50 protein-coding genes (1 of these 50 cut by a window edge) are annotated in these 57671 nt (G+C 54.9%); 24 read left to right on the top strand and 26 right to left on the bottom strand.

Annotated features, from left to right (window positions below):
- From THS27_RS08520 to greB, 4 genes are all read left to right on the top strand, one after another.
- On the top strand, nucleotides 1–1063 hold the 3' portion of the coding sequence (locus THS27_RS08520; RefSeq protein ID WP_085589815.1) for a DUF3095 domain-containing protein. It extends 134 nt beyond the left edge of the window; the window shows 1063 of its 1197 coding nt (coding positions 135–1197); its start codon lies off the left edge, out of view; it ends in the stop codon at nucleotides 1061–1063.
- Between the two features lie 94 nt (nucleotides 1064–1157).
- Nucleotides 1158–2129, top strand: a complete 972-nt coding sequence (locus tag THS27_RS08515) for a LysR family transcriptional regulator (RefSeq protein WP_085589813.1) — start codon at nucleotides 1158–1160, stop codon at nucleotides 2127–2129.
- Between the two features lie 50 nt (nucleotides 2130–2179).
- Nucleotides 2180–3424, top strand: a complete 1245-nt coding sequence (locus THS27_RS08510) for an MFS transporter (protein ID WP_085589811.1) — start codon at nucleotides 2180–2182, stop codon at nucleotides 3422–3424.
- A gap of 125 nt (nucleotides 3425–3549) precedes the next feature.
- On the top strand, nucleotides 3550–4029 hold the full coding sequence (gene greB, locus THS27_RS08505) for a transcription elongation factor GreB (RefSeq protein ID WP_085589809.1): 480 nt from the start codon (nucleotides 3550–3552) through the stop codon (nucleotides 4027–4029).
- A 45-nt stretch (nucleotides 4030–4074) separates the two neighbouring features.
- Here greB and THS27_RS08500 read toward each other — a convergent pair whose 3' ends face one another.
- From THS27_RS08500 to THS27_RS08480, 6 genes are all read right to left on the bottom strand, one after another.
- Nucleotides 4075–4542, bottom strand: a complete 468-nt coding sequence (locus tag THS27_RS08500) for a glyoxalase/bleomycin resistance/extradiol dioxygenase family protein (protein ID WP_085589807.1) — start codon at nucleotides 4540–4542, stop codon at nucleotides 4075–4077.
- A gap of 100 nt (nucleotides 4543–4642) precedes the next feature.
- Nucleotides 4643–5344: a VIT family protein gene (locus THS27_RS08495; RefSeq protein WP_085589805.1), complete on the bottom strand. Its 702-nt coding sequence runs from the start codon at nucleotides 5342–5344 to the stop codon at nucleotides 4643–4645.
- Between the two features lie 120 nt (nucleotides 5345–5464).
- Nucleotides 5465–7972, bottom strand: coding sequence for an ATP-dependent helicase HrpB (gene hrpB, locus THS27_RS08490; protein WP_085589803.1), 2508 nt, complete (start codon nucleotides 7970–7972; stop codon nucleotides 5465–5467).
- 86 nt (nucleotides 7973–8058) lie between these two features.
- Nucleotides 8059–8301 (bottom strand): hypothetical protein, encoded by a 243-nt coding sequence (locus THS27_RS26615; RefSeq protein ID WP_139835526.1) that lies wholly within the window; start codon nucleotides 8299–8301, stop codon nucleotides 8059–8061.
- On the bottom strand, nucleotides 8298–9485 hold the full coding sequence (locus tag THS27_RS08485) for a hypothetical protein (protein ID WP_139835525.1): 1188 nt from the start codon (nucleotides 9483–9485) through the stop codon (nucleotides 8298–8300). Before THS27_RS08485 ends, THS27_RS26615 begins: the two co-directional genes overlap by 4 nt.
- Nucleotides 9475–10644 (bottom strand): O-antigen ligase, encoded by a 1170-nt coding sequence (locus THS27_RS08480; protein ID WP_246832896.1) that lies wholly within the window; start codon nucleotides 10642–10644, stop codon nucleotides 9475–9477. The genes THS27_RS08485 and THS27_RS08480 overlap by 11 nt, the downstream gene beginning before the upstream one ends.
- Before the next feature lie 106 nt (nucleotides 10645–10750).
- On the opposite strand from THS27_RS08480, the gene THS27_RS08475 reads away from it, so the two are divergent.
- Nucleotides 10751–12052 (top strand): O-antigen ligase, encoded by a 1302-nt coding sequence (locus THS27_RS08475; RefSeq protein ID WP_168184857.1) that lies wholly within the window; start codon nucleotides 10751–10753, stop codon nucleotides 12050–12052.
- Here THS27_RS08475 and THS27_RS08470 read toward each other — a convergent pair.
- The 3 genes from THS27_RS08470 to THS27_RS08460 all read right to left on the bottom strand — a co-directional run bounded on the left by THS27_RS08470 (nucleotide 11964) and on the right by THS27_RS08460 (nucleotide 16438).
- Nucleotides 11964–12554 (bottom strand): hypothetical protein, encoded by a 591-nt coding sequence (locus THS27_RS08470; RefSeq protein ID WP_085589800.1) that lies wholly within the window; start codon nucleotides 12552–12554, stop codon nucleotides 11964–11966. The two genes, THS27_RS08475 and THS27_RS08470, sit on opposite strands and share 89 nt — an antisense overlap.
- Nucleotides 12551–14806 carry a tyrosine-protein kinase domain-containing protein gene (locus THS27_RS08465; RefSeq protein ID WP_085589798.1) on the bottom strand — a complete coding sequence of 752 codons (2256 nt, stop codon included), beginning with the start codon at nucleotides 14804–14806 and terminating at the stop codon, nucleotides 12551–12553. The genes THS27_RS08470 and THS27_RS08465 overlap by 4 nt, the downstream gene beginning before the upstream one ends.
- An 84-nt stretch (nucleotides 14807–14890) precedes the next feature.
- A complete protein-coding gene (locus THS27_RS08460; RefSeq protein ID WP_085589796.1) occupies nucleotides 14891–16438 on the bottom strand; it encodes a WecB/TagA/CpsF family glycosyltransferase in 1548 nt (515 codons plus the stop codon).
- A 158-nt stretch (nucleotides 16439–16596) separates the two neighbouring features.
- On the opposite strand from THS27_RS08460, the gene THS27_RS08455 reads away from it, so the two are divergent.
- From THS27_RS08455 to THS27_RS08425, 7 genes are all read left to right on the top strand, one after another.
- A complete protein-coding gene (locus THS27_RS08455; RefSeq protein WP_085589794.1) occupies nucleotides 16597–17652 on the top strand; it encodes a glycosyltransferase family 4 protein in 1056 nt (351 codons plus the stop codon).
- 165 nt (nucleotides 17653–17817) lie between these two features.
- Entirely contained in the window at nucleotides 17818–19056 is a 1239-nt protein-coding gene (locus THS27_RS08450; RefSeq protein ID WP_085589792.1) for a glycosyltransferase family 4 protein, read from the top strand.
- The gene (locus tag THS27_RS08445; RefSeq protein ID WP_085589790.1) at nucleotides 19049–20212 is read left to right on the top strand and encodes a hypothetical protein; all 1164 of its coding nucleotides are present in this window, start codon (nucleotides 19049–19051) and stop codon (nucleotides 20210–20212) included. Before THS27_RS08450 ends, THS27_RS08445 begins: the two co-directional genes overlap by 8 nt.
- Nucleotides 20200–20946 (top strand): hypothetical protein, encoded by a 747-nt coding sequence (locus THS27_RS08440; RefSeq protein ID WP_085589788.1) that lies wholly within the window; start codon nucleotides 20200–20202, stop codon nucleotides 20944–20946. Before THS27_RS08445 ends, THS27_RS08440 begins: the two co-directional genes overlap by 13 nt.
- The gene (locus THS27_RS08435; protein WP_085589786.1) at nucleotides 20931–22814 is read left to right on the top strand and encodes a hypothetical protein; all 1884 of its coding nucleotides are present in this window, start codon (nucleotides 20931–20933) and stop codon (nucleotides 22812–22814) included. The genes THS27_RS08440 and THS27_RS08435 overlap by 16 nt, the downstream gene beginning before the upstream one ends.
- Nucleotides 22811–23650 carry a glycosyltransferase gene (locus THS27_RS08430; protein ID WP_085589784.1) on the top strand — a complete coding sequence of 280 codons (840 nt, stop codon included), beginning with the start codon at nucleotides 22811–22813 and terminating at the stop codon, nucleotides 23648–23650. The genes THS27_RS08435 and THS27_RS08430 overlap by 4 nt, the downstream gene beginning before the upstream one ends.
- The gene (locus tag THS27_RS08425) at nucleotides 23643–24746 is read left to right on the top strand and encodes a glycosyltransferase family 4 protein (RefSeq protein WP_085589782.1); all 1104 of its coding nucleotides are present in this window, start codon (nucleotides 23643–23645) and stop codon (nucleotides 24744–24746) included. Before THS27_RS08430 ends, THS27_RS08425 begins: the two co-directional genes overlap by 8 nt.
- An 8-nt stretch (nucleotides 24747–24754) precedes the next feature.
- On the opposite strand, the gene THS27_RS08420 is transcribed toward THS27_RS08425, so the two are convergent.
- From THS27_RS08420 to THS27_RS08410, 3 genes are all read right to left on the bottom strand, one after another.
- A complete protein-coding gene (locus THS27_RS08420; RefSeq protein WP_085589780.1) occupies nucleotides 24755–26044 on the bottom strand; it encodes a nucleotide sugar dehydrogenase in 1290 nt (429 codons plus the stop codon).
- A gap of 97 nt (nucleotides 26045–26141) precedes the next feature.
- Nucleotides 26142–27602, bottom strand: coding sequence for a TrkH family potassium uptake protein (locus tag THS27_RS08415; protein WP_168184856.1), 1461 nt, complete (start codon nucleotides 27600–27602; stop codon nucleotides 26142–26144).
- A 275-nt stretch (nucleotides 27603–27877) separates the two neighbouring features.
- Nucleotides 27878–30901 carry a leucine--tRNA ligase gene (locus tag THS27_RS08410; RefSeq protein ID WP_246832894.1) on the bottom strand — a complete coding sequence of 1008 codons (3024 nt, stop codon included), beginning with the start codon at nucleotides 30899–30901 and terminating at the stop codon, nucleotides 27878–27880.
- A 416-nt stretch (nucleotides 30902–31317) separates the two neighbouring features.
- Between THS27_RS08410 and THS27_RS08400 the strand changes: the two genes are divergently transcribed.
- Complete coding sequence (locus THS27_RS08400; protein ID WP_085589774.1) at nucleotides 31318–32004, top strand: DUF5610 domain-containing protein; 687 nt, start codon at nucleotides 31318–31320, stop codon at nucleotides 32002–32004.
- A gap of 481 nt (nucleotides 32005–32485) precedes the next feature.
- A complete protein-coding gene (locus tag THS27_RS08395; protein WP_085589772.1) occupies nucleotides 32486–33004 on the top strand; it encodes a superoxide dismutase family protein in 519 nt (172 codons plus the stop codon).
- Between the two features lie 382 nt (nucleotides 33005–33386).
- Here THS27_RS08395 and recA read toward each other — a convergent pair whose 3' ends face one another.
- The 3 genes from recA to THS27_RS08380 all read right to left on the bottom strand — a co-directional run bounded on the left by recA (nucleotide 33387) and on the right by THS27_RS08380 (nucleotide 36655).
- Entirely contained in the window at nucleotides 33387–34460 is a 1074-nt protein-coding gene (recA, locus tag THS27_RS08390) for a recombinase RecA (protein ID WP_085589770.1), read from the bottom strand.
- A 431-nt stretch (nucleotides 34461–34891) separates the two neighbouring features.
- Nucleotides 34892–35365, bottom strand: a complete 474-nt coding sequence (nikR, locus tag THS27_RS08385; RefSeq protein ID WP_085589768.1) for a nickel-responsive transcriptional regulator NikR — start codon at nucleotides 35363–35365, stop codon at nucleotides 34892–34894.
- Between the two features lie 390 nt (nucleotides 35366–35755).
- The gene (locus tag THS27_RS08380; protein ID WP_085589766.1) at nucleotides 35756–36655 is read right to left on the bottom strand and encodes a DMT family transporter; all 900 of its coding nucleotides are present in this window, start codon (nucleotides 36653–36655) and stop codon (nucleotides 35756–35758) included.
- Between the two features lie 322 nt (nucleotides 36656–36977).
- On the opposite strand from THS27_RS08380, the gene goxA reads away from it, so the two are divergent.
- The 4 genes from goxA (at nucleotide 36978) to THS27_RS08360 (ending at nucleotide 41942) form a co-directional block, all read left to right on the top strand.
- Entirely contained in the window at nucleotides 36978–39017 is a 2040-nt protein-coding gene (goxA, locus tag THS27_RS08375) for a CTQ-dependent glycine oxidase GoxA (RefSeq protein WP_085589764.1), read from the top strand.
- Complete coding sequence (goxB, locus tag THS27_RS08370) at nucleotides 39014–40111, top strand: glycine oxidase maturase GoxB (RefSeq protein ID WP_085589762.1); 1098 nt, start codon at nucleotides 39014–39016, stop codon at nucleotides 40109–40111. Before goxA ends, goxB begins: the two co-directional genes overlap by 4 nt.
- Nucleotides 40112–40231: 120 nt before the next feature.
- Complete coding sequence (gene blaOXA, locus THS27_RS08365) at nucleotides 40232–41038, top strand: class D beta-lactamase (RefSeq protein ID WP_085589760.1); 807 nt, start codon at nucleotides 40232–40234, stop codon at nucleotides 41036–41038.
- A 133-nt stretch (nucleotides 41039–41171) separates the two neighbouring features.
- Nucleotides 41172–41942, top strand: coding sequence for a PH domain-containing protein (locus THS27_RS08360; RefSeq protein ID WP_168184855.1), 771 nt, complete (start codon nucleotides 41172–41174; stop codon nucleotides 41940–41942).
- A 31-nt stretch (nucleotides 41943–41973) separates the two neighbouring features.
- On the opposite strand, the gene THS27_RS08355 is transcribed toward THS27_RS08360, so the two are convergent.
- The 10 genes from THS27_RS08355 to THS27_RS08305 form a co-directional block, all read right to left on the bottom strand.
- Complete coding sequence (locus THS27_RS08355) at nucleotides 41974–42483, bottom strand: DUF523 domain-containing protein (protein ID WP_085589895.1); 510 nt, start codon at nucleotides 42481–42483, stop codon at nucleotides 41974–41976.
- 90 nt (nucleotides 42484–42573) lie between these two features.
- Nucleotides 42574–43353 carry a hypothetical protein gene (locus THS27_RS08350; protein ID WP_139835524.1) on the bottom strand — a complete coding sequence of 260 codons (780 nt, stop codon included), beginning with the start codon at nucleotides 43351–43353 and terminating at the stop codon, nucleotides 42574–42576.
- A gap of 123 nt (nucleotides 43354–43476) precedes the next feature.
- Nucleotides 43477–46107: an ATP-binding protein gene (locus THS27_RS08345; protein WP_085589754.1), complete on the bottom strand. Its 2631-nt coding sequence runs from the start codon at nucleotides 46105–46107 to the stop codon at nucleotides 43477–43479.
- Between the two features lie 522 nt (nucleotides 46108–46629).
- Nucleotides 46630–48642 (bottom strand): methyl-accepting chemotaxis protein, encoded by a 2013-nt coding sequence (locus THS27_RS08335; RefSeq protein WP_085589750.1) that lies wholly within the window; start codon nucleotides 48640–48642, stop codon nucleotides 46630–46632.
- Between the two features lie 368 nt (nucleotides 48643–49010).
- On the bottom strand, nucleotides 49011–50084 hold the full coding sequence (flhB, locus tag THS27_RS08330; RefSeq protein ID WP_085589748.1) for a flagellar biosynthesis protein FlhB: 1074 nt from the start codon (nucleotides 50082–50084) through the stop codon (nucleotides 49011–49013).
- A 24-nt stretch (nucleotides 50085–50108) separates the two neighbouring features.
- Nucleotides 50109–50828 carry a flagellar biosynthetic protein FliR gene (fliR, locus tag THS27_RS08325; protein WP_246832893.1) on the bottom strand — a complete coding sequence of 240 codons (720 nt, stop codon included), beginning with the start codon at nucleotides 50826–50828 and terminating at the stop codon, nucleotides 50109–50111.
- A gap of 123 nt (nucleotides 50829–50951) precedes the next feature.
- Nucleotides 50952–51221, bottom strand: coding sequence for a flagellar biosynthesis protein FliQ (fliQ, locus tag THS27_RS08320; protein ID WP_085589744.1), 270 nt, complete (start codon nucleotides 51219–51221; stop codon nucleotides 50952–50954).
- A 241-nt stretch (nucleotides 51222–51462) separates the two neighbouring features.
- The gene (gene fliE / locus THS27_RS08315; protein ID WP_085589742.1) at nucleotides 51463–51789 is read right to left on the bottom strand and encodes a flagellar hook-basal body complex protein FliE; all 327 of its coding nucleotides are present in this window, start codon (nucleotides 51787–51789) and stop codon (nucleotides 51463–51465) included.
- A 31-nt stretch (nucleotides 51790–51820) separates the two neighbouring features.
- The gene (flgC, locus tag THS27_RS08310; protein ID WP_085589740.1) at nucleotides 51821–52228 is read right to left on the bottom strand and encodes a flagellar basal body rod protein FlgC; all 408 of its coding nucleotides are present in this window, start codon (nucleotides 52226–52228) and stop codon (nucleotides 51821–51823) included.
- 29 nt (nucleotides 52229–52257) lie between these two features.
- Entirely contained in the window at nucleotides 52258–52662 is a 405-nt protein-coding gene (locus THS27_RS08305) for a flagellar basal body protein (protein ID WP_085589738.1), read from the bottom strand.
- 263 nt (nucleotides 52663–52925) lie between these two features.
- Here THS27_RS08305 and csrA point away from each other — a divergent pair, with 263 nt between their 5' ends.
- The 6 genes from csrA to THS27_RS08270 all read left to right on the top strand — a co-directional run bounded on the left by csrA (nucleotide 52926) and on the right by THS27_RS08270 (nucleotide 56086).
- Nucleotides 52926–53210: a carbon storage regulator CsrA gene (csrA, locus tag THS27_RS27350; protein ID WP_085589734.1), complete on the top strand. Its 285-nt coding sequence runs from the start codon at nucleotides 52926–52928 to the stop codon at nucleotides 53208–53210.
- Between the two features lie 264 nt (nucleotides 53211–53474).
- Complete coding sequence (locus THS27_RS08290; RefSeq protein WP_085589732.1) at nucleotides 53475–53900, top strand: EscU/YscU/HrcU family type III secretion system export apparatus switch protein; 426 nt, start codon at nucleotides 53475–53477, stop codon at nucleotides 53898–53900.
- Complete coding sequence (locus tag THS27_RS08285; protein WP_139835523.1) at nucleotides 53890–54210, top strand: hypothetical protein; 321 nt, start codon at nucleotides 53890–53892, stop codon at nucleotides 54208–54210. Before THS27_RS08290 ends, THS27_RS08285 begins: the two co-directional genes overlap by 11 nt.
- Nucleotides 54211–54403: 193 nt before the next feature.
- A complete protein-coding gene (locus THS27_RS08280; RefSeq protein ID WP_085589727.1) occupies nucleotides 54404–54778 on the top strand; it encodes a flagellar biosynthetic protein FliO in 375 nt (124 codons plus the stop codon).
- A gap of 131 nt (nucleotides 54779–54909) precedes the next feature.
- Nucleotides 54910–55662: a flagellar type III secretion system pore protein FliP gene (gene fliP / locus THS27_RS08275; RefSeq protein ID WP_085589893.1), complete on the top strand. Its 753-nt coding sequence runs from the start codon at nucleotides 54910–54912 to the stop codon at nucleotides 55660–55662.
- A 67-nt stretch (nucleotides 55663–55729) separates the two neighbouring features.
- A complete protein-coding gene (locus THS27_RS08270; protein ID WP_085589725.1) occupies nucleotides 55730–56086 on the top strand; it encodes a hypothetical protein in 357 nt (118 codons plus the stop codon).
- A gap of 250 nt (nucleotides 56087–56336) precedes the next feature.
- Here THS27_RS08270 and THS27_RS08265 read toward each other — a convergent pair whose 3' ends face one another.
- Entirely contained in the window at nucleotides 56337–57623 is a 1287-nt protein-coding gene (locus THS27_RS08265; protein WP_085589723.1) for an SEL1-like repeat protein, read from the bottom strand.
- Nucleotides 57624–57671: the final 48 nt, after the last annotated feature.

The following is a 57671-nucleotide window of genomic DNA, read 5'->3' as shown; positions in this document are numbered from 1 at the left end:
ACAAGGGCGCTACAAGGCAGTCAACATGGCCGGGGCGGCTGTCATTGCTGCTATTAGCAATACGTTGGGGCATTCTTCCTATCCGTTCATGTTTGGCGGCGACGGGGCCAGTTTTGCCTGCGCGCCTGACCACATCGATAAAATTCGCCTCGCCCTGGCCGCCACCCGGCGCTGGGTACACGAAAATCTGGAACTGGAATTGCGGGTTGCCCTGTTTAGCATGGCGGAAATCCGGGCGGCCGGGCGCGATGTGCAGGTCGCCCGCTATGCTGTTTCAAGCGCTGTAAGCTATGCCATGTTTCGGGGCGAAGGCATTCATTGGGCCGAAACCCAAATGAAAACCCATAATGACCACCATGTCGCCTCTGCGCCGCCCGGCACCCAGCCCGACCTGAACGGCCTTTCCTGCCGCTGGTCGCCCATTACCGCATCGGGCAACGGGTCCATCCTGTCGCTCATTGTTTTTCCGCTTGGCAATCGGCCTGCCTTTGATGCCGTCGTCAAGGATGTGCTTTACCTGCTTGACGAAGACCCCCGCCACGCCCATCCGGTCGGTGAAAATGGCCCGCTATTTCGCTTTCCACCTGCGGGCCTTAACCTGGAAGCCATGGCAAACCGGCCCCGGGGCGGATCCCTTTTTAATGCCCGTGCCAAGGTCTTTTTAACGGCCGCACTGGCCTTTATCCTTGATAAAACCGGCTGGAAACTTGGTGCGTTTGACCCGGCCCACTATCGAAAACTAACCGCCCTTAATACCGATTACCGCAAATTTGGCGATGCCCTTTTCATGACGGTCAATTGCAACAGCCAACAGGCCGATCAGCTTGAACAAATGCTGTCTCAAGCCGAAAAAGCCAATCACATTCAATATGGTTTACACCGGCAAAAAACCGCCATCATGACCTGCATCGTCCCCTCTGTGGTCAATGACACCCATTTTCATTTTCTCGATGGCGGCGAAGGCGGCTATACAGCGGCGGCGGCGGCCTATAAGGCCAAACGCGATGCGCGCCAGCAAACCCCGGATGCCCCACCCCCGCCCGCAGCAACGCCGGTTTTATAATTACTAAAATTAATCAGGTTGATCATTTTGATCAGTTTGTTGCATCATTCCATTTTGGGCATACCCATAAGGGGCCTCACGGAAGGTTTGCAACATGGACACCCGCGAATTACAAACCCTGATCGCCGTTGCCGAAGAAAAATCCTTTCATGGTGCCGCCAGTCGGCTGGGCCTTACCCAGCCTGCCATCACCCGCCGCGTTCAGCGCCTTGAAACCCGTACCGGCTGCATTTTGTTTGACCGCACGACCAAACCCTTGCGCCCAACCCCGGCAGGGCAACGCGCCCTGGCCGAAGCCCGCGATTTATTGCGCCGCCTTTCGGGTTTTGCCGATATTGTCAAAACCGGAACATCACCACACGGCCCGGTGAAAATTGGCGTTTCGCATGGGGTCGCCCCGCTGGTAACGGCACAAACCATTCGCGCGTTGCACCACGATTTTCCCGATACACAGCTAAGCCTGCGGTCGGGCTGGGCCAGCGAATTGCTGCCCATGTTACGACGCGGCGAAATTGATGCCTTGCTGACAATGGAGGAACCCCTTACCGGCATTGCCGGTGTTCCCGGCAGCGATTTGCCCAAATCCATTCGCATTGATCCCCTTTTTGACGATCAAATCGTCCCCATTGGCCCGGCAAACGACCCCAACCCGCCGACCAGCATCGTCGAACTGGCCCAACGCCCGATCATCCTGCTTCCCGAAGGATGTTCATTTCGCGCTTTGGGCAATGTTCTCGCCCACCGCAAAGGTGTCAGTTTTCGCGCAATACTGGAGGTTTCGGCCCTTGACCTGCAAATCGAAATGGTAGCCGCAGGGGTCGGATACGGCATCACTGCCAAACGCTATTGCATGCTTAACCGGTCGGCATCTGCCCTGTCGCTGCTGAACATTGCCGATGCCCGCTGGCCGATGAAAGTTGTTTTTCTGCGTCGCCCCGCCAGCACCGATATCGACACCGTGCTGGATGGCCTTGCCAGACTTCTTTCCGTTGCCGCACATCCGGAAAATACCGGCATAATGCATAAAAGTAATCGAATACATGAACCCTATGAATTGGACGCATGATTTTTGCCCCGCCATAGTGTCGGCCAAACCTTATTCATCAACGAGGCACCATGTCCAATTCGCTTAAAACAACCAAATGGTTTCCGTGGCTGGTTCTGATATGCGGGGGGCTGGTTCTGGCCGTCAATCTCGGCATTCGTCCGTCACTGGGCCTGTTTATTCCCGATATGCTGACGGCAACAGGCTGGACAGCATCGGTCTTTGGTCTGGCTTTTGCCATTCAAAACCTGTTGTGGGGGCTGGCGGCCCCTATCGCCGGGGCACTGGCAGACCGCTTTGGCACCACCCGCACGCTCATTGGTGGCACCGTTTTTTATGCGCTGGGTCTGTATCTGATGGGGCAGGCATCTTCGCCCATTGCGCTTTATGCAACAGCGGGCCTTTTGATTGGCATTGGTGTTGGCGCATCCAGCTTTGCAGTTGTCCTGGCCGCGATCAGCCGGGTTTTCCCGCCCGAACGGCGCAGCTTTGTTCTGGGCCTTGCCAGTGCCGGGGGGTCGGTTGGCCAGTTTTTAATGGCCCCCACCACACAGGCGTTAAATTCCGGCTTGGGATATGTCGGCGCGCTGACCATGATCGCCCTGATCAGCCTTATCATCATGCCGGCCGCCTTTGCCTTAACCGGGCGTGCCGACCATAAACCGGGCGGTGCCACCGCCGCCATCGATCTTGGCCCCACCAGCCTGATTGACGCCTTTCACGAAGCCCGCAAACACCGGGGTTTCCTGTTGTTAAATGCCGGTTTTTTTGTGTGCGGTTTTCACATTGCCGTCATTGCCACCCATCTGCCCACCTTTACCCAGCTTTGCGGTTTGCCGCCCTCGGTTGCGGCCAACGGGCTGGCCTTGATTGGCCTGTTTAACATTGTCGGCACCCTGGCTTCGGGCTGGTTTGGCGGGCGCTGGCGCAAAAAGTGGGGGCTGTCGCTTATTTATGGCACCCGGGCGCTGGTGATTTTCGTGTTTCTGCTGGCTCCCAAAACGGCTGATTCGATCTGGCTGTTTTCGGCCCTGATGGGGGCCTTGTGGCTTTCAACCGTGCCGCTCACCAGTGGCATTGTCGCCCAGGTTTTTGGTCCGCGCTATATGGCAACCCTGTTTGGCCTGGTGATGCTTAGCCATCAAATCGGCGCGTTCTTTGGCGCGTGGCTGGGTGGGGTTCTGTATGACATGACCGGCAGTTTCGATGCTGTCTGGATCATGTCTATCGCCCTTGGCATTTTTGCCGCCCTTATCCACATCCCGATCAATGATACCGCCTTGCGCACCGAACAGCCCGCAACCAGCAAGGCCTGATCCGGCATCACCAACACCGTTTTACCGGGCAGCGTTTTAAAGTATGTTTCCTTTAATTTAACGCTGCCCGGTTTCTGTTTGTGATCCCTCTTTTCGTTGCCCGCGCTTTGCGATAAAACCCCGGCATGGACAAACCAATTTACATCACCCCCGAAGGGCTAAACGCCCTGCGCAGCGAGCTGGACCACCTTTGGAAAAAGGACCGGCCCGAAACCGTGGCGATTGTATCGTGGGCGGCGGGAAATGGTGATCGCAGTGAAAATGGCGATTACATCTATGGCAAAAAACGCCTGCGTGAAATTGACCGCCGGGTGCGTTACCTGCGCAAACGCATCGAGGATGCCGTTGTTGTCCGCAGTGAAGACCAGCCCGACCATTCACGCATCTTTTTTGGTGCCGAAGTCACCTATGTAAATGCCCGCGACGAGGAAAAAACCATTCGCATTGTTGGCGAAGACGAAGCCGAAAGCCTGAAAGGCAAAATAAGCTGGGTTTCCCCGGTTGCCCGCGCCCTGATGAAACACGAAGTCGGCGATGTTATCACGCTAAACACGCCCGCCGGGCTGGACGAACTTGAAGTTCTGAAAATTACTTATCCGCAATAACACATCTGACACTGATCGACGTTCAATATGGCGGCCTGCCGGCTTTCACCCGGCAGCATCGGCGGCACTGATGATGGCAATTTCATATCCATCCGGGTCGCGGACAAAAAACTGCACAGCCCCGTTTTCCAGGGTATCAACCGGCTCCGGGCTGTAGCCTGCTTTGTTCAGGCAGTCATACAAGGCTGGTACGTCATCACATTCCAGATACCACACCATCCCGGCAAAGGATGGCCGCATCTTGCGTTCTTCATGTGATACGCCGCCATGTGCAGCCAGCATCAACCGGATTACGCCGGTATCCATATCATCGGGCCTGTTGCAGGCATGGGCGGCATCCCCGTTGTCACCTGCCGTTTTGCATGCCGGTTTTACCCCCAGCATGGCCCAAACCGGTTCCTTGCCAAATTCATCAACGGTTCGCGCCATCACAGCAAAACCAAGGCAGTGATAAAAATCAATGCTTTGGTCAATATTGGCTACACTTAGCAAAGGGGTCGCCGCACGCAGCATTCAATCGTCCCAACCGTTTATATGCACAGGCCTTTATGCTGCCAGAAAATACCCGGCAAAACTATGGCAAGGTCTCCATAACCGTTAAAGTATGGTTCCCTTAAACCACCGTGCCGACCCACCGGCCAATTATTGCGGTAACCACCATTGCCGCAGCGCCCCAAAACACCACCCGCACAATGGCATGAAACTTTCGCGCCCCGCCGATATGCGCGCCAAAGCCGCCCAAAAGTGCCAGTGCCACCAAGGCCGCCGCCCCCACAGCCGGTATCAGATACGCAACGGGCGCAAACAATACTGTCGCCAGGGGCAAAAACGCCCCCAGGGCAAACATCAGGGCCGATGTCACCGCGGCCTGCAACGGGCGGGCAACATTGACCGGCGATAACCCCAACTCGTCGCGGGCATGGGCAGCGATCGCGTCGCCTGCCATCATTTGCCGTGCCACAGTCAGGGCCAGTTGCGCATCCAGCCCCCGGCTTTGATAAATCGCCGCAAGTTCCAGCAATTCGCCTTCGGGGTCGATTTCGTGTTCGTGCCGTTCACGCGCAAGGTCGGCGTTTTCCGTATCGGATTGCGAACTGACCGACACATATTCACCTGCCGCCATCGACATGGCCCCGGCCATTAAACCGGCAACCCCGGCCAGCAACACATCGGCCCGTGCCGGATTTGCCGCCGCCACCCCGACAATCAGGCTGGCAATCGACACAATACCATCATTTGCCCCCATGATGGCCGCGCGCAGCCACCCCACCCGTTCCACCAGATGTTTTTCCTTGATGCGGTGCGACGTTTTCATGGCGTGCCTTTAATGCGGGTTATTCAGTTATTTTATATTGCCGATACATTTTTGCATCATGCCGATTTATTTTTCGGGCGTCTCTATCGGTTATGACATCATTCTTTGGGTGATAATTTTCTAGCTTTTCGGGCGTTTGATCCGCCGGGTCGGTTCGGCCTGTAACGGGTCGTCGGGCCAGTAATGCCGCGGATACCGCCCCTTCATTTCCGCCTTTACCTGCGCATAGGACCCCTGCCAAAACCCGATCAAATCCGATGTGACCTGCAAGGGTCGCTGGGCGGGCGATAATAAATGCAAGGTGACCGCCACCTTGCCCCCGGCAATTTTTGGTGTTTCGGTTGCGCCAAACATTTCCTGTAACCGCACCGGCAAGGCCGGGCCTTCGGGCCGGTAATCAATACGAACATGCGATCCGGTTGGCACGGTCCAATGGGTCGGGGCCAACTGGTCCAGTTTCTGGCGCTGGTTCCAGTCGATGCCCGACAGCAAGGCTTCGGCCACATTCACCTGGCGCAACTGGCTGCGCCGGATAATACCGGTTAAATACGGGGCCAGCCATGTTTCCAGGCTGGCCAGCAACCCGGCATCGCTCATATCGGGCCAGTTTTCGCTGTCCTGTTCATGCAAAAACGCCAGCCTTGCGCGCAGATGTTCGCTTTCCTTGCTCCAGTTCAGGCACGAAAGGCCCAGCTTGCGCACGCCATCGACCATCGCCTGTGTCAGTTTTGCCGGGTCCACCGCATCGTGAACCGGTTTTTCTTCCAATACCAGGGCACCAATGCGCCGTTGCCAGCGGGCCACCACCATGTCGTTCTGGCTATCCCAGAACACCTCGGTTCCGATCTGGATCTGGCTGGAAAAATGGCTTTCCAGGGCCGCCTTTGACACCGGGGCGGCAAGGTATATTTTGGCTTCGCGCGATTGCCCGTCAAGCTCGGCCACCGCCAACCATGGTTCGGGGGCCAGCCCGTCTTCTTTGGGCAACACACCCCCGCGCCCGCCCGACAGGCGATAGCGTGGTTCACCCCCGCGTCGGCGCTCGCCAATCCGGTCCGGGTAGGCAAAGGCGACGAGCAGGCCCACACGGTCGGTAAAATCAATATCGTTCGTGGCATCGTTAACGGTGCTGTTTACGGTTTTGCCCGCCTGTTTTAACCACCGCGAAAGCTGGCGTGTGGCCTCGTCCAACATGCCCGGTGCGCGCCCGCGCGCCATGGCCTCGATCCGCAGGCGCAAGTCGGCCCCGGCACTGCGCATAAAATCGCGGTCCGACAGCAAAGCCGCCAGCGCACAGGCGGTATCGGCCCAGCCCAATTGCTGGCCCCGCACCATCATATGCGCCAATCGCGGATGTACGGGCAAGGCCGCCATCGCCTGCCCCATTTGCGTTATGCGGTTGGCATCATCCAGCGCATCAAGGGCGCGCAACACATCGCGCGCCTGATCAATCTTTGCGGCCTCGGGCACATCCAACCATGGCAGGCTGGTCACATCGGCCACTCCCCAGCGTGCCAGTTCCAGGGTTAACGGGGCCAAATCGGCCTCGGCAATTTCAGGCGCACTAAATTGTGGGCGCGCACGGTGTTCGGCCTCGCCCCACAGGCGATAACAAATGCCCGGTTCCAGTCGCCCGGCGCGACCCCGCCTTTGTTCGGCACTGGCCTGCGATGATTTAACAGTCACCAGCCGCGTCATCCCCGATGCCGGATCAAACCGGGGCAGGCGTTGCAAACCACAATCCACCACCACGCGAATACCATCAATCGTCAGGCTGGTTTCGGCAATTGCCGTTGCCAGCACAATTTTGCGAAACCCCTCGGGTGCGGGCTGAATGGCAAGATCTTGCGCCCTGGTGTCCATCGCGCCATACAGCGGGGCGATAATAACCTTGTCTTTGGCCGTAAATAACGGTCGAAGCTGGCTTTCCACCCGGGTAATTTCGCCCTGCCCCGGCAAAAACGCCAAAATAGAGCCATGTTGCGTTGCCAAGGCCTCGCAAATGGCCGCAACCATGGTGGTTTCAACCCATTCGCGTGGTTTGGGCGGCATATAGGTGGTTTCAACTGGAAACGCCCGGCCTTCACTGCTGATCAGCGGGCAATCGCCCATCAAAGCCGCAATCGGCCCGCCATCCAGCGTGGCCGACATTACGATAATGCGCAAATCATCGCGCAAGGCCGCTTGTGATTCCAGTGCCAGCGCCAGCCCCAAATCCGCATCTAATGATCGTTCGTGAAATTCATCGAAAATCAGCGCGCCAATGCCCGAAAGCTCCGGGTCATCCTGAATCTGGCGCACCAAAATGCCTTCGGTTACAACCTCGATCCGGGTTTGGGCGGAAACCTTGCTGTCAAACCGCACGCGATAGCCCACCGTTTCGCCGACCTGTTCACCCAGCAATTGCGCCATGCGCCGTGCACTGGCGCGTGCCGCCAAACGCCTTGGTTCCAGCATGATAATCTTGCGCCCGGCCAGCCAGTTCGCACCGCGCAAAGCCAGCGGCACCATGGTGGTTTTGCCCGCCCCCGGCGGGGCCTGCAAAACGGCATTGGTGCCATCGACAAGCGCTGTTTTCAGGGCGGGCAGAACTGCATCAATCGGCAGGCTGGGAAAATCAGACGTCATAAAACCCCGACAGTTTCCGGCAAAAAAGGCTGTGCGTGTTATTCGACATTAAAGCCGATCTGGCAAGCCGCGAAACGTTGCCCACCTTACGGTGAAGGCCGCCTGACCGTCAGAACAAAGCCCCGTTCCCCGCTGATCCGCTGCAAGGTTTTCAACCCTCGTGTCAGGGCATAAAGCCGTTCCATATCGCCGTTCTGGCGGGCGATGCTTGCGGCATTGCGGGTCAGTTGAAACAGGGCCTTAAATTCCACCGGATCAAGGCTACGCAAAACAGCTTCTTTTTCCGCACGTTTCTGGTCCGGGTGATCAAAACAAAGGGGTTCCATCATCTTCCCTGCCTGCCACCGCCCGGCATTTCCTTATCAATCATGATCGATACTGCCCACACCATCCATGCCTGCGTCCAACGGATAAAAACCCGCCGGTCTTTGCCAAACCGCCCTTGCCCTGCATAAAAAACGCCGCGCTTGTGGTCAAAAAGCGGGTCAATGGCAAACAGGGCCACATCCCGGGCCTGTGCGAAGGCCCCAAACCGGTGCAATGTTGCCATTGCTTGCGCCACTGCATGGCTATCAAGATAACGGTTTTTACCCGCAAAGCTGCGCGGCAAACCCTGGTCATCAAAACAGGCACGCTGATAAAACTGCCAGCCCCGATCCATCGCATTTTGCAGGCCCGGCCACCCGGCATCATCAAGGCGATGCAGCAAGTCCAGAATATATCCGCTATGAAAGCCATCAATAAAGCCGTGATGGGGCCGTTTGCCATACACCCACGCGCCATCATCGCGTTGTTGGCCCAGCACCCTTTCAATTGCAATCTGTGAACAGGGATTATCCCGCACCAGCCGCCATAATATCCACGCGGCCCACAAGGTTACATTATGAATTTCCGCATTCGCACCGGCAATATAGCCAAAATAACCGCCATCTGCCCCGGTTACGGATGGATCCCGCCACAAACCACGCCGTAAAAACATTGCCGCCGCTTGCAATGCCGAATGATCGGGCGGTATTTTCCCCCCGTTTAACAAACCATCCACAACAAAACAGGTCACAATGGCGTTCGATTGCCCGCCTTGGGCAAAAAAGGCCCGCGCCTGCCATGCAAACGGATACCCCCAGCCGCCATCGGGGTTTTGCAAGGCCAGCAACTGGCGGGTTAAATCCGGGGCGACCTTCGCCCCGTCAAAAGCCGCCCCGGATGCGGACCAATCCGAAACCGGTACGCCGTCACCAGCACCTAACAGCAACGCCAGCGTTTTCGGGTTTATCATAGGGGGAATGGCGGCATAGTCGCGTATCTTCGCCGGGGCATGCTTTAATGCCTGCAACCATGCCAAACGGCTGATACGATGGTTCATTATGGTCGATCCGGCGCAATATTTGCTGTGTAATCCATCAAACGGGTCGGCCCCGGCAAAACGGTGATCCACCATATGCTGCCACACCCGGCCCCGTACGGCGCGCAGGCGTTCGGCATCAGCCACCGTCATTACGTTGTTAAAACTCACCGTCATCCGCCTGCATTTGCGTGTGCCATGCCACCCCGGCAGCAAGGCCGCTGCATAGCAAATAATGCCCGTAAGACAATGTATTGTCCGTGATCATTGTGACCATAACCGCCAGCAAAATATAAACCGCCCCCCTGGATGCCCGCACCAGCCAAATCATCATCCCCCATCCGGTCAACCACAAGGCCGCCCCGACGATACCGCTTTCATACAGCATGTGAAAATGGTCGTTATGCAAGGCCCCGAACGAAGATGCAGTTTGCAAATGCTGCAATTGCCGTTCAATCGCCCCGGCCCCAAAGCCCAGCCAGCGGTTTTGCGCCGTGCCCTGCCACCATTGCTGCCAAAACAGGTACCAATAGGCCAACCGCCCGCTGGCGTGAGTAAATAACAGCCGTGGCAAGGCATCCATTACCGCCCACAAAACCAGCCCCGCCAATGGTAAACCCAAAAGCCAGGTCCACGCGGAAACAAACCGAATGCGCGCCGCCATAACGATGGCCATTGCCAAAACCGCAATCCGGGTTTGGCTGGCAAATATGCCCCCCACCGCAATCACAGCCATCGCCAAAGACAAAAAACCGGCATTCCCGGTTTCCCCGGGCACATTCGGCTTTGTGCGCCACGCCACCGCCATCACAAACAGCGCCAAAAACAAAAACGGATTATTCAACCGCCAACCTTCGCTGGTCAGCAAAAATTCGCTATCGATTAAAACATAAACCAGCATTGGTATCATAACCGGCCACAGGCAACGCTGCCCCACCATCATGCCCACAGCAAGGCCTAGCGGCAAAATGGCCAGGTTTCCCGCCAGCCGAATGGCGGCACCCAAATCCTGGGAAACCACCACCACCCAAACCAAAAGCCCCGCCCCCACCAGCAGGGCCAATGCCGCATCCAGCCCCAATGCCTTGCGCCCGACCGCGCCCGAAAGCCCGGCCAGCGCCCACAAAATCAACAGGATTTTAGTAATCGTCCCGCCCAGTGGCAACGCCCATAACGACACCGCAATAACCGCCATGCCCATAACAGACACAAAAAGCTGCAATATCCCGGCGCGCCTTGGCCCCATATAGGGCATGTCACGATAATGCCCGGTGTTATCGCCTTTTTTCTTGCGTTGGCGGCTTTGTCTGGGGCCGGTTGATGGGCTCAATTCTTTCTCATTATTCTGCGCGCCGAAATGCCATGACACCGGGTCTGGTTAAACCTACACTTAGGCCCTGCATCTTCAGGGGTCAAATCCCGTCATGACTGCTGCTATGACCCGTTGGGTTCTGATATTTGAAATACTCGCCGCCCCGCTTTTGCTAGGCGGGGCGCGGCCATGGGCGATGGCCCTGCTTTCGATACCGGTTGCATGCGCCCTTGTCGGTCAGTTCCTTCACCAGCGCAAATCACCAAAATGTGGTTTTTCAAATTCCACGCGGGGTATCTGCCTTGCCGGGGGCATCGCCTGTCTGTGGCTTATTTTGCAATCTTTGCCCCTGTGGCCGCATTCCATGACGCTGCCGTTTCAAACAGCCTCGCTGGCACTGGCCCCCGCACGCACGCCCGATGCCGTTCTTTATGTGTTATGGCTTGTGACCATTGTTATGCTGTGTGCCACCCAAAATGATCTGAAAAATCAGCTTGCCGTCATCTGCCGGGCGCTTGTCAGCAGTGCCGCCCTGCAAACCGCCGTTGCATTTTCATTGTTTGCGCTTGATGCACCGGGGACGGTGTGGTTTGTCAAAACAGCCCATATCAACGATTTCACCGGCACATTCGCCAATCGAAATGCCTTTTGCGCCCTGATGGCGGCGGGGTTTTTCGCCTGTCTTTATCTGTGGCACCGGCGCGCTTACACAATCCGCGACAAACTTGACGGGCAAGGGGGCTGGCTGGCATTGGCGGTTTTGCTGTTTATGTCGGCCCTGTCCAGCCATTCGCGGGCCGGTATTGTGGCCCTGTTCATGGGCAGCATCGCCTTTATCTGGCTGGCATCGCCGGGGTGGAGCAGGGCAAAAATCCTTGCCCTGCTGGCAACTGTTCTTGCCATGGCCGGGGCTGTTTTTGCCACCCCTGCGCTTGCCACCCGCTTTGCCCAACTGGCCCGGCGCGACTGGCTTCAGCGGGATGATGTCTGGCAAAGTGCATTCAATGCGATCATGCACCGCCCGCTTACGGGCTATGGCCCCGACGGCATCGCCACCGCCCTGGAATACGCCGCTTCACCGGGTTTAAACACACAGGCGCGCTGGGCCAGCAGCCATAATTTATGGCTTGATGGTATATTGGTTATGGGCCTGCCCGTCTTTCTGCTTTTATGCGGGCTTACGGGTTATATCGTCCTGTTCACCCTGCGCAATATGGCGCGCCAAACCAAAACACGCCCGCAATTTGCCCTTATCATGGCTGTTTTAACCGCCTTTATCGTGCAATCCCTGTTTGATGGCATTGCCGCAATGCCGGCGGTAATTTTACCTGCCCTGATCATGGTCGGGCTGGCAATGCATCGTCATCAAACCTTACCCGTGCCTGCATCATCACCGCTGCCAGCAACCTCTCGGCCTGTTGCCTGACGACTTCGTTCGTGCCCGCCAGGGCCATAATCACCCGAAGCGCATCGGCCAGTTCTGCCCGGTGTTTGGCCTGTTCATCGGGCATGTCGGCAAATTCGGGCAACATTAAAATCCGCATCCGCACATCTTGCAGCAACACATTCACATCATTGGGATAAACACGTTTTAACTGTGTTAGCAGGGCGCTGGCACGGGGCCAATCCTGTGCGCGCATTGCCGTGTCAATCTGCTGGCGCACATTTGCCAAAACAATGCCATCCGCATCGCGCAACGCCGCCTGATAATCGCTTATATCGGGCAACACCCGTGCTGTTTGCCATAACTGCCATCCTGCAAGGCCCAACATCATTACCACCATTGCCAAACCCGCAACGATGGTAAGTCGTACCCTGCATTTTGCCCCCCAACCGGTTTGCAACGGGTTTTGCGGGCCAATAGAACCATCAACATCTGTGTTTGGTTCATCTTTATGCTCAAAATCGGTGCGATTATGGGCTGTCATGGTCGTTTTCGCCGTTTTTTGCCACCGTAATAGGCGCCCCGGCGCGAAACACCGCTAAAAATAAAGCCATCGGCACGGCAACCAGCCTGTTCCAGCCGTTGAACCGCATCAATTATATCCTCCCGGCGGCTTTTTTGCGCACGGATCAACAATAACCGGTCATCCGCCGCCCGCATCAGCCAGATCGCATCGGCCACGGCTAAAACCGGCGGCGCATCCACCACAATGTAATCATAACGATGGCGCAAATCCTGTATCATGCCCATCAGCTTTTCGGCCATCAACTGCCCGGCAAGGGCCGATGACACCGCATCTTCCGCGCCTAGAAAATCGTAATAGACATCGCCCGACCTGCCATCCCCGCCGTCCTCAAACCGGATTGAAAATATGGCCTGATCCAGCGTTGCATCCCCTTGCAAAACCAGCGGCAAATCGGCCTTTATGCCGTTGCGGGCAAGGTCATTTTCCATCCGCCCTGCAATCGGATGTGTTGCCAGTGTCGGGCGGCGCAAATCACCGTCCAGCAGTAAAACCCGCTGGCTGTTTTGGGCAAGGCGCACCGCCATTTTTTGCGCCAGACGGCTTTTCCCCTCGCCCGGCATCGGCGAGGTTATACACACCACCCGCCCGCCAAACCCTTCGGCAGGGCCTTCACTGCGCGGGATCTGCCCCGCATCACGGCGCAAACGAAGAATGGTTTGCAAATGACCAATCGCCTCGTTTTCTTCTTCTGTTACCCGCCGCGCCGGATGGGGGGAAACACGCGGCAAGACGGCAAAAACAGGCAGACCGGTTAGTATTTCGGCTTCGCTGGCACGGTGCAGGGCGCGGTCAAAATATTCACGCAAAATGGCCGCTGCCATCGCCGCCACAACCGACAGCGCAATCGCAATCATGGCAATATGTTTACGCGATGGAAATACCGGTTTACCTAGTGTTTCCGGAATTTGCACAATTTCCACATCCGGGCGCAAGGCGGCAAGTTCCGACTGCATAAGGCGTGCCCTGTCTGTCAAAACCGACACATCGGCGGTTGATGCATCAAGTTTGCGGTTAAGCTGATCAAACGCCAAACGGTCGCGGTTATCGCCCGCCGCCTGTGCCAGAACCCGGTCATATTCCTGCGCAAAGGCCCCAAACCGGGTGGCAGCGTTTTGCGCATCGCGGTCAATGGCGGCGATCTGTGCCGATATCGCCGCCCGCACATCATCATTCGCCTGTAAAATTTGCGCATTATTTGCCATCACCAATGGGTGACGTGGCCCATATCGCCGCCCCAAATCAGCCTGGGTGCCGCGTAACACCGCCAAACGCAAATTCAGTTCACGCACGGTTTCGCTGTTGGAAATTTCAGGCAATTTCATTAATTGGGCGACATCCCCCTGTGCTGCCGCAATCGCCTGTTGCCGGGCCTGCAACCCCAAAAGGTCAATCTGTGCTGCCTGGCGCTGTGCGCGAATATTTTCCAGTTCGCGGCCCAAATCGCTGTCGCCTGATCCTGCCGCCTTGCCGTCACCGCCCCCCCTTGGGACAAAACCACTGATGGGGTGCTGATCCTGCCAGTCAATAAGGGCTTGCTGATCCTGCGCCAGTGTGGCTTCGGCTTCGCCGCGCTGGCGCACGGTTTCGTCGTATTGATCAGTTAATTTGCGGCGTAAATCCTTTTCGCGTTTCCACACATAACTATCAATTACGGCATCCAGCATTCGGCGTGCGCGTTCGGGGTCGGTGTCAAACAGCGATATTTCAATCACCCGGGCATTATCGATTTGCACGGTTTTGATCTTGCCGCGCAAAATGGCGATATCGCGATTTTCGCGCACCATTTCGGCTGTCATGCCTGGCGGCACAGCCATCGTATTTTGCGACGGTGTAATGCCCAGCCATTGCGCCAGCGGGGCTGGCGGCGGATCAAAATTAATGCCATCCCCCCGCAAAACCGACCGCGCCGCAGACAAAACCGCCGTACCGCGCACCATTGCCATTTCCGTATCCAGATCGGAAATTTGAAAAACCGGCGCAGGACCAACCGCATCTTTCAAGGCCAGCGGGGCCGGCGTTGCCGGTAAAAACCCAACCTGCCCCGATGCCCGAAACTCCGGTTGCCAAAAGGGCACCAAAAACGCACCCAGCGCCATGCAACAGGCAAAAACCAGCAATGCGACACCCCGGCGACGCCAGACCAGCGGCACCATATCGGCCAACGTCACAGCCGGCCCCGGCGTTTTGATCGGCGACAAACGTTGCGTCATCGGTTTTTGTCAACAGTCGGCACACTAAACCTGTATATCAGGCCTGAAACATGGGGGGAAAATGACGGGCGCCATGGAAAAAACCTAACGGGGGCTGGCATCGTCGGGCCACCAGTCATTGTTACCACCGGGGGTTTGGGCCAGCGGTTTTTCGTCTTCAAACGGGGCGGGGATATATTTATCGCCATGGTCAGGGGCGGCAAAAACCTGCCCGACCACACCGGGGCGATAAACATCAATGCCCGTATTTTGCGGGGGCTGCGCGGGTTGATTAACCGGCGCGAAACGCTCGAACCCATCGCCCGTCATGCCAAATGCCGCCGCCGACAGGCCGGGCGCATATCGAAAGGCCAGTTGCGCCGGGTCGCCCCCGCCTTTGCCATAGCGCAAAATCGCCACCAGCAAAGCCCGCATCAAAATGCCCTGTATGCCGCCCATCAACGTCGCGGGGATAAATTGCTGCACAATCAGCTGGGCAAAACACTGTTCCAGCGATGAAATTATTTTAATGCCAATATTTTGCCGGGGCTGTGTGGCGTCCTCTCTTTCGAAAAACGTGGCCAGAATGCCGGTTAGGGTTTGCCCGTCAATTACGGGTAAAATTCCAGGATGTTGCACCTGCACCAACGAGGTAAAAACACCTGCCATCACCGTGGCGACAGATCGTACCGTATCACTGCCTTTACCGGTTGATCCTGCCCCGCCCGGGGTTAGCTTTGACAATTGCTGTGTTAACTGCGCGCCCGCATCTTGCGGCCCCATAACCGCCGTTCCCGCCAAACCGGTCGAAGGTCCCGTTTGCCCCCATGCGGACCCGGCCCCCAAAACCCCGCCCATCAGGGCCACAATCGCCAGCAGGCCGACCTGTTTAATGCGCGACAAACCTGCAATTTGGGTGCTGTGTTTTTTTCCCCATCGCCATGTCACCAACATGGCGAACTGCCACAAGCCCCTGGCGTAACGCGGGCTCATGGTGCGCGGGGCCTGTAACACCCGCCATAACCATTCCAATCCGGCATTTTGCCACAGCAGTGGCGCACGTTTTACCTGGCCCGAAATAACATCAAACGCGCCCCCAACACCAATCAGCAACCGCGCCCCGCATGCATCGGCATACTCGACAACAAAACGTTCCTTGCGCGGGCTGGGCAAGGCAACAAACACCACATCCGCCCCGCTTTGGGCAACCATATCGGCCATTTCGGCGTCGGTCGCATCATAGCCATGCCGACAGCCCACAATGTTTAAACCGGGATAATCATGCAGCAGGCGATTGCGGGTCTGCACGACAATATCAGGCCTGGCACCCAGTAAAAAAACCGACAATCCCTGTTGGGCCAGCCCCGGCATCAGGGCGATCATTAAATCAATTCCGGTAACACGCCCGGCCAGCCGATATCCCAGCAACTTTGCCGCCCAGACAATGCCCATGCCATCGGCGCTAAGGCAATCGCACGACAATAAAGCCCCCCACAATGCAGGGTCCTTGCGGGCAGCAACCAGTTTGATGGCGTTTAGGGAAATATGTCGAAGGCGGTGCCTTTGCATCAGGCCCGCAAGAATATCATCCCGCAACTGGTTCGGTCCCCGCCTGTCCAGTTGCAAATCAAAAAACGTCTTGTTCTCCGCCATGCACCCTGCCCCCGGTTCAGTTTGCTATCAAACGAAACGCTAGGATGGCATAAGTTAACAAAAAAACATCCCTATATTGAAAGTTAAACGTGAAAATTGCACTGATCACCAATTTGATCCCGCCTTACAGGCAGCATAGCCATACGATACTTGCACAAATGGTGCAGGCCACAGGCGGCGATTTTTGCATTATTCGTACCCATAAAACCGAACCGCAACGCAACTGGCCCCAACAAACCGGGCCATTCTCGCAAATCATTTTGCCCGGTATTCGGTGGGCATTATCTGAAAATCGCGCTATCGCCATCACGCCCTCCCCCGTTGTCCATTTGGCGCAATTTAAACCCGATATTGTAATTCTGGCAGGTTTTGGCCTGGCGATGTGGCAGGCGCACCGATGGTGCCAGGCGCACAATGTTCCCTATATCATCCGCTTTGATGGCTGGGCGCAGTCCGATGCCGTCTTTAACAACCGGCTTCGGGCCAAAATGCGCGGCGTCATGATCCGTCATGCCACAGCGGCCATCGCCGCCAGTCATCCGGGTAAACAGTGGTTTTTGGCACATGGTATGGCGGTCGATAAAATTTCGCTTGTTCCAATTGCCCCGTCATTTGCACCCTTGCCGGGCACAGCACCACCGAAATTTGCGCAACGCCCCTATGACCTTTTATGGTGTGGCCGCCCCACCAAACCCAAGGGTTTTGCCCATTTTCTGGCCATTGCGGCGGCCCTGTATCGGCAAGGGGCCATTTCGCGCATTTGCATTGCCGGTGTGCCGACAAAAGATACCGCCAGCTTTACGAAAAAACTGGCGCAAGCCGGGCTTTGCGACATCACAACCATATTACCGCCGATGGCCCCGCACAGGCTGGCCGCGATCTATGCCAGCGCCCGGCTGTTTTTATTACCATCGCTTGGCGATGCCTACGGCGTTGCCGTGATCGAGGCAATAAGCTGTCGCACACTTGTTGTGGCATCAGATAAGGTCGGGGTTGCCCATGACGTGCTGGTGGCGGGTGAAACCATGTTGCCACTGCCTTTGCCTTTTGCCCCGCCCGGGATCAAGGGCTGGCTTACCGCGATCAAACGCCTGTTGGCGGACCCCGCATATTGCGACCGGCATTTAAACTTGCAAAACCACGCCATCCTTAACGTCAGCCCCCAACAAATTGCCCGGCAAACATGGAACGCCTGCCGGGATGCCCTAGGGTAAAACACCACGCACCAGCATCAGGATTGCGGGATTATTTTGCCTCAACCCGTAATTGTCATATATGATTTTAACATTAAGCAACATTGCGGGCATATTGGGGGATTGGCCGTTTATGAAAATGCTGGACGCGTTATTTATTGGCAATTCTGCGCACGGCAATGCGCGATGACTGCCGATATATGGATGATTGGCCGCATAGACCAGTTTGCCATTCTGGGCGCATATCTGACCCAACAGGGCAGGCTTGCCCGCTGGGATAGTTTCTGGCGCCACACGGACCAGCCAATTACACCGCCAGCACGTTTTCCTCACGCCCGTCGCCATCGCCCCGGCCTTTTTTTAAACCGCCCGTCCCGCCGGGTTGATGCCTGTATGGCGGCCATTCCCGGTCGCCATATCCTGCCCGATCTTTTGGGTTATGCGGCGCGTAAATGCCGCCTTCCGGGCCATAATCTGGCATCGGACCTGCCGTTATCGTGGCTGGCCGCATCGCATATGCCCGCATCGGCACGCATCCTGCACGGGCAAGGCAATTACAGCCTTCCTGCCATGCAAAAGGCCCGGAAAAACGGCATCTTAACCATCAGCGATATCACCGGCCAACTGGCCCCCACCCGCGCCCGGCAGCTTGACGATGAATACCGTGCCCATCATCAGAAGTGGCGCGAAATATCGTCTTTTCTGGCCCGTCGCCGGGTAGACGAAGCCCGCTTTGCCGATGCCGTTTTTGCCCCGTCGCAAAGCGTGGCACAGGGCCTTGTCGATTGTGGCATTGCCGCCAACCGCATTCATGTCGTGCCATTCGATGCCCCGCTGGCCCGGAAATGCCTTATGCTTGAATGCCCACAGGATGTTTCACTGGCCCGCGATACATTTGACCTGCTTTATATTGGCGATATGGCGCTGGCAAAGGGGCTGGCGGTATTGCTTGACGGTTTTAAAACCCTGCGCCGCCAATTTGGTCCAAGGATAACATTATCGCTGATTGGCCCGGCGCGTGACTGCGCCCGGCACCTGCTTGCTCCCCTGCCCGATGGCGTAACATGGCATGGCCAACAACCGCAAAACCATGTTCCTGATGCCCTGCAAAGGGCAGATCTGTTTGTATTGCCATCCCTTTCCGAAGGTTCCAGCCTGGCGATACAGGAAGCAATGGCAGCGGGCCTGCCCGTGATCACCACCACCGCTGCCGGCAGCATCATCAAAGACGGGCATGATGGCATATTGGTCCCGCCGCGTGATCGCAACGCCCTTGTCAAGGCGGTCACCAGGCTTCTGCTTGACCGCGCGTTTGCCGTAAAGCTGGGCGAAAAGGCAAAATCCGCCATTAGCACCCAGCTTGCCGAAGGCTATGGGACCCGGGTAAGTGCAGCCTATGACCGGGTATTGACCTGTCATGGATAGTCGCGCCCCGATTTGGATGATTGCGGCAACCGTGCTTAACCGCGCCGGTGGGTTCATCATGGTCCTGATTTTGGGTCACGCCATTGCCCCCGGCCTTCTTGCCGATTATTTCAGCGCCCTTGTCAGCATTGGCGTTGCGGTCAGTATTACCCAGGCCGGATGTGGCCCCTTGCTGGTGCGGCTGGCACAAAACCGGCAGAAAACCGCTATTCTCGGCATTGTTAGTTTGCGCATCATTCTTGCGCTGATTGCCATTACTTTCCTTGCCCCTGCTTTGCCGCCGGTGGCGTGGCCTGTTCTGATCATGCCGCTGGCCGCCGCCCTGTCGCCCGACTGGATGATTACCGCCCGCCTGCAATTTCACCGTATTTTATGGATTGGCGGGCTTGGGCAACTTGCGGGTATCGCCACCGCCCTTTATGCCGGCACCACATCGAATGGCTCTGTATGGCTTTATGCGTGCGCCCCTGCCATTAGCGCAACGTCGTGTCTGGCATCGGCTTTTTGGGCATGGTCTGGCCGAGGCAAACCCCGACAAGGCCGGGCAAACACTTCGCCTGGCCTTCCGTCGCTAAACATCAAAATCTGGCCGCAACTGGTTCTGTTCACTTTGCTGGCGGGGGTATTGCCCAATATTGATGTTGCCTTTTTGCAGTCATCCCTGCCCCAAAGTGATCACGATGCCCTGATGCTGGTTCATCGCCTGTTATTGCTATGTGCCGCCGGTTTTAGCGCCATTTCCGGCGTGTTATTTGCCCGGAAACAAACCGGTTTCGCACGCGATGTCTGGCTGGTTTTACCGGCCTGCGGCATTACGCTGGCGTTGCTTGTTCTGCCCGATATGGCCTTGTCCGTGCTGTTTGGGCATAGCCCTGTTAACAATGCCGACATATTGCGCATAGCTGCGCCATGGCCGCTGTTGCTGGCAATTGTGTTGCGGCACATCCTGATCGTGCAGGAACGCGCCGGGCACCTGTTGCTTGCTGTTGTGGTGCTGGTGCTTTGTGTTGGCGGGGCCGGGGTGCTGGCGCAATATGGGGCGGTCACCACCATTATTATGGCTATGAATGTCAAACTGGCCCTTCTGGCAGGGCTATTAATTTGCGCGCCCCGCTTTTTCGTCTGGCGGCAAAGGTATTTTGCATGTCAAAGCTAAACACGCATATCGTTGATAACCAACTGATCAGCGGCAGCTTTGGCCCTGTTCAATTTGGCCCCTGGGGGTTCGAGGCCTCGGACCGGGTTTCCTTTTTCACGCTGGACAATAACAGCCGCCATATAACCCTTGCGGGACAAGATGTTATCTTTCAAAATTCGCGCTGGCGGCTGGACTATGAAACCCGCCAGTCGCAACAACACGGCAGCATCACGCTTTCTGCCCGCTTTACCGCCCTTACCGGTGGCCCCATACAGGATGCGGTCGTGCGGCTGGTGTTTGATAAAACCGCTATTCACCACGGCATCATTGCCAACCGGAAATTCCTGCATCATAACAGCGACAAATACCGCCTGTTTCCCACCCGAAAGGTTCAGTTATTCACGCACGATCATCATCACATCGACGTAACATTGGACCACGCTGAAGGGACCGGGCGGTTTGCCCCCTATATGTATTTGCGCGACCGCGATGATTGCTGGATTATTCATGCACGCCTGTTACCAGCCGAACCGATAGATGATATCTGGCTACGCTGGGCCAACCGGTTTTTCACGCTGAGTTGCCCGCCAAAGCTGGCACGCCTGGTGTGGAAAACACCCGGTGGCAAGGCAATATTCTGGCGATTGCGCGAAAAATGGGGCCGCCGCGCCCCGGAAATACAAGCTGTTCCACTTAACATTTTAAAACCGGGGCAAAGCCTGTATCTGGAGGTTACATGCCGGTTTCATTAAACCCGCCAGAAGGCACACCGGCAAAAACGCAGCCTGCGCAACACGGCCTGAAAGCCCCTGCCAGCAGCACGGCACCTGCCCTGGCGGCACAAACGCGGGCAAAACGGCTGGCTGTTTTGATTGCCGATATATTGCTTAACCAGCAAACTGCGGATGGCAACTTTCCCCGGCACGGATTTTACGCCACGGCCTTTGCCCTGGCGCTGTGGCAAGGGCTTGGGGATACCAAATATCAATCTGCCATCAATCGCGCCCTTGATGCCTTGCAAACCCTGCCCGATACCGCGCATTACCACCGCGAATTCATTGAATTTGCCCTGCATCAGACACCGGGCCTACCCAAGCAACTGCGCAAACGTATTTTGGCAGGCAAAACCTATCGCAATGCCCGGGTTGCCAACTGGTTGATTTTGCGAATGCTGTGCCTTGAAAAGGGCAATCTGCCATCGCGCCTTGCGGCGCGTATATTATGGTGGTTCATTGCCCGAAACTTTCGTAGCGGCCCGGCTTTTATGGACCGTAAAGGGAGTTTTTCAGCGCAATATCATGCTTTTTGCGCTGCCCTTCTTGGCTTTAGCACCCAGCCTTCCTGTCAGGGGGCCGGGCGGGCGGCAACCGGGCTCATCGCAAATCTGGTTGCAACAACCGGCCATGCCAACCTGATTGGCCGGGGGGCCGGGCAAAGTTTTGGCACCATTAGCGCCCTTTATGCCCTGCTTTCTGCCGGGGAAGATACCCTGGCAACCCCGTTGCTGGACCAGATCGAACAAAGCCTGATGGCGCACGGCACCTTGCCCCTTAATTTGCTGGCAAACGCGGGCGAACATTTATCTGTGGCGCCTGTTCCCTCGCCCGGCCCATTTCCCGCGCGCGCCTTCCCGGCGGGTTTGCATGCCTCCGCACAGAGGACAGAACCATCATTATCGCCCGCACCGGCCACGCCCCTTACACCGCCGACGAATGTGTTGCATTTACACGCCCATTTAGCGCCGCACACCTATCATCCGGCCAAATCATCGTTAAAGGCGATCCCGGCCCATAAACCAAACCGGCCTTTCCCCGAAAATGCAGGCCCGGACACCCCGGAAACACCAGGTTGGTACAGCTATAACCGCCATTTTGATTATCTGGCGTTTGCCGGTTTTTTCCTGCTACGCGCAGGTCAGCTTGCAATTAACACATCGGCACATTGCACCACCGGGGCCGTGGCGCCGGATCAACCTGCACAGCAAAATACCACCACACCGTTTCACCAGCATTGCACCCCGTCTTATTCAGCCCTGTTTAATTTATCCGGGGCAGCACAATACGACGTTACACCAATGCCGGTTGTTACCTCACGCCATGGCGATATCATTTTACCGGCCTGTGGTGGTGAACAGGATTTTGCCAGCCTTTATGGCGCTGCCAGCCTTCCGCTTCCAAGTTGCCCGCGGCAAAATCATTTTGCCTGTTATGACACCGCAACGTATCAGGGCGATACAATTTTGATGCATTACCATTTGGGCGGCTATGCCGGAACACGGCGAATTGTTTTTTTACCCGATGCGATCGAATTTACCGATCATGTCGAAATCGCGCCGGATGGCGAAACACCGTCACACCAAGCCCCCCGCCCTGACGATGTCATTCGCCTGTTTCGGCTGTTTTTACCCCATGACCTGCACGCAACACAGCATCATCCCAACCGGCTATCGTTCCCGCAAATCGGGCTGGAAATAACCGGATCTTCGCCGTTGAACTTAACCCCTTCAAAGCATTTTTCGGCTTTTGGCCCTGTGCAAACCCTGTTTTGCCAAAAACCCGTTGCCGACGATGGCACCTGTCAGGCATCGCTGAAACTGCATTGGCGAACACATAATTCATGACGGAAACTACCGGGATCACCTGCAATAATACCATCACCGTGGTCACAACAATTCACAACGGGCAGGGCCACTGGCAGGGTTTTTTCGCCAATCTTGATGCCATTCTTGGCCCAGGGGATGCCGCCATCATTGTTGATGACGGGTCATTTCCTGCGGTTTCTCTGCCGGTATCCTTGTGCGATGACGCAAGGATCAGGCTTTTTTCACCCGGCAAAATCGGGCGGGGTGCCGCGCTTAATCTGGCGATTTCACAGGCTGAAACGCGCTTTATCGCCATTCAGGATATAGATGATCGCAGCGCCCCTTCGCGCTTGCCAATCATGAAGCAGCTTATTGCGCGTTATCCTGATCAACTGATATTTTGCGAGGCCACATGCCTGAAGGAACAGGGGGCGGCACCGGCACCACACAGCCCCGAACCAGCACACCCCTTAAGGCCTGACGACATGCCGGTTCGCCCGATACCGGCTGCTCGTCTTTATCGGGGCAATCCGTTTCATCATTCCTGTCTTGTCTTTCCCAAAACCCTGTGGCGAACAACCGGGGGATATGACGCATCCTTGCCTTGTTGCCTGGATCTGGATTTTTATTTGCGATGCCTGACGCAATCGCAAAGGCCTTTGTTGTTGCTGTCCCGCCCGTTGCTGCAACGAAACATCGGCCCCCATCGCCATTATTCCGGGCTTCCTGCCCGTCTTTATCATGAAACGGTGTTAACACTGCGCGCCAAATACCGGCACAAGGTTCAACCGCCCTTCTGGACACGCCTTTATGATCTGCGGCATTTCGCCCTGGCCATGTTGAATCGCATCAAAGGGTGGTGCAACAATGCCTAGGCCCAAACACATTCTGGCTCTGATACACCTGCCGCCGCCCCTGCATGGCGCAGCCGTCATGAACCAGCGGGCCATCGAGGTTTTGCAGGGTCGCTACCCGCTTACACTTTTGCCATTTCGGTTTTCGCGCGACATTGCGCAAATAGGCCACGCCAGCCGCGCCAAATATGTGATGGCGTTTTGCTATCTGTTTCGCCTGCTGGGGCAGTTGATGCTAAACCGCCCCGCTGTGGTTTATTTCAGTTTCGCCCCTGCTGGCGCGGCCTTCTGGCGCGACAGCCTGTATGCCTTGTTGGTCCGGGCATTTGGTGTATCCATTGTTTTTCACCTGCATGGCCGTGGCCTGAAAACCCTGCGGGATCATTCAAAAACAGCGACGTGGCTGCAAAAGGCCGTTTTTAAAAAACAAACCGTCATCGTTTTAGGTGAGGCGCTTCGGCCCGAACTCCACGGGTTAAATTGCGATATCGCCATTCTTGCCAATTGTGTCGACATCCCCCAGTTTTCGCCTACGGAATCACATCGACCGTCTCAACCCGCCGCCTTGCGTATCCTGTTTTTGTCCAACCTTATCCGCAGCAAAGGGATAGACACCCTGATTAAGGCGCTGGGCATTTTAAAACAGCAAGGTGTGCATTTGCGATTTGATATTGCCGGGGCGGAAGGCGATGTATCCGAATTACAGCTGCGTCAGCTTATGGATAATGCCGACATCAGCGATATCAGCACCTATCATGGTGCCGTTACCCCGACGACCAAAACCACATTGCTGCGCGCCAGCGATCTTATGATATTCCCCAGTCGCTATGCCAACGAAGCACAGCCCCTTGTGGTGCTGGAAGCCATGGCACATGATGTTCCCGTCATCAGCAGCAACGTTGGCACACTTGGTGACATAATCATTGAAGATCAAACCGGATTTGTCCTAAACGACACCGCAAACGCACAAGAACTGGCGAATATTATTTGCCGGGCCCACAACGCCCCTGCACACCGGGCAAAAATGGCAAAGGCCGCCCGCACCCTGTGCAAAACGGCCTTTCATCCCGATCTTTTTGCGCAAAAACTGCGCGATATCTTTGCCCGGTTGCTATGACAGGGCGATCATAACCGCCACAAATCAATTCCGTCCGGGCGATCTTCGCGGGGCAGCATCGCGCGTACATCGGCAACAAACCCCTTGCCATCGACCAGCATGTTTTGCACCAGCGGCCAACCGCCCCTTACATAATCGCGGTGCGAAACCGCCATTACCACGGCATCAGCAGGTTTAAGATCCTCAAACGTGCACAGCTTTAACCCGCCAAATTCGTGGGCAACTTCATCGGCATCGGCCATTGCGTCATGCACCTGCACCGTAATCCCGGCATCTTCCAGCTCGCGGATAATATCAATCACGCGGGTATTGCGAATATCAGGTACATTTTCCTTAAAGGTCAGGCCCAGCACCGTCACTGTCGGGTTAACAACCCCGCCTTTGCGCAAAATCGCCCGGATCACCTTATTGGCAACAACCTCGCCCATGCCATCGTTAATGCGGCGACCGGCCAGAATAACCTGCGGGTAATAACCCAGCTCTTCGGCCTTGTGGGTCAGATAATAAGGGTCCACCCCGATGCAATGCCCCCCGACCAGACCGGGGGTAAAGCGCAGAAAGTTCCATTTGGTTCCGGCGGCTGCCAAAACGTCGCTGGTATCAATACCGGCACGATCAAAAATCAGCGACAATTCATTCATCAGGGCGATGTTCAAATCGCGCTGGGTGTTTTCAATCACCTTGGCGGCTTCGGCCGCCTTAATCGTCGGGGCCTTGTGAATGCCCGCCGTTACCACACTGCCATAAACGGCTGCAACAATTTCCAGCGTTTCCGGCGTCTGACCGGAAACAACCTTGGTAATGGTGGTAAAACGATGTTCGCGATCCCCGGGGTTAATCCGTTCGGGTGAATAGCCCACCGTAAAATCAATACCGGCCTTCAGGCCCGATTGGGCTTCCAAAATCGGCACGCAAACATCTTCGGTCGCCCCCGGGTAAACCGTGCTTTCATAAACAACGATGTCGCCTTTTTTAAGGATGGCGCCCACCGTTTTTGATGCCGACCGCAATGGCGAAAGATCAGGCAAATTGGCCTGATCAATCGGGGTTGGCACGGTCACAATGTGAAAGTCGGCCTGGGCCAAATCGGCGGCATTGTCGGTCAACAGCAAATTGGCGGCAGCAAGTTCCGGGGCATCAACCTCGCCAGTTGCATCATGACCGGCACGCAATTGCGCTATCCGGTTTTTGTTAATGTCAAAGGCAACGGTTTGCCCATTATGGGTACCAAAGGCCACCGCGACCGGCAACCCGACATATCCCAAACCAACAACCGAAATCTTGCGTCCGTGGCTCATGAAGCTGACTTTCTGATTTTCTGAAATGACCTTCTGCTTCTATCGGCTGTTACAAACAGCGTCAACGCATAGCAAGGCGTTCGAGGCAACTTTCAGGTTAATCCCGCCAGTATTCGGCAATGAACAAAACATAAACCGTCATCAGTTCCAGCCGCCCCAACAACATCGCTGCAATCAGCACCCATTTGGTCGGGTCTGACAGGGCTTCAAAATTGCCCGATGGGCCGCCCAATGCGCCCAACCCTGGCCCGGCATTGGCCATCCCCTGCGCCACCAGCGTGATCGCCGATAAAAAGTCCGGCCCGGTTGCCATAACACCAACGGACAGAACCAGAAGCGTCATCATGTAGATGAAAAAGAAATTTCGCACCCCCAGGATGGTCTGGTCATCAACAGCGTTGCCTGCATAGCGGGTCAATAAAATCTGATTGGGGCGAATCATCTGGCGAAGTTGACGCATCAGCCCGCCCCACAGAATTTGCCAGCGGAAAATCTTGATCCCGCCTGCGGTGGAACCCGCACAGCCACCAATAATCATAAGCATGAAAAACAGGCCGGTGGCAAAACTGCCCCAGGCACCAAAATCGGTGGTGGCAAAGCCGGTATCGGTTAAGACAGACGTCACGTTAAACGCCGACACCCGCAACGCATGCCAAACCGGCATATGGTTGGTATCGACATTCCATGCGGTCATCAGCACGATTGCCCCGACCAAAACACATAAAAATACCAGAACCTGGCGTTCCTGAAAAAAGGCCCGGCTGCCTTTGGTAAATAAATGCGCATAAAAAATCAGCGGCAAGGCCCCGGCCGCCATAAAAACGATCCCGACCACTTCAATACCGACTGAATCAAAATAGCCCATCGAGGCGTCCTTGGTCGAATAGCCGCCTGTCGCAATGGTTGCCATGGCATGGTTGATGGCATCAAAGCTGCCCATGCCCGCAAGGTCATAGCCAATGGCGCACAACACCGAAAGCCCGACATAAACCGCCACCGTCAACGCTGCCATATGCACCACACGGGCCACCGGCTTGCCGGAAATATCCGATGATTCGGTGCGAAAAAGTTGCATTCCGCCCACACGCAACATCGGCAGCAACATCATCGCCATCACAACGATGCCGACCCCGCCAATCCATTGCATCAGCGATCGCCATAAAAGCAAGCCCGGCGCCATATCATCAAGGCCACTTAAAACCGTAGAGCCCGTCGTGGTTAACGCGGACATGGTTTCAAAATAGGCATCCGTAAAGCTAAGCCCCAGGCTGGAAAAATACAGTGGCAAACACCCGAATAAACTAACCAGCACCCAGGCCGACACCGTTAGCAAATAGCCCGCCCGGGCATTTAACCGGTCAGACAAGCCCCGGCAAGACAAGGCCAGCGATGCCCCGATGAATGCGCAAACCCCTGCCGACCCGGCAAAAGCCCACCAGTCGGCATTTTCCATACCAAGATCCACCAGCATCGGGACTGTCATTGCTGCGGCCAAAACAACCAACAGCAAACCATTGACAAACAGGACAAAACGCAAGGCATTGCCAAACGACGTCATGAATTCTCCGGGGTTGCGATATGGGACAAAGCAGCACAGACGATCCCTGTTTGCATCGGGCCACGATCTCATATCTGGAAACTTAACGGTCAGGCAGAATAACCTGACGGCAGGATTTATTGCGCTGCAACAAATGTCTTATGCCATAAAACAGAGCTTTAGAAGCCCTTTAATCGGGAAACCGATATTTGCGAAATACGCATGACACAAACAAAAATGGCGCGCCCCGGATGCTTCCCGGCAAGGCGCGCCATTTTTAAAAATCCACCGTGGTTTTAACCTTTAACCACGATATTCACCAGTTTCGGCGTCGGTTTGGCCACATAGATCAGCTTGACGATTTCCTTGCCTTCAATGTGGCGGGCCACATTTTCTTCAGCTTTGGCAAGGGCCTCGACTGTGGCCTGGTCGGCATCGGCGGCCACCAGAATGGCGCCGCGTTTTTTACCATTGACCTGAACCGGGACTTCAAATTCATCGTCCTTGGCTTTTTCGGCATCAAATACCGGCCAGTCAAACCGGATCACCGATTTTTTGGCGGCAAATTCTTCCGGTGCCAGCGTGCTTGCCAATTCTTCGCCCAGATGCGGCGCAAACGGGGCAACCATCAGGGCAAGGGCACGAATGTGGTCCGCGTGAACCGCATTTTGTTTGCCAAGGGCGTTGGTCAGTTCGATCAAGGCGGCCAGGGCGGTGTTCAGGCGCAGATTGTCAATATCGTTGCCCACCTTTTCGATGGTTTTATGCACCAGGCTGTCAATTTTCGCATCGAGCACATCGGTGCGTTCCGCCTGGGTTGCCAGTTTCCAGACATTGCCCAAAAACCGCAACATGCCAACAATGGCATCAGACTGCCACGGTTTGGAGCTGTCAAGCGGCCCCATATACATTTCATAGGCCCGGAAAGTGTCGATCGTGTATTGGTCGCAAATTTCTTCCGGCGGGATACCGTTTTTATAACGTTTGCCCATTTTACCGGGCACCGTGATCAGGGCTTCGTCGGTTTTGGCGTTAAACGGGCGTTTTTTGCCATCAACATCACGCATTTCAACATCGTGAATATCAACATAAACGCCGCGGGCATCGGTATAGGCATCCGCCGTGATCATACCCTGGTTAAACAGTTGCTGGAACGGTTCCGGGGTTTGCACATGGCCCAGATCGAACAACACCTTGTGCCAGAAACGCGAATAGAGCAAATGCAGAACCGCATGTTCGGCCCCGCCCACATACAGATCTACCGCACCGGCCAACGGCTTGCCGTTGTCATCCAGCGTTTTGGACCAATAATCGGCCGCTTCGGGCGCCACAAATGCATCATCGTTATGAGCATCGAAATAACGCAGGAAATACCAGCATGACCCGGCCCAGTTCGGCATGGAATTGGCATCGCGCTTAAAGGCACGTACCGGATATTCAACGCCATTATGCACACAGGTTTCACCGGCTTTGACATCGACCGGCAGAACCGCCCCATCATCGAGAACAATCCCGGCGACTTCCATCCATTCCTTGGCCCGCGCCAGGGGGGGTTCGGGTTCGGAATTAGGGTCTTCGTTCGATTGCGGCTTAAAATCGGTCATTTCGGGCAGCAAAACCGGCAACGCGGCTTCCGCCACACCATGTACCTGCCCGGTTTCAAGGTCAAACAAAACCGGGAACGGCTCACCCCAGTAACGCTGGCGCGAAAACAGCCAGTCGCGCAATTTATATTGCGTGCGACCCCGGCCAATACCACGTTCTTCCAGCCATTCGATCATCCGGGTTTTGGCATCCGGTGTGGCAAGGCCGTTCAGCGAAATGCTGTCATTGGCAGAATTGATGTTTTCACCAGTGTCGGTATAGGCCGCGGCAAATGCTTCCGGGCCTTCAACATATTTCGCCAGCAATTCATCGCCCGAAAGAGCAACCGCACTGGCAGGGGCGTTATCCTTCAGCCAGTTTTCGCTCGGGCGCGTGGTCGCCTTGATCGGCAGATTAAACTTGCGGGCAAATTCAAAGTCGCGCTGATCGCCCGACGGCACCGCCATAATGGCACCCGTGCCATAGCCCATCAAAACGTAATCGGCAATCCAGACCGGGATTTTATCGCCGGTGACCGGGTTGGTCGCATAGGCGCCAATAAACACACCGGTTTTTTCGCGTTCGGCGTCATCCTTGGCCGACACGGCCTTTACCTCGGCGGCCTGCTGGCGATAAGCGGCAACCGCGGCTTTGGCATCGTCGGCAACCAGGGCATCGACCAGCGGATGTTCGGGGGCCAGCACCATATAGGTGGCGCCAAAAATGGTGTCCGGGCGGGTGGTATAAACAGCAATTTTGCTATCCACACCCGAAACAGTTTCAACCGGGAAATTCACCCGCGCGCCAACCGAACGGCCGATCCAGCTTTTTTGCATTTCAACAACGCCGTTTGGCCAGTTCAGACCGGCAAGGTCCGACACAAGGCGGTCAGCATAATCGGTAATGCGCAGCATCCACTGTTTAAGCGGGCGTTTGTAAACCGGGTAATCACCGCGCTCGGACTTGCCTTCGTTGGTGACTTCCTCGTTTGACAGCACGGTTCCCAGCATCGGGCACCAGTTGACCGGCACTTCATCAACATAGGCCAGACGCGACCGGTCGATGGCGGCGCCAATGGCGGCACCTTCGGCCTTTGCACCATCGCCCACCATGCTGGCGGGCTGGGCCACGCCATCTTCATCGAGCAACCATTCACCGGCTTCAAGCAACGGGCGCAGTTCGGCAATCGGGCGGGCACGGCCGATAACAACATTGCCATCCGGCCCGGTCCATTCCATCAGCGGGTCATAAAAGCTGTTAAACAGCTGCAGGAAAATCCACTGCGTCCATTTATAATATTCCGGGTCGGTCGAGGCAAAACGACGATGCGGGTCATGGCCGAGGCCAATCACCTCGAACTGGCGCAGCATATTTTCAATGTTGGCTTCGGTGGTAATGCGCGGATGCTGGCCGGTTTGAATGGCAAACTGTTCGGCAGGCAGGCCAAAAGCATCAAACCCCATGGAATGCAAAACGTTAAAGCCGCTCATGCGTTTGTAACGCGCCTTAATGTCAGTTGCGATATAGCCCAGCGGATGGCCAATATGCAGCCCGACCCCGCTGGGGTAAGGGAACATGTCCAGGATCACGCTTTTCTTTTTGGACGGATCAAAATCGGCATCACCCGGATTTGGGGTGCGATAAATATCGTTCTCGCGCCAATATTGCTGCCAGCGTTTTTCAAACGCCGAGGCGCTTTCCTGATAATTTGCGTTTGCCACTGTCGGGTTTACCACTGTCAAACTGCTCCTGCATCTGGTCAGGGTCAAACCGTGGAGAATTCTCGACACGCCCTGACCGGGTAAATTGCGAATTAAACCCTGTTCAATAATCGGGCTTGGCCCCCGGTGCAATCCCCCATCGCAATTATCGCCATCAAATGCGCTGCATATCGGGCTGTTACGGCCTGCCTAAAGACGATTATGCGCATATTTATGCATTGGTAATGCATCAGATCCGGCATAAACCGCATATCCCCAAACGCGCGCCGCAATATGGGGCGTCGGCGTGCAAAACATTGCTTAAACAGCGCAGACCCACCCTTCACTCAACCCTTTGGTTAATACTTCGCTGGCTTTTTTCGCAAAAATATGTCAGTGTCGTTAGTTGAAAATTAACGCGCGTTCCCGCGAATGATCGCAGGAGTTGGGAAATGGACATCTTTATTGGTGGCCAGAATATTCAAAATACCGCAATATCAACACGTTCTGCCCAGGCCTATTTGCCGGGCGGTGATGCTGCGTCTGGTAAAAATGCATCCCTGACGGGTAAAGACTCGGGATCGAATATCTTTGGCGATGCCACCAAAATCTCGCTTTCCAGCGGATCTGCCCAGGCGTTAAGCACAGATCAGATTATTTCCGCGATCAACGAAAACCTGGCCAGTTCGGGCATATCAATCGAAGGTGTTAATCCCGATGATTACACCCCCGAAGCTGTGGCAGACCGGATTTTAACCCAGGTATCCAACCTGATTACGGCGCGCGCCGATAACGGCGACGAAGCCCGGCACATTCTGTCTGAAGCCTCGAAGGGGATCGCCAAGGGGATTGATCAGGCCCGCGATATTCTGGAAGGTTTGGGCGCGTTAAATGAAACAGTTAACGCCAGCATCAACGATACCCAGCAGCGCCTTGACGATGGCTTGAAATCGCTTGATGCGCGCATTACCGAACTGTTTGGCCCGCAAAAAGAAGCAACCCTTGCGGCTGCGAAACCTGAGGGTGACGAACAGATCGTTCAGACCCAGATTACGCAAACCGCACAGGCCAGCCAGTATTCGGCACAGGCCGCCGTGGCGCAAGACCGCAATAGACCACAATTTGGCACTTATGCCTGATGTCGCGGCCTAAACGGGCTCGAAAACCGGCATTTGAAAACTGTTGGCCGTTTAATTCAAAAAAAGATATCTGCCGCTATTGAAAAACGCCATCGGCCGCCAATATCCGAAAAACAGCATAAGACCGAGCAAGCAGCAAGAAGTAACCGGCCTGACACTCCCCCGTCAGGCCGGTCTTTTTATGTGCCAATCACGGGTGCCACGATACGCCTGCGCGGCATAAACCGGGCTCGACCATCAAGGATCATTCATAACGATTGTTCTTTGCCCCGGCAGGCGGCAGGCGACAGGCGACAGGCGACAGGCGACAGGCGCACTTAAGACGGGCCGCAATCAACAACAAGGATAACTTCACCGATAACCAAAATCACCTTTAAACCTTTAAGGGTGTGTGCTGCGCACAAAACAATCTTGTGTCCGGCGGGAACAAAGGAAGGGCTGCACAGTTCAATAAGTTAACAAATCAATAAGGAGAACACCGATGCGAGCCATCATCGCCCCCCTGGTCGCCCTTGTGGCGGGCGCCGTTTCACTGGTCGCCTTTCCTGCCTTTGCCGAAACCACCGCCACCGCAACCTTTCACAATGCCGAAGGCACCAATATTGGAACCGCTGATTTAACCGAAACCGGTGGCGGCGTTGTGATAAAGGCCGCAGTCACGGGCCTGCCATCTGACCAGTGGGTTGCTTTTCATATCCACGAAAATGGAAAATGCGATACTGCCAGCAATTTTAAAACAGCAGGCGGGCATTTTAACCCGACCCATAAATCACATGGCTTTCTGGTAAAAGACGGTTCCCATGCGGGCGATATGCCCAATCAATATGTTAATGATCAGGGGAAGATGTTCAGCCAGGTGATTAATACCAATGTGACACTTGATGACAAAGAAAATGGCGTGCGTGGCAAGGCCATCGTTATCCATGCCGGCGCAGATGATTATATGACCCAGCCATCCGGTGCAGCTGGTGAACGTCTTGCCTGCGCGACCATCAAATAAGCAAGGATCGTTAATTTTATGGGCTGGCAGCAACAGAACCTGGCAGCACCTGCAATTAAACCGACCACAACCGTTCCACGACAAGAAGGGAGTGTTTTGCCCCGCGCCCTGATCAAAGGCAAAGCGGCCTATTGCGGGAATAACGGTGTAATCAGCACAACATCATCACGACGTGCCGGATTATTATACCCGCCCGGTGCCCCTCCCCCGATGGAACGTCCATCCCCGGAGCCGGGCCGGCACAGCCCCTCCGACTGCACGACAGCAAATCCGCTTTGCCAGGATAAAGCAAATACACATCGCCATAACCTGCCCCGACCCGTACAAAAAAACGGGCACCTTTTGGGGTACCCGTTTTTAGGAAAATCAAGACGCCGAAAACTTAATCGTCGTTGCTAACGTCGTCGTCGCTCATATTGGTCATGCTTTCGGCGATCAGGCCGGCACTTTCACGAATGGCGCGTTCAATTTCGTTGGTCATTTCCGGGTTGTCGCGCAGGAAGTTTTTGGCATTTTCACGCCCCTGACCAACCCGGGTGGAATTATAGGAAAACCACGAGCCCGATTTTTCCACGATCCCGGCCTTAACGCCCAGATCAAGAATTTCGCCCATTTTGGAAACGCCTTCGCCATACATAATGTCAAACTCGACCTGTTTGAACGGCGCGGCCATTTTGTTTTTAACAACCTTGACCCGTGTCTGGTTGCCGACAACTTCGTCACGGTCCTTGATCTGGCCGATGCGGCGAATATCCAAACGAACAGAAGCATAAAACTTAAGCGCGTTACCACCGGTCGTGGTTTCCGGGCTACCGAACATCACGCCAATTTTCATGCGGATCTGGTTAATAAAGATAACCATGCAGTTGGACCGCGAAACCGAGCTGGTCAGTTTACGCAAGGCCTGGCTCATCAAACGGGCCTGAAGGCCGACATGGGTATCGCCCATTTCACCTTCAAGTTCGGCGCGCGGGACAAGGGCAGCAACAGAGTCAACCACCAGCACATCAATCGCACCGGAACGCACCAGCGTGTCGGAAATTTCCAGGGCCTGTTCACCGGCATCGGGCTGCGAAATCAGCAATTCATCGACATTAACGCCAAGTTTGCGGGCATATCCCGGGTCGAGCGCATGTTCGGCATCGACAAACGCACAGGTGCCACCCGCTTTTTGGGCTTCGGCAATCACATGCAGGGCCAGCGTTGTTTTACCCGAACTTTCCGGGCCATAAATTTCAATAATACGGCCTTTGGGCAAACCACCAATGCCAAGCGCAATATCAAGTCCCAGCGAACCCGTTGAAATGGCCGAAATATCAATAACACTGCCGCGCTGCCCCAGCTTCATGATCGAGCCTTTACCAAAGGCGCGTTCGATCTGCCCTAGGGCGGCTTCAAGTGCTTTTTGCTTATCCATAGTATCCTTATCCACCAATTGCAGCGCGGTTTGAATCATCGCTCGAACTCTCTTATTCCACAGGGCCGGGTCAGATGCAACGCAGGCGGTTCCCCGGTCCGAAATGCGGAACGCCACCGCTGGGTACCCTGCACAAAAGAACGGAACATTTCCCGGCCCTTCCACGCAGAGGCGTTGAGAACATAATGCGAACACTGTCATATATTTTTCGATGTTGCAAGTTTGTTCTCATTCCACCGGTCGAAATTTGTCAGGCCCTATCCCCCGCAAGCGACAAAAGTTTTTCCCGCTAAAAAACAAAGGCAACATATCCCTGCTTATGGCAAACCCGTTTCCTGCCCCCATCAGCGCGCCATCGGCAGGCTGATGGGCAAACCGCCCCTGCCAGTCACCTCGCCCGCCATATGGCTGCGTGATCAGGCCGGTCGCGATATGCCGGTTTGGGCAAAACCGATATTCAGCACCAAATATCAGGTCGTGATTTTCAGATGTTCGTGTTTATGCGTATGGCCATCTTCGCCGTGGCGATGGGCTTCAATATGCAATTCACCGGGAACGGTATAAAGGCTGCCGTGGCGGACACCGGGCTGGGCCAAAATCTGGTCAGCAAATTTGCGAATGTCGGACAGCTTGCCTTTTAATGTCACGATTTCAAGGCACGTATCATGATCGATATGAAAATGGACAGTTGAAACCGTCAGATCATGATGTTCATGCTGGGCAGACATCAACCGGCTGGCCAGCATACGTTCTTCATGGTCATAAACATAGTTCAGCACGGCAATGCCACTGCCGTTTTTATCGTCGGCCAATTGTTCCTGTTGCAGCTTTTCGCGGATCAGGTCGCGAAACCCTTCGGAGCGGTTGGTATAGCCGCGCCCGTCAAGAAATTCGTCGAAGGCCGACATCAAATCGTCCTCGATGGAAACGGTCACGCGCGTCATTCCATAATCCTTTCCTTAATCATCGGGCATATGTACCTGGCAGATATACCACCTGACCAACGTTTATGACTGCCAATTTCACAAAGGATGACCGATGTTTCAATCAAACTTCACAACGCTGCTGCGCGCCCTCGCCTGTCACCCCGGCACAGGACAGGTCCATACAATAACATTCCTTATGCAATCCTGACAAATTCAAACAATTACAATAGTTTGAATGACAGCCATAAAATTACCTCATATGACTTGCGGGCATGAACGGGCGTGACTTCCCTGTCCTTATCCGCCCCGCTTCATGCATTTGCTCGTGTCCCACAGATATATTATCTGTATTTAACTAACAGCCTGCTCCGTCGGAGTATGGCTGTTTTTTTTGGACATAATGGCATGTCACGACAAAAACAGAATGGCGACCCCGGCAAAGGCCATACATGTTCCCAATGCCGCCTGCCAGCCAACCGGTTTGCGCAGCACGACACCTTCATAAATAATCAGCAAAACCGGTGGCGTTGCCATCAGGGTGCTGGCAATACCGACATTGGCATTTTGCACCGCCAGCATCGATAACCACACCCCCATGGCCGGACCAACAAATGCCCCCAACATTAACCAGCCGCGCACGTCGGGTGCCGTGCAGGACACCAAAGTGCGGCGTATCCGCCCGCTCAAGGCGGCAATACCCCACATAATAACCACCGCCACCAGGGTTCTGATCCAGGTGGCTGACAAGGCGGAATAGCCGCCAATCAGTGCGTATTTGGCGGTTATCAGATTGGCAACCTGGCCCACAGCGCCGCCCAGCCCGAACAGAATACCGACCAGATATTGCCGCCCGTTCAAATTGGCCGGCCGCCCCTTGCGGATCATGATCACCGTCAGGATGCCCCCCACGCCCAAAGCAACCCCGCCGATCTGAACCGGTGTCAAAACCTCGTCAAACAGAAACCACGCCAGGGTTGCCCCCATAATGGGGACAGACGACATCATCAGCATCGACAGGCGCGCGCCCAGAATGGCAAATGCCTGAAACAGCATGGCATCGCCAATCACCAGCCCCAAAACCGACGACAAGGCTAACCAGCCAATTTGCTCCGGGGTGGTGGCGTGCGGCCAGGGTTGGCCTTCAATGACCCAGTGAAGCACCGTCAGACAGGTGATGGAGCATAACAACCGCCCGCGATTAACACTTTGCGCCCCGGCCTTGCCACTGATGTTGGAGAAAATCATGCTCGACGTCGCCCAGGACAGGGCCGCCATCATCGCAGCAGCTTCACCGAAAAATGGGATCATGCAAGGAACATCCAGGCGCGAGGCAGGCTGCCTCGTTTAAAATACAGGAAAAACTCGGAAAACGTTTCAATCACACATCGGCAATTTTCGCAACTGGAACCGCACGCTAACCGGCAAAGCCAACATCCCCCCACCTTCGCCAGTTCCATTTCCGCCCGCCCCGCCTTTGAACGGCATAAAACAGCCGCGCAGACGAACAAGCCCCTGATTTGTGACCGCAAAAAACTTCAAAATTCACATTATAATTAAAATTGTTTTATTGCCCCGTTGCGCAACCTGCGGAATAATTTCCCTGGGTTGTGCAAACAGGGGAGATAACACGATGAAATCGACAACAGGCACCAAAGGCGTCAAACGCCGGGATTTTCTGGCAGGCGTTGGTGCAGGGGCCGTTTTAATGGCGTTTCCCATGATCGCCAAGTCAGCCATTAGCAGCAAAAACACCCCGAAGGCCGCCCCCAAAGGCGCAAAAATTGCCCGGGTGGGCATTTACCCTGCGATTGGCATTTCACGTGTAGGTGGCAGCAAGCAGTGGTTTTTGGCCCCCGAAGTTCCCGGCCTGCCGCCCCGGCCCGAAGGCGGGTTTAAAGATGGGCGACAATTGATCAAAAAGCAGGTTCAACGTTTTCGCATTTATGCCTTTGATGACCAGGACCGCGTGATCGGCGAAATTACCGGCAATGATGCCACCATTGACTGGCAGGTGCATGTCGCCAACACCAAGGCCGCCTGGTACGGGTTTAACAACCCGCTTGATAATGGTGATTTGGCACCGGGCCTACCTGGCCAGATGCGTAACCAGTTTTTTGTATCCGATAAAAAACGCGAAGACATGCTGGTGATTGACGGGGGTGCCACAACAATTTCAGGCAAGGACACCAACAAGGATGGCGGCCTGGATGATTTTGCCATGGGCGGGTCGTTTTATGGTGATAACCCGGTGGGCCTTGGCGAAGTGCGCACCGATGATGCCGGGCGGCTGATGGTGTTTCCGCCCGACGGCAAATCATCCAGCCCTGTCAATGCGGGGATTACCAGCTTTGCCGACAACGATGGCTGGCATGATGACTGGTGCGACGGCCCCGTCACCGCCAAAGTCAAACTGGGCGATGGCACCGAAATGGTCGCAGACCCGGCATGGATTGCCTGTGTCGGCCCCAATTTTGCCCCGGAAATTCCGCCCATCACCACCCTGTACGACGTGATTGACGATTTGAACGTGTCGGAAAAATGGGCTGATGCCCCCACTGAACCGCTGTCATTTCGCAAATATATTTACCCGACCTTCCGCCGCCTGGCATTGATGGAATGGCTGACAAATGCCGCCAATTTCCGCGAAGGCTGGCTGGCCGTTGGCGATTTTTCCGACCCCGCCTATATCGCCAAACTGGCCAATCCATCGGCCGACAACAAGGCCTTCCGCGCGGAAATATTTGCCAAGTTCCGCAACCCCGAAAATACCGGCCCCAATGCCTATAAGGAAGAACAGCTTAAAATGCCTTATATGCTGGGCGACGGGGTAAATTACGATGGCAGCCCGTTGCAATGGTTCCAGTTTCCCAAACTGCAATATTCCTATTTGAAGGCATGGGCGGCTGGCAATTTTATTGACGATTTTGATGACACCGAAGCCGACGCCGTTCACGAACTTGACGACATGGATGTGGCCCTGCGCCCCCATGCCTTAACCGAAGCCGCCCTTGAACCCTGTTCGGGCGGGGCGTTTCACCCCGGGGTCGAGTTGACCTATTATTTGCGGCTGGCACCGATGTATGAACGCAACCGCAATGACAAGGCCGAACCATTCCGTCTCGCCCATGGCGACCGCCCCAGCCTGATCCAGAATATTGGCCGGTTGTTAACGCCCGAAAAGGCCTTTAACGGTGGCAATGGCGCGCCGCCGCCCATTGGCCCGCAAATGCCCGGCGATTTAACCCGCTGGATGGGCCTGCCATGGCAATGCGATGCCTTTAGCTGCCAGCAAGTGCTGATGCAGTCGGAATTTCCCACTGCCGTCTGGTGGCCGGCTTTACTGCCGATTGATGTGCTGCCCGAACGCTATTACGACGAAATGATGCGCACCGACCTGTCAGCCGAAGAACGCAAAAAGTTTTTTGAAAACCGCGTGCCGTGGTCGCGCGGGGTGGCGGGCATTGGTTACCATGCCAATGGCAGTTACTGGGATGGCATCACCAACATGATCGCGTTATGGCAACGCATGGGATTTGTGGTGCGCAAACCGGGGCCAAGCGATGTTAACCGGCCCAAGGGTGTCCCTGCCGAGATGTTTGTTGAAGTAGAACGCAGCGACATGGAAATGAATTACGTCTGGACGCCCGAAGACGGTGAATTGCCGAAATGACACGTGCCGATATTGCCGTTATTGGCGGCGGCATTGCCGGTGCCGCATCCTGCGTTGCATTATTACAGCGCGGGGTGCGCCCGGTTTGGATTGCCCCTGCCCCCACCCCGGGACGAGACCGGATTGGCGAAACATTATCGCCTGCCGCCAACACCATTCTGGCGGACCTTGGCCTGGCCAGATTGCTCGCCCGGCCCATGCATCGGGCGGCCAATACCAGCTTTTCGGCCTGGGGCAGCGACCAGCTTGTTGAACGCAACGCCATTGTCCATCTTGAAGGGCCGGGCACGGTGCTGGACCGGGCCGGGTTTGAAGCCGACCTGTTCACAGCGGCCCTGCAGCGTGGTGTGACCCATATTGATCGGACCATACACCATGCCGTCGAAAATGATGGCAAATGGAAGCTGACATTTGCCAATGGCAAAAGCCGTGTGTTTCCCTTTGTTCTCGATTGCACCGGCCGCAGCAGCACACTTGCCATCACGCAAGGCAAGCGCCAGCGCACCGACCAACTGGTGGCGGCACATTGCTTTTTACGGCAAACCGACATGGATGTGGAACCCACACCGGCCACCCTGATTGAAGCAACAGAAAACGGCTGGTGGTATGCAGCCCTATTGCCCGACAGCCGCATGGTCGTAAGTTATTTTTCCGACCCCGACCTGCTGCCATCCGGGATTAGCCGGGATTTTAAAACATGGTCGTCGCTGGTTGCACAAACCCGCCATATCGCCCGCTGGATCGACAGTGCCGGTTTCACCCTGCATGATTTGCCAATCCTTGCCAGTGCCGGCACCACATGGATGACCCCGATTTCGGGGCAAAACTGGGCGGCAGTTGGCGATGCCGCCGCAGCATTTGACCCGCTATCATCGCACGGCATGACAACGGCCCTCTGGATGGCCCGCCAGGCCAGCCATGCCATTTGTGCCGCCCGCAAAGGGCAAACCGACGCTCTCGCGTCCTATGACGCTGCCGTCAAAAAGGGGATCGACGATTTTCTGGTTCAGCGGCAAAAAATCTATCAACAGGAAACCCGTTTTTGCCAGTCGCTTTTCTGGCAACGCCGCCATGGCAAACATCCTGAAACCTGATCTTTGCCTTTTGGGTCACAGGCCAACAGGTTCAGAATAAATTCAGCTTTTTAAACCAGACTGCCCCTGCTGTGCTGTATCAACATTCAAAGGGGCGGGGTTGTGAAATACCTATCGTTAATGATTGCCATTCTGGCCGGGGCATGGGCCGGCACATGGGCCACGACAGGCACGGCACAGGCAAAAACCATTACCGTTTGTACATTGGTTGCGAACGCCCAAACCGGCGAAACCCTGCTATCGCAGGGAAATTGCACGCAAAGGGCCACCGCCGCCTCGACCTTTAAAATCGCAATCAGCCTGATGGGATATGATGCCGGGATTTTAACCGATGCCCACCACCCGGTTTTGCCATTCAAAAAAGGATACCCTGACTGGCGAACGGCCTGGCGTCAGGATACCGACCCAGCCCGCTGGATCAAATATTCCGTCGTTTGGTATTCACAGCAGATCACGCAAAAACTGGGCACGGCACGCTATGAAAATTATGTCCGCGCATTTGACTACGGCAATCAGGATGTTTCAGGCGATACTGGCAAAAACAATGGCCTGACCCGTGCGTGGTTAAGTTCCAGCCTGCAAATATCGCCTGAGGAACAGGTCGCATTTTTGCAAAAACTGGTCCGTCGGGAATTACCGGTGGCCCCAAACGCCTTTGATACAATACCCGCCCTGTTTGATATCGGCAGACAACCCGGTGGCTGGCATGTTTATGGCAAAACCGGTGCCGGGCTTTCGCAGCAGGCCGATGGCACCGTAATCAAAGGCCAACCGGTGGGCTGGTTTGTTGGATGGGCCCACAAAGGGCAGCAGTCTGTTGTCTTTGCCCGACTAACCCGTGATACCACCCGCCCGGCACAATCTCCCGGCTTTGCCGCGCGCGATGCTGTCCTGATCGACCTTTTTGCCAACGATCACGCCTTTTAATACCAGTTTCACACACAACACCCCGCCAAACGCGCCGACGGTCACATTCCCCGGCACACCATATAGCCATCACCTTGCGAAATATGGCGCACGCAGTATGGTGGAGGCGGTCGCCAGCAACAGGAACGCCTTAATGAGCCGGAAAAACACAGAAGACGCGCAAACCAAACCTTTTAAGGGGATCCGTCGCCATTTGCATGATGGCGAGGTGGTAATCATGGATTTGCCGTTATCGCCAACATCCATTCTGGTGCCCGGCATCATCAAGATCATCTGGCTGGCGGTGCTTATTTTTGCAGCCTATCATTATGCCGAAATATACGATTTTCTGCGCCCTTATCTTAAATCCGCCGTTACCGGGCCGGATGCCTTCGCCGCCTTAAACCGGATGTGGGAAAATTACGAATTTGTATTTTCCATTGCCCTGTTTGGCGTGATCATTGCTGCAATATCGATTATCTGGCGTCTGTTTCGCCGTGCGCTGGGCATTTCAACCGCCGCGGCACGCGACAGCATATTGTTGCCGATAACCGCAATACGCGACCTGTTCTTTTTTGAACGTGTTATCACCAACAACCGGATCGTGACGCGCAGTGGTGTTTTTATCAAGGATCAGGACGACACCGGTTTTGAAGCCATCAAAGCCACCCAGATATACAAAAGCGTGATTGGCAATATTTTTGATTTTGGCGATTTACGTATTACCGACCGGCTGGGTTACAGCTTTGTTTTGCGCCAGGTTACATCGCCCGAAAAAGTTGCCAAGGAACTATCGGATTTCTTTGGCCGGGTGACATCGCACCGGGCCAGTGAACCGGTAAATATCACCGGGCGCAGCCGCGAAACCATTATCGACACGCACAACCAGAACCCCAACCTGCCACATGAAACCGAAACATTCTAGCGCAGTTGGCATTGTTTCCACACCAGAGCCGTTAAACGGCCCGGTCTGCCTGATTTAACGCCTGTTGAAGCAGGGCAATGCCCTGTTCGGTATTGGCAAACACGGCAATGCCGTTGCGCTGTAGCAAGGCAACCGTTGCGCCAACACCGTTATGGCGCGTGCCGTTAAATTGCCCGTTATAGATAAAACTGCTGCCGCAAGACGGGCTGCCATCGGTTAGCAACGCAAACCGGCACTGGCGGGAACGGGCAAGATCAAGCGCAATTTGTGCCCCCGATAAAAAGGCATCGGTAACATCGCGCCCGGTATTTTCAACGACACGGGCGTTGCGCACCAGAACGTCGGTGCCGTCATATCCCTGTTCGATTTCGGCGGGGGGCCGTGGAATGGGCAACCCGGCCGAAATTTCGGGGCATACTGGCACCAGACGCCCCTGTTCCTGCCAAAGTTCAATCGCATCATGAACCAGCGTTTTGGCAGAGCCATTGTAACGCACCGGTGCGCCCAGCAAGCACGAACTGATCAGGATACGGGCTGGCACAAACAGGTTCTCCCAACGGTTAAACACAATCAGAACGAAATCAAAGGACGTTATCCCGATATACCATATCCTGAAAACAGGACGAGCGGATCAGAACTGTTTCGCCCCGCCTTTAAGCAACTGCTGACGAAATATGACGGTTCCGGCATCCAGTTTGGGCAGGTAATCGCGATGGCGGGCCAAAACCCAGCTATAAACCGTGATTTCGCCGATGCTGCGGGCGTGAAAACCGGGGGGTACGCCCCCGCTTGCATCAAGGGAATAACCATCCAGCAACATGGCATCGATATGGCCCTTTCTGATCATGCCTTGCATCATCACAGGGCCACCTGGCACACGCACCACATTCGGGTGGTTTGCCAGCAACGTATCAGACCATTTTGACCCCAGCCAAACACCGACAGACTGATTGCGCAAATCACCCAGCCCGGTAATGCCAGCATCCTTTGTTACCAGCATTTCCGACACCCGGCCCACACGGCTTGCCCCCGAAAGAACCGAAACAGAAACTTCGTCTTGAAACCCGGCAGGACGGGCAAAAATGCCATCCACATGCCCTGTTTCAAGGGCCAGAACGGCCCGTTGATTGGGCATCCATACCGGATCAACGCACAAACCGGCCTGTGCCATTGCCAGAATGTAATTTTCGTAATTATGTTGCGGTCCTAAAACTTCGGGCATCGCCATAACAAGGCATTTGCCCTGTGACAGGCTATTGGCCTGCGCCCGATAAAACGGCAATGCCATCATAGCCAGCAGCACAATAAAGGCCCGCCCCGCAAATTTGCGGGCGACATGAAAAACAAAATAGTCCTGCACGGTCAGGCGGCTCCATTCGGGCGCATAAAATTGATGGGCAGGTTTAAGCACATAATGGTTGCGCGTGCCATGCCCTGGATATGTAAAAATAAAAAAGTGCAAAACCGGAAGTCCCGGTTTTGCACCCCTAAATCATCAGCACGCTGGCAACCGCCATTCCTGAGCCGGAAAAGGTTAAAGAACCTCTTTTACCTTGGTTGCCAGTTCCTTAAGCGAGAAGGGCTTGGGCAGGAAATGAACACCGTTTTCTTCATCAAGCTCGTCACGATAGGTATCTTCGGCATAGCCGGAAATAAAGATGACTTTCAAATCCGGGCGTTCAGCCCGTAATTTGCGGATAAGGCTGGGGCCATCAAGGCCCGGCATCACCACATCGGAAATCACCAGATCAATCGTTTTGTCCGTGTTTTCCAGAACCTCAAGGGCATTATCCCCGTTGCTGGCTTCCAGAACATCATAACCTTTGCCCCGCAAGGCACGCGCCCCAAAGGTTCGCACGGCATCTTCGTCCTCGACCAGCAAAATCGCCCCGCTACCGGTTAAATCACGTGACGGGGCTTCTTCGCTAACAGCCTGGCTGGCGGCCAGTTCTTCGGCGGTAATTTCATAACGGGGCAAATAAATGGTAAAGGTTGTGCCAACCCCCATTTCGCTTTCTACCGAAATAAAACCGCCCGTTTGCTTAACGATGCCATAAACGGTTGAAAGGCCAAGGCCGGTGCCTTCACCCCGTTGTTTGGTAGAAAAGAACGGTTCAAAAATGCGGGTCAGGTTATCTTTGGGGATACCAATGCCGGTATCGCGAACTTCGATACGCACATAATCGCCCGCCGGGATAATTTCGGTACCGGCATGTTTGGTTTCATCAACAATTTCATTGCTGGTCTTGATTGCCAGCACCCCGCCGCCCTGCGACATGGCATCGCGCGCATTGACCACAAGGTTGATAATCACCTGGTCCAGTTGCCCCGGATCAACCTTGACCAGCCCGATATCGCGGCCATGTGCCACCTTAAGGTCAATCTTTTCACCAATCAGACGGCGCAACAGGTTTGACATTTCGGCCAGGGCATCGGTGATGTTAATCACCTTGGGCTGCAAGGTTTGCCGACGCGAAAACGCCAGAAGCTGGCGCACAAGGTTCGCCGCCCGGTTGGCATTTTGTTTGATCTGCATAATATCGGCAAAGCTGGGGTCGCCCGGCCCGTGGCGCGACAACAGCAAATCGCAAAAGCCGATCATGGCGGTTAGCAGATTGTTGAAATCATGCGCAACACCACCCGCAAGCTGGCCAACGGCCTGCATTTTTTGCGACTGGGCAAATTGTTCCTCAAGGTTTTTCTGCTCGGTCGTATCAAGGAAGTTAAGCAGCAACGCACCGCTTTCGCCCGACCGGCCTGCAACCCGTTGCAGGTAAATATGGGCCGCCACCCCGCGCGATCCTTGCAGGCGGGCTTCAATCTGGCCGCCCTTGCCCATGCCCATCACAGCCTTGGACAAATAGCGCGCCACATCGTCGCGGTCTTCGGGCAGGATCAGTTCAAGAATGGAACGACCAATAACCTTGTCGCGTTTTTGCCCGGCGGTATCGATAAAGGCGCGGTTGGCATCGGTGACGGTGCCGCTCATATCGGCCAGAATGATGGAAAGCGGACTGTCATCAAAGAACCACCGCACCCGGCGTTCTGTTTCGGCCAGGGCGTGTTCCCATTCATGTGCGGGCATCGGATCGGGGAAAACAACGGCCTGGCTGCGAATCGGCCCGGTATTGGGCGCATTGATCGAATGGGTGATAAAACATTTGATCGGCTCGCCGCCGCGCACCTTAAGGCGCACTTCGCCATTCATGCCATCGCCAACCATCAGGTCGGCCAGCTCAACCGCGCCATCGGCATAGTCTTCGGGTTTACCGCCCAGCCATGTTGCCAGGCGCTGATTGACATAAAGAATCCGCCCGTCTTCATCCAGGCCAAACACCCCGACCGGCAAACGTTCGATCATCAGATCGGCATGCTCGAATCCCCTGGTGCCCGCAGGAAGATGCGATGAAATACCGCCAATATGGTCGGGCACATCAGGGGCAAGGTGGCTGGCAACGGCGGTTGCATCCTGCAAGGCAAGCTGACGGCCCTGTTCGACAACAATGGCGTTGCGGCTGGCGGCATCAACACCATCAACCGTCCATAACATTTGCCCGCGCCGGGCATTGGCCGGGGTAACCGACAAACGCAATATTCCGGCACGGGGGGCCGGGCCTGTTGCATTTACGCCCGATATTGCGGCTTCATCGCTTGCGGCGGGGGCAACAATATATGATGCCGGTCCCTCTGGCCCGGCTTTGGCATCATCGGTATCGGTTTTTTCCGCAACAGAGTCGAAATAAATTTCGCCAGCTTCGCCGCGCATGGCGCGCGCGCGCAAATCCGTCAGGTCCGCACTGTCAGCGCCAAGGAAACTTAACCGGCTTTCCAGCGCAGCCAGCATGTCTTCGCCCGGTTCGATACCCAGTTTTTGGGAAAAGGCAGGATTGGCATAAAGGGTCCGCCCATAGGCATCGATCAGGGCAATGCCAATATCGGATGTTGCAAAACCGGACATAAGAGGCGCCAGATCACGGTCGCCCTCACGGCGACGCGCGGTCACCGACAGGATGCCCACTGCCAATGCAGCGACCCCTGTGACCATCGCACCAATGATCCACATCAGGCGTGGGTCGATTCCTGCCTGTGCCATGATTTGCATCAGGACATAGATGAAACCGACAAACGCCACACTTACTGCAAGGATTAACCCCCGTAACAGCACGTCACCGCCTTTATTACCAACAGCTTATTACGACAGCCTATAGTTTTAGCTGCAATTACGCCCACTGGCTACCAACAAGTTTCACCGGCTGTTCCCCCAAGGACGCCCTATCGAACATCGAAATCACGGCATCGTCATGGCAGAATAGGAAAATTTGGCACAATATCCCCCATAACCAGATGTTTTCCGCCATACCTGCACACAAAATCCACCCCGGCAAACACCCCCGTAGATCAGGCTCCATCCCGCCATCACCCCAGATGACATGATAATCCAAGGACAGAAACACAGCAAAAAGGGCCACAACAGTGGCTGTTGCGGCCCTTTATACGTCACCGGCATTAAATACCCGGACATCATTGATCAAAACCGGCCAATCAGGCCCTGTGTTAACAGGCTGATTATCGCCCCCTGCCGATCGCGTCGCAAGCCCGGCGCACCCTTGCGCCCAACCACCCCTTCATGATCCATTTTCACAGAAAGCCGGTGTCATTATCGGGGACAGGTTTTACTGATTTGGCATTACAGGTGTCGTTCAACCAGTTTTTTCAACGCAGCCCGAACACTTTCACTGGCATTAAATTCGATGCTGACTTCCGTTTCATTCACCGCACAAACCCGGCCCGATATCCAGCCCGAAACGGCAGGAACTTCCAGTTCGATAGATGTTCCAAAGGAAACCGCGGTTGCGGTTTTCACCAGGGCGCCCCCTTCGGAAATATTCACGATCTCACAATCATGAATGTCCCCCCGCAGCCTGACCTTGGTTTTTATGGAAACCTGCGCGCGCGGCGCGCCGCGACGGTCAACATCGCTTGTCGATGTGCGCACAACATCAACCAGAACCTTGCGCAAATCACGCACAGCATGGGCCACCTGGCTGGATAACCCGCCAACTTCCTTGGCCAGATCCCCGGTGACGGCGGCTTCGGTGGATACTTCGCCAATCCGGCCCGAAACCTCGCGCGAGGCCGATGCGCTATCGCTCACATTACGTGCGATTTCACTGGTTGCGGCACTTTGTTCTTCAACGGCGGCGGCAATCGCTGTTGAAATCATATCAATATCGCGAATTTTTTCAGCAATCCGGGCAACGGCATGAACCGCCGTTTCTGTAACGGCCTGAATTTCCCCAATCTGACGGGTGATTTCATCGGTCGAACGGCCCGTCTGGGTGGCAAGGTTTTTCACTTCCTGCGCCACCACGGCAAATCCCTTGCCGGCTTCACCGGCACGGGCGGCTTCAATGGTTGCGTTCAGCGCCAAAAGATTGGTCTGGGCCGCAATGCCCGAAATCAGTTCGACAACCTCGCTAATGCCATTAACCGTTTCAGCCAGTTTGGCAATGGTGCTTTCGGTTTCGTTGCTGGCAGAGACAGCCTCGGCGCTGATGCGGTTGGCGTGATCAATCTGGGTGTTGATTTCAATCAGCGACGAATTCAGCTCCTCGCCTGCGCCGGCAACGGCCTCGACGGTTGCGAGTGCCTGATGAGACGCACTGGCAACCGAATTGGCATTGGACTGCACGGTATCGGCCGATACCGACATACGATTGGCGGCTGCGGCCAGGTTGCCGGTTTGCTCGGAAATGGTTTTAACAACTTTTCCGGTTTCGCTTTCAACCTTTTCCGCCATTGCCAGCAAAGCACCCCGGCGGTTCTTTTCCGCATCAAGGCGCTGCTGTTCCTGCTGCTTGCGCAATTGGTCGGCCTGAAGCCCGGTCGACCGGAAAGACTCAAGCACACGGCTTAAATCGCCAATTTCATCGTGGCGGTCGGACTGAACGACAACAACATCATAGTTGCCCTCGGACAGTTTTCTTAAATTGCCAACCATCCCGGTCAGCGGAATGCCAATACGCCGATGCATAAATAATGCAATCAGGCCACACACCACAATTGCCGCCACCGTCACACCGGTTGTCAGATAGAAAACCTTGCTGATATTGGCATCGAGTTCGACCAGTTTGCTCGACAGATGATCTTCTGAACTGGCGCTAAAAACCTGGGTTTCCTGAACCATCACAGCCAGGGCATCGGACATTTTTTCGGCTTCGGCATCAAATTTGCCCATCAGGCGGTTACCCTGCTCGGCCCCGCCGGCAATATAGGCCTTCGCCATTTCCTTACCCTGCGCATAATAGGATGGAAACGCGGCCTCAACCGCGCCCAGGGCCGTAACAATTTTGTCCTGATTTAAGCGCATCGCGATTTCGCGGGCCGTGTTGATATCTTTTTTCAGGGCCTGGGCGGCTTCTTCTGCCTTGTCAAAACCATCATCCAGACCATCCATGCCGCGGGTTGCCGAAATATCCGACAGCCATTGCTGAACCTGCACAACATTATAACGGGCATCGGAAATATTATGGATAAGCACCGGGATATCGCTTGTGGTAACCGCGGCGATTTCAACAGCCTCGGCTGTTGTGCGCCGTGCATTAAGGTCAACAAAGCCGATACCCACCGCAACGGCAATCAGCATGACAACGATAATGGCATTAGACAGGGCGATCTGCCCTGAAAGACGAATCTTCATAAAGACGTTCCCGAACTTATCACCCCGGTTTTGCAGGGTTTGTTGGCAGGTTAAACAGCAGCCCCCCAATCGAAACAGGAAGTCACCATGAAAACAGGTTACAAGATGCAGATCCTATACCTTGAGAAAATAAATTATATCTTGGGATATGATTTTCAATACGGCTTTTAAACAAATACATCGGTCGATGAAATATTGTTCAAAAACGCCCTGATTTTAGCGGCAAATCAACATTGCCTGCCGCTCATCCCGATCATGACACCCCGTTGTCACACGGGACAAATGCCTTTTACCCGCAGGCTCGCAAAGACAAAACAGCATAGGCACCAAACCTGGCCCGGGTAACTTTCCCTGATCGGAAACAGGTATTATCCCAGCTTTTTGCCGCGCAGACGAAAAACATAGGATATGATTTCCGCGACCGCCTTGTAATGCTCGGGCGGGATTTCCTGATCGATCTCAACCGTGGCATACAGCGCCCGGGCTACCGGCGGATTTTCCAGCACGGTGACATTGTTTTCCTTGGCGACTTCGCGAATACGCAGTGCAACATTATCCTGCCCTTTGGCAACACAATGGGGCGCCTGCATCATGCCAACATCATATTTCAAGGCCACGGCATAGTGGGTCGGGTTGGTGATAACAACGTCGGCGCTGGGCACATTTTGCATCATGCGTTTTTGCGCCCGCTCCATCCGGATCTGACGGACCTTCGCCTTGATTTCCGGGCTGCCTTCGGTTTGTTTGTATTCGTCCTTTAATTCCTGTTTCGACATGCGCATGGTTTTGTTGAAGTCATAACGCTGATAGGCAAAGTCCATGCCTGCGATTACGGCTGTCAACGACACCGCCGCAATCATCAGCATCACGATCAACTGATAAAGATGGTCCAGAATTTCGGGCAGCGACATTTGCGGATAAAGTTCGATATCATCCATTTTGGGGATGATCACAATTGCCAGCACCACGCCGACAAGAACGATTTTCAGGATATTTTTAACGAACTCGACCAGTGTTTTCATCGAAAACAGGTTTTTAAGCCCCTTTAGCGGGCTTAGTTTGGTGATGTCGGGGGAAATACGTTCGCTTGAAATCACCAGCCCGTTTTGAACCAGGTGTCCAGCAGCAGCAAAAAACATCAGCAGCAAAAATGGCACGCCCATGATTTTGAAAAAACCCACAATCATATTCAGCCAAAGCTGGCGGATACTTTCGGGGTCAAAACTGAAATCCTGGGGATGCATGACAAACTGCATCGAAAAATCGCGCACCCCATCGGCCATCCCCGGCGCCATCATCATGATCACCAGCGCCCCGCCAAACAACAGCATGAAATTGCCGACTTCCTTGGAAACCGGCACCTGGCCCTTCTCTCGCGCGTCATCGAGCTTTTTTTGGGAAGGGTCTTCTGTTTTTTGGCTGTCGTCTTCGTCGTCGGCCATACTCACATCCTGGATGGTTGCGGCTTAGGGAGCCAGGAAATTTTCCAACCCGTTTTCAAAATACCCTGAAAACACCACCATCATGGACGGCAACGCAACAAGGAACAAGAAGAAAGCCACAGCAATTTGCACGGGCATGGCGACAAAAAACACCGGCAATTGCGGCATCAGCTTGTTTAACAGGCCCAATGCAGCCTGCAAAACAACCGACACCACCAAAAATGGCGCCGACATTTTCATGGCAATGGTAAAACTGTCATTGATGGCCCGCGAAATGAACTCGCTCATATCGCCAACAGGCAATGTGCCGCCCGGCGGAAACAGCGTATAGGTTTCAAACATTGCCTGGATCAACAAATGATCCAGCCCGGTAGCAAACAGCAACACCAGCCCGACCTGGCTTAACAAACGCCCCGTTACCGCACTTTGCTGCCCGGCAATCGGATCATTGGTAAAGGCGTTCGCCAGTGACGACGAATAGGCAATAATCATCCCGGCGGTTTGCAAGGCCCCCATCAATATTTGCCCGAACATGCCAAAAAACAGGCCGATGGTAATTTCAAACGCCAGATACACAAAAAGCGTCGGCGCATCATCAGGTTGAACCGGAATAAGCGGCGAGGTCAACGGCGAGATAAGCACCGAAATCCACAGGGCCAGCAACAGGCGCACCTGGGCCGGCACCATGGTCGACCCGAAACCCGGCATAAACGCAAAGGCCGCCCCGACCCTGGCGAATGTCATCAGGACAACATATAGGTTGAGAACAAGTAGGTCCTGCAAGGACGACATGGCAAAGACCCGATCCGGGCGAAACAGGGTTACAGGCAGTCAGACCGGCAGGCGCGCCTGCCAGCCCGGTTCGGGCTAATTGGGCAAGCCAACAAAATGATCGACCATACGATTGGTAAATTCAACCAGTTCGGTCATCATGAAAGGCAGCAATACCAGCAATGAAATGAAAATAACCAGAATTTTGGGAACGAAGGTAAGGGTCATTTCCTGAATTTGGGTCAGGGCCTGAAACAGGGCAATAATCAAACCCACACCCAGCGCAATCAGCATGATCGGCCCGGACACCTTGATAAGGGTCCATACCGCATCATAGGCCACGTCCATAATCTCGGCCTGATTCATCGGAAAAAATGCTCCGTCCCTGTGACGCCGCCAGACGATGAACGACAAAACCGTTCACGGCGACCCAATACCAGTTCGTTCTTCATACAGGATGACTGCCCCCTGTCGCCATGATTTTGTTTGGCATGGCGCGGACAGCAAAGGAAAGAAAAGCCAAAAGAAAAAGCCGCATCCCTGTGCATTGCGCACAATATGCGGCCCCTGCAAAATTTGCCGACCCGTTACCGGGCCAGACAACGGATCAGATCGGCATCCGTAAAATTTCCTGATAGGCCTGCAAAGCCTTGTCGCGCACACCGACAACTGTTTTCAAGGTCACTTCAGCCGCCGAAACCGCAGTAACCACATCATGCAATTCCGCTTTGCCGACAATGGCTTTCTGGGTCATGGTTTCGCTGTTCATCATGGTATCACGGGCATCAACTGCCGCGTCGCGCACCATATCGGAAAAACTTTGCCCGGGGTCAACGGCAGTGCCGTTATTTGCCCGGTCCGCAATCGTGTCGGTTTTGCCATCTGCCGCATTGCGATAGGCAGAAATTGCATTGGCAAAGCTGTTATTGATCATGACGCGGACTCCTTATCCTCACAGACCTACCTTAACGGATAATATCCAAGGTCTGCAACAGCATGCTGCGCGAAGACTGTATCACATTGAGATTGGCTTCATAACTGCGTTGTGCTTCGCGAAGATCCATCATCTCGATCATCGGCGCCACATTCGGAGTCTGTACATAGCCCTGGGCATTTGCTGCCGGGTGGCCCGGTTCGTATTTCATGCCAAAGGCTGATTTGTCATCATACACCTTGTTGACCTTAACCAGATCAACGCCGGTTTCACGGTCCATAACATTCTTAAAGGTCAGAATCTTGCGACGATAGGGGTCTTTGCCTGCTTCGGTGGGCAGGCTGTCGGCGTTGGCCATGTTTTCGGCGGCAACGCGTAACCGGGTGCCCTGTGCCTTCATGCCTGCGGCTGAAATCTGAAATGCGCGGTAAAGTTCCATGTCATTTAATTCCTATAGAATGCAACAGCTTAGCTTGTACGACCAACAGCCGTTTTCATCAGCTCTGTTTGCTTGGCATAAAGGCGGGTCATGGTTTGAAAATCGATCCGGTTTTCGTTCATCTTGACCAGCTGTTCTTCCAGCACCACAGCGTTCTTGTCCGGGGCAACTTCATAGTTCTTGCGAACTTCTTCAGCCTTGAAATTGGCGGGTTTGCGAAGACCGGTGCTATGGCCCGGTGCGGTTTGCGCCATCGCCAGAATGAACTGGCGATCATTGCCAACCTTGGCCGGGTTAAATTCTTTCAGATCTTCCGGGCGATAATTCGGGGTATCGGAATTGGCAATATTCTGGGCAATCACCTGCTGACGCTGGTTCAGCCAATCCATTTTTTCTTTCATGTTGGCGAACATGCTGAGTTTGCCGATATCCATGATCTTTACCCTTTCGTTATCCGACCCAGTATCGGGATTTGTAGTAAAGCCTGTGTTAACGACCGTTTCCTGATCTTCAACGCCTGGCTGGTTTTACCCGATTTCATCTGGCAAGCATTTCCTTGCATATCCCGTGCCACAATCCTAAAAGGCAGGAATTGCTTTAGACTTCTTGCCCTCTGGACCAATGCGGCCAAAGCGGGCATAGTCATGCAACGCGAACCAGACGGGCCACAACCCGATCAAAAGAACCAGGACCGAACATGCTGTATCTGACCCGTAAAGTCGGCGACTCCGTTATCATTGACGACAATATTGAAGTCACTGTGGTCGAGGTTCGCGGGAAGACAGTAAAGCTGGGCTTTACTTTCCCGGAAAACATTCAGGTGCTGCGCCGCGAGCTTTATGACCGCATCCAGGACGAAAACCGTTCGGCCACGGCCAGCGTTGATTTTGCACGCATTTTCAGCCGCACCGACGATACACCCGACACCCCTCCCGCCGACGACGACAATGACACCCCCAAAGACGGCAGCGACCGCACATAAACGCGGCCCGATGCCCCGTCTGTTGGCCTGTTAACGCGCACATAACGCGCGTAAACGATGTAGCCATTGTATGGTGTTCGGTATGGTGGCAGTGCGGCAAAACCGGGCATGATGCTTGCGTTGGCCGTGCGTACCTGCGAGATGGTAAAAATTGCACCATCACGGTTATCGCAAGGATTTATTGACCAACGGCCCTCTATGATCGACCTTGCATAAGATGTTTTGTAATGGGTCGCTTTTATGCGAACCGGATAATGGGCAAAAATGACCGGCAAGAAAAACAACATCGACCTGCTTGATGAACGTCAGGCGCCCGGCGGGGAAAAACTTGCCGCACCGGGCAGCAAGGACCAGGTTGCGGTTGCATTGCGGTATCTTCAAGGTCGCGATAACGCCCCGGTTCTGACGGCAAAAGGTCAGGGCAGCGTTGCCGAACAAATTATGCAAGTGGCCTTTGATCGGGGGATCAAGGTTCGTAAAGACAGCGACCTTGCCGAAATCCTGATGGCGGTGGATGTTGACAGTGAAATTCCGCTCGAAGCGTTTGCCGCTGTGGCCGAAATACTGAACTATATTTACCGCATCAATCAGATCTATGGCACGCATAACCCAGCGGCCGGGCCTGATAATGATACAATTTCCCGGCTATCGACAGATGGTCACAAGCAGGAACCACCCCATGACGCTTGAACAATTCAAACAGGATTTAAAGCGGGTTTTATCCCTGGTCGCCACCAGCCAGCGCTTTCTTGATGAAGGCAAGGTTGTGGAACTTGGCTCGCTTGAGACCAAAATTGCCGACCTTTGCCGAAATGCCCAAAACCTTAGCCCCCAGGATCGCCAGGACGCCGCCCCTTTTCTGGCTGCCCTGCAATCAGACCTGAACCGGCTGGAAGATGGCATGCGCACTGAACATGCCAGTTTGCAACGCCAGCTTAAAGGGCTTAACAATTCCAACCAGGCGGTAAACGCCTATGCCCAGGCGGCACGCAACCGCTAGGCTGCACATCTTGCAAAAACTGCCGCCAAATCGGGCCCCACGAAACGCAAGAACAGGCAACATGGCCATTACCGCCCCGGCATCTGGAACAACCTTGCGACTTGCACCCTGGCCGACAGTGCGATAATCCACAAGAGAGGCACAACCGTCGCCCGGCGGGCCGGTTCACAAAACAGGGGATAGTCTGCCCGCGATGGATATGGAATCATATTTCCGCTTTGTCGCCGCACTGGTATTTGTGCTGGCCATGATTGGTGTTCTTGCACTGCTTGCGCGGCGTTTTGTGCCCGGTGCCCGGTCAGTCAACCGGGGGAAAAAGCGCCGGCTGGCCCTGATCGAGGTTTTACCGCTGGATGCCAAACGCCGGCTGGTTCTGATCCGTCGTGATGACACCGAACACCTGATTGTGCTGGCCCCGAATGGCGACATGGTGGTTGAACGCAATATTGGTACCACCTTTGACCACCTTTTGTCCGATGAAACGGCCCTTCCCGGCACAACAGGCACAGATGCCGCAAGCCCCGCAAATGCAGTTGCAGCACCGACAACCGGAACTGTTTTGCCATGATGTTTTCGCACCGGACCACCCCTGCCAAGGCACATACGGATCAGGCAGCGTCCCGTATATCGGGCTGTAGCGACGCGGACAATACCACGACCCGCGCTGCAAGTTTCACATCCCCCCGGCGGTTCCTGTCGATGCACGGCTTAAAAATCGCTGCTTTCTGGTCATTATTACCACTGCTGGCGATTGTGTTTGGTGGCGATGTGGCCCATGCGCAGTCGTTTAATCTGGATCTGGGCGATGGCCCGGGCGTGACATCTACCGGCCGGATGATCCAGCTGATCGGGCTGATCACGGTTTTAAGCCTGGCCCCGGCCATTTTGGTGATGGTGACATCCTTTACCCGCATCATTGTGGTGCTGGGCCTGTTGCGAACCGCCCTTGGCATTCAGCAATCACCACCCAATCAGGTGATGGTCAGCCTAGCGCTGTTTTTAACCCTGTTCATTATGATGCCAACCATGGAACGATCATGGGACGAAGGGCTGCAACCCATGATCAATGGCGATATTGACGAATTTGAAGGCATGGACCGGGCGATCAAACCCGTTCACGACTTCATGATGACCCAGGTTCGTGACCGCGATCTGGAGCTTTTTGTCAATATTGCCAAGGTCAATGTTTCCTCGCCCGATGATATTCCATTGCGCGCCCTGATCCCGGCTTTCATGATCAGCGAGTTGCGCCGGGCCTTTGAAATCGGCTTTCTACTGTTTATTCCGTTCCTGATTATCGACATGGTGGTCGCCAGTATCCTGATGTCGATGGGGATGATGATGCTGCCGCCTGTGGTGATATCCCTGCCGTTCAAACTGATCTTTTTTGTGCTGGTTGATGGCTGGTATCTGATTTCCGGGTCGCTGGTACAAAGTTTTGGCCCCGGTTAACCCCATGTCGAAACGCAGGCATACCCTACCCGCCAATATCATTTTGGTGCGTAACGGAAGGTAAGACATGTCCGATGTTGAAATTAACAGTTCTGGCGGCGTTCTTGTTTTAATGCTGCTAACAGCATTGCCTGGCATCGTCTTGTCTATTCCGGGGTTAATCCTGGCTTTCTACAGCTTCTTAACCAAAAAGAACCTGTGCGATCCCCGAAAAACGGCCCTGATCTCGGTTATTCTGATCTGGATAGACGGGATCGGCCTTTATTTGATGGCAAATGTTGATGGCCTGCACGGCTGGTTATTCCCGCAAAACAACGGCCTGATATTTCCCGTAATATTAGCGCGCCTTTCCATAGAAATCGTCCTGTCCCTGCTGATTTTCCGATTTGTCGAAAAACTCGCCGAATTACGAAACCGGACGTAAAACCACGCGACCGGTAAAACGTCGCAGATAACCAACGATCAACGATCCCCAGGCGCGCCACAAAGGATGGCCTGGCAAAGCCCGGCAACCACGTCACACAAGACCAAGCGGCAATATGTTGACATAGGCCAGTGTTAATTCCTGCCCTGCCGCCACCCGTTTTTATGAAAAACAAAAAGCCCCCGCACATGGCGAGAGCTTTGAAAAATGCCAGGTAAATTTGGCATCGTATTTGGCAGCCGGCATGGGTTTATTCGATGGTGCGCAAACCCACATGCGAACGACGCGGTGCCGGGTCGCTGATAAACAACTTGTCGGCACGGTGAATTTCTTCAACGGTCATACGCGCACGCACCGCATCAAGTTCGCGGTAAGCCAGTGTGTTTTGGGCCGGTGCCGCCAGTTTCAGCCAGTAATAAGCCTGAACATTATCCTGTCTGACACCATTGCCAATGGCATATAGACGCCCAAGGGCAGACTGCCCGTTGGCCGACCCCTTGCGTGCCGCGCGTTCATACCAGCCCGCAGCCCGTTTCATATCAACCGGCACACCAAGACCATGTTCATACATAACACCAATCAGGTGATACCCGCCCGGATGGCCAAGTTCAGCCAAATCCATCGCCAGATCAAGCGCCTTGCTATAATCGGGTTCACGATGATTAACGCCAAAGATCAAAATCTGGGTCATCTGGTATTTGGCCGAGACGTCGCCCTGATCGCAGGCAAATGACAACATTTGCCAGCCCCGATTAAACAGCTTTAATTCCGAGCTATGGCAGAAATACATTGCCAGATTGGCCTGGGCATAGGCATCGCCCTCGCCCGCAGCCAGTTCAAACCAGCTGATCGAGGCTTCGATATTGCGTTCAGCCCCTAGGCCGACACCAAAGGCATAGCCCAAAGCAGAGGCCGCCTCGATGCTGCCGGCACGAGCAGCGCGCAAGTTATATTCAAACGATTTGCCAAGGTCGCGTTTTACACCGCGCCCTTCCAGATACAAATAAGCCAGCACACTGGCCGCGGTGACATCGTTATGATCACAGGCAGATTGCAACAGTTCGACAGCCTTGCTGTCATCCTGTTCAACCCCCCAGCCATTGAGATAACAGACGCCAAGGTTATAAATGGCAACCGGCGACCCGCGATCGGCAGCATCACGGAACCAGTCGGCAGCCATATCCGGATTTTCTGGCACACCAAGTCCCTTGGCATATAAATAGCCAAGATTGCTGGCCGATGTCCCGGCACCGGATTCAGCTTCTTCGCGGAACCAATAGGCCGCTTCGCGATACCATTGCTGGCCTTCGCCAGAATCGCGGCTAACCCCGATCCCCTTGCTGCGCATAAAACCATAACACACAGCAGCGAAGGCGCGGCTTTGACGGTGAATTTGATCAAGGATACGACGGGTAGCTGACTCATCGCGTGGCATACCGATGCCGCGGAAGTTTTTCAGGGCAAGATTCAACTGCGCGAAGATGTCGTGTTCGACATCGGCGTCATCGTAATAGACCATTTTAAGTGCGCGATCCATCTGCCCTCAGCTTACACACACTGGAAATATACCGTTCAAAGAATAGAC

Source organism: Thalassospira sp. MCCC 1A01428 (genome assembly GCF_002115825.1).
Lineage (GTDB): Bacteria > Pseudomonadota > Alphaproteobacteria > Rhodospirillales > Thalassospiraceae > Thalassospira.
The sequence above is the reverse complement of the archived record's forward strand: the minus strand, read 5'-3'. Positions and strand labels throughout refer to the sequence as shown.

Bases quoted from the DNA above. Each gene is read 5' to 3' on its own strand.
- THS27_RS08305 (WP_085589738.1), bottom strand. From the start codon at position 52,662: ATGGATATCGGCAAACTCAGCATGTTCGCCAACATGAAAGAAAAAATG.
- THS27_RS08510 (WP_085589811.1), top strand. From the start codon at position 2,180: ATGTCCAATTCGCTTAAAACAACCAAATGGTTTCCGTGGCTGGTTCTG.
- THS27_RS08435 (WP_085589786.1), top strand. From the start codon at position 20,931: ATGCCGGTTTCATTAAACCCGCCAGAAGGCACACCGGCAAAAACGCAG.
- nikR (WP_085589768.1), bottom strand. From the start codon at position 35,365: ATGACGCGCGTGACCGTTTCCATCGAGGACGATTTGATGTCGGCCTTC.
- THS27_RS08430 (WP_085589784.1), top strand. From the start codon at position 22,811: ATGACGGAAACTACCGGGATCACCTGCAATAATACCATCACCGTGGTC.
- THS27_RS08400 (WP_085589774.1), top strand. From the start codon at position 31,318: ATGGACATCTTTATTGGTGGCCAGAATATTCAAAATACCGCAATATCA.
- goxB (WP_085589762.1), top strand. From the start codon at position 39,014: ATGACACGTGCCGATATTGCCGTTATTGGCGGCGGCATTGCCGGTGCC.
- THS27_RS08270 (WP_085589725.1), top strand. From the start codon at position 55,730: ATGTCCGATGTTGAAATTAACAGTTCTGGCGGCGTTCTTGTTTTAATG.
- THS27_RS26615 (WP_139835526.1), bottom strand. From the start codon at position 8,301: ATGATGGAACCCCTTTGTTTTGATCACCCGGACCAGAAACGTGCGGAA.
- THS27_RS08445 (WP_085589790.1), top strand. From the start codon at position 19,049: ATGGATAGTCGCGCCCCGATTTGGATGATTGCGGCAACCGTGCTTAAC.
- THS27_RS08280 (WP_085589727.1), top strand. From the start codon at position 54,404: ATGGATATGGAATCATATTTCCGCTTTGTCGCCGCACTGGTATTTGTG.
- THS27_RS08380 (WP_085589766.1), bottom strand. From the start codon at position 36,655: ATGATCCCATTTTTCGGTGAAGCTGCTGCGATGATGGCGGCCCTGTCC.
- flgC (WP_085589740.1), bottom strand. From the start codon at position 52,228: ATGGAACTTTACCGCGCATTTCAGATTTCAGCCGCAGGCATGAAGGCA.
- THS27_RS08420 (WP_085589780.1), bottom strand. From the start codon at position 26,044: ATGAGCCACGGACGCAAGATTTCGGTTGTTGGTTTGGGATATGTCGGG.
- THS27_RS08425 (WP_085589782.1), top strand. From the start codon at position 23,643: ATGCCTAGGCCCAAACACATTCTGGCTCTGATACACCTGCCGCCGCCC.
- THS27_RS08515 (WP_085589813.1), top strand. From the start codon at position 1,158: ATGGACACCCGCGAATTACAAACCCTGATCGCCGTTGCCGAAGAAAAA.
- THS27_RS08470 (WP_085589800.1), bottom strand. From the start codon at position 12,554: ATGACAGCCCATAATCGCACCGATTTTGAGCATAAAGATGAACCAAAC.
- THS27_RS08285 (WP_139835523.1), top strand. From the start codon at position 53,890: ATGACGCTTGAACAATTCAAACAGGATTTAAAGCGGGTTTTATCCCTG.
- THS27_RS08460 (WP_085589796.1), bottom strand. From the start codon at position 16,438: ATGGCGGAGAACAAGACGTTTTTTGATTTGCAACTGGACAGGCGGGGA.
- csrA (WP_085589734.1), top strand. From the start codon at position 52,926: ATGCTGTATCTGACCCGTAAAGTCGGCGACTCCGTTATCATTGACGAC.
- recA (WP_085589770.1), bottom strand. From the start codon at position 34,460: ATGATTCAAACCGCGCTGCAATTGGTGGATAAGGATACTATGGATAAG.
- THS27_RS08335 (WP_085589750.1), bottom strand. From the start codon at position 48,642: ATGAAGATTCGTCTTTCAGGGCAGATCGCCCTGTCTAATGCCATTATC.
- THS27_RS08475 (WP_168184857.1), top strand. From the start codon at position 10,751: ATGACCCGTTGGGTTCTGATATTTGAAATACTCGCCGCCCCGCTTTTG.
- THS27_RS08290 (WP_085589732.1), top strand. From the start codon at position 53,475: ATGACCGGCAAGAAAAACAACATCGACCTGCTTGATGAACGTCAGGCG.
- THS27_RS08455 (WP_085589794.1), top strand. From the start codon at position 16,597: ATGGTGCAGGCCACAGGCGGCGATTTTTGCATTATTCGTACCCATAAA.
- THS27_RS08495 (WP_085589805.1), bottom strand. From the start codon at position 5,344: ATGAAAACGTCGCACCGCATCAAGGAAAAACATCTGGTGGAACGGGTG.
- THS27_RS08415 (WP_168184856.1), bottom strand. From the start codon at position 27,602: ATGACGTCGTTTGGCAATGCCTTGCGTTTTGTCCTGTTTGTCAATGGT.
- THS27_RS08440 (WP_085589788.1), top strand. From the start codon at position 20,200: ATGTCAAAGCTAAACACGCATATCGTTGATAACCAACTGATCAGCGGC.
- flhB (WP_085589748.1), bottom strand. From the start codon at position 50,084: ATGGCCGACGACGAAGACGACAGCCAAAAAACAGAAGACCCTTCCCAA.
- THS27_RS08465 (WP_085589798.1), bottom strand. From the start codon at position 14,806: ATGACGCAACGTTTGTCGCCGATCAAAACGCCGGGGCCGGCTGTGACG.
- THS27_RS08450 (WP_085589792.1), top strand. From the start codon at position 17,818: ATGACTGCCGATATATGGATGATTGGCCGCATAGACCAGTTTGCCATT.
- hrpB (WP_085589803.1), bottom strand. From the start codon at position 7,972: ATGACGTCTGATTTTCCCAGCCTGCCGATTGATGCAGTTCTGCCCGCC.
- THS27_RS08500 (WP_085589807.1), bottom strand. From the start codon at position 4,542: ATGCTGCGTGCGGCGACCCCTTTGCTAAGTGTAGCCAATATTGACCAA.
- fliR (WP_246832893.1), bottom strand. From the start codon at position 50,828: ATGACATTCGCCAGGGTCGGGGCGGCCTTTGCGTTTATGCCGGGTTTC.
- fliE (WP_085589742.1), bottom strand. From the start codon at position 51,789: ATGATCAATAACAGCTTTGCCAATGCAATTTCTGCCTATCGCAATGCG.
- fliQ (WP_085589744.1), bottom strand. From the start codon at position 51,221: ATGAATCAGGCCGAGATTATGGACGTGGCCTATGATGCGGTATGGACC.
- goxA (WP_085589764.1), top strand. From the start codon at position 36,978: ATGAAATCGACAACAGGCACCAAAGGCGTCAAACGCCGGGATTTTCTG.
- greB (WP_085589809.1), top strand. From the start codon at position 3,550: ATGGACAAACCAATTTACATCACCCCCGAAGGGCTAAACGCCCTGCGC.
- THS27_RS08265 (WP_085589723.1), bottom strand. From the start codon at position 57,623: ATGGATCGCGCACTTAAAATGGTCTATTACGATGACGCCGATGTCGAA.
- blaOXA (WP_085589760.1), top strand. From the start codon at position 40,232: ATGATTGCCATTCTGGCCGGGGCATGGGCCGGCACATGGGCCACGACA.
- THS27_RS08395 (WP_085589772.1), top strand. From the start codon at position 32,486: ATGCGAGCCATCATCGCCCCCCTGGTCGCCCTTGTGGCGGGCGCCGTT.
- THS27_RS08360 (WP_168184855.1), top strand. From the start codon at position 41,172: ATGAGCCGGAAAAACACAGAAGACGCGCAAACCAAACCTTTTAAGGGG.
- fliP (WP_085589893.1), top strand. From the start codon at position 54,910: ATGCACGGCTTAAAAATCGCTGCTTTCTGGTCATTATTACCACTGCTG.